Annotated in this window: 51 protein-coding genes and 1 pseudogene (1 of these 52 running past the window's edge); 31 read left to right on the forward strand and 21 right to left on the reverse strand. The window is 43.7% G+C overall.

The genetic code is table 11. From position 1 onward, the window contains the following. Positions 1–475 precede the first annotated feature (475 nt). Complete coding sequence (locus tag AC6RV6_RS15420) at positions 476–1252, forward strand: hypothetical protein (protein WP_500241759.1); 777 nt, start codon at positions 476–478, stop codon at positions 1250–1252. 91 nt (positions 1253–1343) lie between these two features. Here the strand turns inward: AC6RV6_RS15420 and AC6RV6_RS15425 are convergent, their stop codons facing one another. Both AC6RV6_RS15425 and AC6RV6_RS15430 read right to left on the reverse strand, forming a co-directional pair. Beyond that, positions 1344–1913, reverse strand: a complete 570-nt coding sequence (locus AC6RV6_RS15425; protein ID WP_500241760.1) for a Uma2 family endonuclease — start codon at positions 1911–1913, stop codon at positions 1344–1346. A gap of 283 nt (positions 1914–2196) precedes the next feature. Continuing rightward, positions 2197–3267 carry a GlxA family transcriptional regulator gene (locus AC6RV6_RS15430; RefSeq protein ID WP_500241761.1) on the reverse strand — a complete coding sequence of 357 codons (1071 nt, stop codon included), beginning with the start codon at positions 3265–3267 and terminating at the stop codon, positions 2197–2199. Between the two features lie 161 nt (positions 3268–3428). On the opposite strand from AC6RV6_RS15430, the gene AC6RV6_RS15435 reads away from it, so the two are divergent. Continuing rightward, positions 3429–3824, forward strand: coding sequence for a DUF6632 domain-containing protein (locus tag AC6RV6_RS15435; protein ID WP_500241762.1), 396 nt, complete (start codon positions 3429–3431; stop codon positions 3822–3824). Between the two features lie 229 nt (positions 3825–4053). Here the strand turns inward: AC6RV6_RS15435 and AC6RV6_RS15440 are convergent, their stop codons facing one another. Continuing rightward, positions 4054–4497 (reverse strand): MarR family winged helix-turn-helix transcriptional regulator, encoded by a 444-nt coding sequence (locus AC6RV6_RS15440; protein WP_500241763.1) that lies wholly within the window; start codon positions 4495–4497, stop codon positions 4054–4056. Between the two features lie 80 nt (positions 4498–4577). Between AC6RV6_RS15440 and AC6RV6_RS15445 the strand changes: the two genes are divergently transcribed. The 3 genes from AC6RV6_RS15445 to AC6RV6_RS15455 all read left to right on the forward strand — a co-directional run bounded on the left by AC6RV6_RS15445 (position 4578) and on the right by AC6RV6_RS15455 (position 6223). Next, entirely contained in the window at positions 4578–5036 is a 459-nt protein-coding gene (locus AC6RV6_RS15445) for a hypothetical protein (RefSeq protein ID WP_500241764.1), read from the forward strand. A 272-nt stretch (positions 5037–5308) separates the two neighbouring features. Then, on the forward strand, positions 5309–5632 hold the full coding sequence (locus AC6RV6_RS15450; RefSeq protein WP_500241765.1) for a hypothetical protein: 324 nt from the start codon (positions 5309–5311) through the stop codon (positions 5630–5632). Between the two features lie 21 nt (positions 5633–5653). After that, positions 5654–6223, forward strand: coding sequence for a class I SAM-dependent methyltransferase (locus AC6RV6_RS15455; RefSeq protein WP_500241766.1), 570 nt, complete (start codon positions 5654–5656; stop codon positions 6221–6223). Between the two features lie 190 nt (positions 6224–6413). Here the strand turns inward: AC6RV6_RS15455 and AC6RV6_RS15460 are convergent, their stop codons facing one another. Beyond that, positions 6414–6887 (reverse strand): SRPBCC family protein, encoded by a 474-nt coding sequence (locus tag AC6RV6_RS15460; protein WP_500241767.1) that lies wholly within the window; start codon positions 6885–6887, stop codon positions 6414–6416. A gap of 131 nt (positions 6888–7018) precedes the next feature. On the opposite strand from AC6RV6_RS15460, the gene AC6RV6_RS15465 reads away from it, so the two are divergent. From AC6RV6_RS15465 to AC6RV6_RS15500, 8 genes are all read left to right on the forward strand, one after another. Next, positions 7019–7219 (forward strand): hypothetical protein, encoded by a 201-nt coding sequence (locus AC6RV6_RS15465; RefSeq protein ID WP_500241768.1) that lies wholly within the window; start codon positions 7019–7021, stop codon positions 7217–7219. Positions 7220–7564: 345 nt separating this feature from the next. Next, complete coding sequence (locus AC6RV6_RS15470) at positions 7565–8494, forward strand: cobalamin-binding protein (protein ID WP_500241769.1); 930 nt, start codon at positions 7565–7567, stop codon at positions 8492–8494. 457 nt (positions 8495–8951) lie between these two features. Continuing rightward, complete coding sequence (locus AC6RV6_RS15475) at positions 8952–10697, forward strand: LodA/GoxA family CTQ-dependent oxidase (RefSeq protein WP_500241770.1); 1746 nt, start codon at positions 8952–8954, stop codon at positions 10695–10697. A gap of 160 nt (positions 10698–10857) precedes the next feature. After that, entirely contained in the window at positions 10858–12213 is a 1356-nt protein-coding gene (locus tag AC6RV6_RS15480) for an NAD(P)/FAD-dependent oxidoreductase (protein ID WP_500241771.1), read from the forward strand. 137 nt (positions 12214–12350) lie between these two features. Further along, positions 12351–13187 (forward strand): thiaminase II/PqqC family protein, encoded by an 837-nt coding sequence (locus AC6RV6_RS15485; protein WP_500241772.1) that lies wholly within the window; start codon positions 12351–12353, stop codon positions 13185–13187. 224 nt (positions 13188–13411) lie between these two features. Beyond that, positions 13412–13930 carry a phosphodiester glycosidase family protein gene (locus AC6RV6_RS15490; RefSeq protein ID WP_500241773.1) on the forward strand — a complete coding sequence of 173 codons (519 nt, stop codon included), beginning with the start codon at positions 13412–13414 and terminating at the stop codon, positions 13928–13930. Between the two features lie 219 nt (positions 13931–14149). Continuing rightward, positions 14150–15442, forward strand: coding sequence for a CCA tRNA nucleotidyltransferase (locus AC6RV6_RS15495; protein ID WP_500241774.1), 1293 nt, complete (start codon positions 14150–14152; stop codon positions 15440–15442). A gap of 28 nt (positions 15443–15470) precedes the next feature. Further along, positions 15471–15809, forward strand: coding sequence for a hypothetical protein (locus AC6RV6_RS15500; RefSeq protein ID WP_500241775.1), 339 nt, complete (start codon positions 15471–15473; stop codon positions 15807–15809). Positions 15810–15846: 37 nt separating this feature from the next. Here AC6RV6_RS15500 and AC6RV6_RS15505 read toward each other — a convergent pair whose 3' ends face one another. Beyond that, positions 15847–16068, reverse strand: coding sequence for a hypothetical protein (locus AC6RV6_RS15505; protein ID WP_500241776.1), 222 nt, complete (start codon positions 16066–16068; stop codon positions 15847–15849). On the opposite strand from AC6RV6_RS15505, the gene AC6RV6_RS15510 reads away from it, so the two are divergent. Continuing rightward, positions 16029–17006, forward strand: a complete 978-nt coding sequence (locus AC6RV6_RS15510) for a sirohydrochlorin chelatase (RefSeq protein ID WP_500241777.1) — start codon at positions 16029–16031, stop codon at positions 17004–17006. The genes AC6RV6_RS15505 and AC6RV6_RS15510 overlap by 40 nt on opposite strands. 15 nt (positions 17007–17021) lie before the next feature. Then, positions 17022–17264, forward strand: a complete 243-nt coding sequence (sipA, locus tag AC6RV6_RS15515) for a regulatory protein SipA (RefSeq protein ID WP_500241778.1) — start codon at positions 17022–17024, stop codon at positions 17262–17264. 17 nt (positions 17265–17281) lie between these two features. On the opposite strand, the gene AC6RV6_RS15520 is transcribed toward sipA, so the two are convergent. From AC6RV6_RS15520 to AC6RV6_RS15550, 7 genes are all read right to left on the reverse strand, one after another. After that, positions 17282–18502, reverse strand: a complete 1221-nt coding sequence (locus AC6RV6_RS15520) for an MFS transporter (protein WP_500241779.1) — start codon at positions 18500–18502, stop codon at positions 17282–17284. Positions 18503–18590: 88 nt separating this feature from the next. Next, positions 18591–19673, reverse strand: a complete 1083-nt coding sequence (locus AC6RV6_RS15525) for a potassium channel family protein (RefSeq protein ID WP_500241780.1) — start codon at positions 19671–19673, stop codon at positions 18591–18593. Positions 19674–19714: 41 nt separating this feature from the next. After that, positions 19715–20287 carry a hypothetical protein gene (locus tag AC6RV6_RS15530; protein WP_500241781.1) on the reverse strand — a complete coding sequence of 191 codons (573 nt, stop codon included), beginning with the start codon at positions 20285–20287 and terminating at the stop codon, positions 19715–19717. A gap of 24 nt (positions 20288–20311) precedes the next feature. Beyond that, complete coding sequence (locus tag AC6RV6_RS15535) at positions 20312–21313, reverse strand: glycoside hydrolase family 24 protein (RefSeq protein ID WP_500241782.1); 1002 nt, start codon at positions 21311–21313, stop codon at positions 20312–20314. Continuing rightward, positions 21303–22460: a hypothetical protein gene (locus tag AC6RV6_RS15540; RefSeq protein ID WP_500241783.1), complete on the reverse strand. Its 1158-nt coding sequence runs from the start codon at positions 22458–22460 to the stop codon at positions 21303–21305. The genes AC6RV6_RS15535 and AC6RV6_RS15540 overlap by 11 nt, the downstream gene beginning before the upstream one ends. A 514-nt stretch (positions 22461–22974) precedes the next feature. Then, the gene (locus AC6RV6_RS15545; RefSeq protein ID WP_500241784.1) at positions 22975–23127 is read right to left on the reverse strand and encodes a hypothetical protein; all 153 of its coding nucleotides are present in this window, start codon (positions 23125–23127) and stop codon (positions 22975–22977) included. A gap of 250 nt (positions 23128–23377) precedes the next feature. Beyond that, positions 23378–24208 (reverse strand): MOSC domain-containing protein, encoded by an 831-nt coding sequence (locus AC6RV6_RS15550; RefSeq protein WP_500241785.1) that lies wholly within the window; start codon positions 24206–24208, stop codon positions 23378–23380. Between the two features lie 67 nt (positions 24209–24275). On the opposite strand from AC6RV6_RS15550, the gene AC6RV6_RS15555 reads away from it, so the two are divergent. The 3 genes from AC6RV6_RS15555 to AC6RV6_RS15565 are packed head-to-tail and all read left to right on the forward strand — an operon-like array spanning position 24276 to position 27081. Then, a complete protein-coding gene (locus AC6RV6_RS15555) occupies positions 24276–25361 on the forward strand; it encodes an RNA ligase (protein ID WP_500241786.1) in 1086 nt (361 codons plus the stop codon). 2 nt (positions 25362–25363) lie between these two features. Beyond that, the gene (locus AC6RV6_RS15560) at positions 25364–26212 is read left to right on the forward strand and encodes a phosphatase domain-containing protein (RefSeq protein WP_500241787.1); all 849 of its coding nucleotides are present in this window, start codon (positions 25364–25366) and stop codon (positions 26210–26212) included. Between the two features lie 41 nt (positions 26213–26253). Beyond that, a complete protein-coding gene (locus AC6RV6_RS15565) occupies positions 26254–27081 on the forward strand; it encodes an SDR family oxidoreductase (protein WP_500241788.1) in 828 nt (275 codons plus the stop codon). A 24-nt stretch (positions 27082–27105) separates the two neighbouring features. Here the strand turns inward: AC6RV6_RS15565 and AC6RV6_RS15570 are convergent, their stop codons facing one another. After that, on the reverse strand, positions 27106–28698 hold the full coding sequence (locus tag AC6RV6_RS15570) for an ATP-binding protein (RefSeq protein WP_500241789.1): 1593 nt from the start codon (positions 28696–28698) through the stop codon (positions 27106–27108). A 357-nt stretch (positions 28699–29055) separates the two neighbouring features. Continuing rightward, positions 29056–32088, reverse strand: coding sequence for an exonuclease subunit SbcC (gene sbcC / locus AC6RV6_RS15575; protein ID WP_500241790.1), 3033 nt, complete (start codon positions 32086–32088; stop codon positions 29056–29058). Positions 32089–32213: 125 nt separating this feature from the next. Between sbcC and AC6RV6_RS15580 the strand changes: the two genes are divergently transcribed. From AC6RV6_RS15580 to AC6RV6_RS15595, 4 genes are all read left to right on the forward strand, one after another. After that, positions 32214–33224 (forward strand): glycosyltransferase family 4 protein, encoded by a 1011-nt coding sequence (locus tag AC6RV6_RS15580; protein ID WP_500241791.1) that lies wholly within the window; start codon positions 32214–32216, stop codon positions 33222–33224. Then, the gene (locus tag AC6RV6_RS15585) at positions 33221–34747 is read left to right on the forward strand and encodes a hypothetical protein (RefSeq protein ID WP_500241792.1); all 1527 of its coding nucleotides are present in this window, start codon (positions 33221–33223) and stop codon (positions 34745–34747) included. Before AC6RV6_RS15580 ends, AC6RV6_RS15585 begins: the two co-directional genes overlap by 4 nt. 4 nt (positions 34748–34751) lie before the next feature. After that, positions 34752–35990 (forward strand): glycosyltransferase family 4 protein, encoded by a 1239-nt coding sequence (locus AC6RV6_RS15590; protein WP_500241793.1) that lies wholly within the window; start codon positions 34752–34754, stop codon positions 35988–35990. A 202-nt stretch (positions 35991–36192) separates the two neighbouring features. After that, positions 36193–36363, forward strand: a complete 171-nt coding sequence (locus AC6RV6_RS15595) for a hypothetical protein (RefSeq protein WP_500241794.1) — start codon at positions 36193–36195, stop codon at positions 36361–36363. Between the two features lie 63 nt (positions 36364–36426). Here AC6RV6_RS15595 and AC6RV6_RS15600 read toward each other — a convergent pair whose 3' ends face one another. After that, positions 36427–38010, reverse strand: coding sequence for an NAD(P)H-quinone oxidoreductase subunit 4 (locus AC6RV6_RS15600; protein WP_500241795.1), 1584 nt, complete (start codon positions 38008–38010; stop codon positions 36427–36429). Positions 38011–38099: 89 nt separating this feature from the next. Continuing rightward, complete coding sequence (locus tag AC6RV6_RS15605; RefSeq protein WP_500241796.1) at positions 38100–40142, reverse strand: NAD(P)H-quinone oxidoreductase subunit 5; 2043 nt, start codon at positions 40140–40142, stop codon at positions 38100–38102. Between the two features lie 193 nt (positions 40143–40335). On the opposite strand from AC6RV6_RS15605, the pseudogene AC6RV6_RS15610 reads away from it, so the two are divergent. Then, a pseudogene (locus AC6RV6_RS15610) lies at positions 40336–40557 on the forward strand (DUF433 domain-containing protein). 12 nt (positions 40558–40569) lie between these two features. Next, positions 40570–41136, forward strand: a complete 567-nt coding sequence (locus AC6RV6_RS15615) for a Uma2 family endonuclease (RefSeq protein ID WP_500241797.1) — start codon at positions 40570–40572, stop codon at positions 41134–41136. A 16-nt stretch (positions 41137–41152) separates the two neighbouring features. On the opposite strand, the gene AC6RV6_RS15620 is transcribed toward AC6RV6_RS15615, so the two are convergent. Beyond that, positions 41153–41365 (reverse strand): type II toxin-antitoxin system HicB family antitoxin, encoded by a 213-nt coding sequence (locus AC6RV6_RS15620; RefSeq protein ID WP_500241798.1) that lies wholly within the window; start codon positions 41363–41365, stop codon positions 41153–41155. Between the two features lies 1 nt (position 41366). After that, positions 41367–41558 (reverse strand): type II toxin-antitoxin system HicA family toxin, encoded by a 192-nt coding sequence (locus AC6RV6_RS15625; RefSeq protein ID WP_500241799.1) that lies wholly within the window; start codon positions 41556–41558, stop codon positions 41367–41369. A 539-nt stretch (positions 41559–42097) separates the two neighbouring features. Here AC6RV6_RS15625 and AC6RV6_RS15630 point away from each other — a divergent pair. Further along, positions 42098–43291 (forward strand): MFS transporter, encoded by a 1194-nt coding sequence (locus AC6RV6_RS15630; RefSeq protein ID WP_500241836.1) that lies wholly within the window; start codon positions 42098–42100, stop codon positions 43289–43291. 59 nt (positions 43292–43350) lie between these two features. On the opposite strand, the gene AC6RV6_RS15635 is transcribed toward AC6RV6_RS15630, so the two are convergent. Then, complete coding sequence (locus AC6RV6_RS15635) at positions 43351–44253, reverse strand: CoB--CoM heterodisulfide reductase iron-sulfur subunit B family protein (RefSeq protein WP_500241800.1); 903 nt, start codon at positions 44251–44253, stop codon at positions 43351–43353. 38 nt (positions 44254–44291) lie between these two features. Beyond that, entirely contained in the window at positions 44292–44471 is a 180-nt protein-coding gene (locus AC6RV6_RS15640) for a hypothetical protein (protein ID WP_500241801.1), read from the reverse strand. Between the two features lie 25 nt (positions 44472–44496). Between AC6RV6_RS15640 and acpP the strand changes: the two genes are divergently transcribed. The 5 genes from acpP (at position 44497) to AC6RV6_RS15665 (ending at position 50942) form a co-directional block, all read left to right on the forward strand. Beyond that, positions 44497–44745, forward strand: a complete 249-nt coding sequence (acpP, locus tag AC6RV6_RS15645) for an acyl carrier protein (RefSeq protein ID WP_500241802.1) — start codon at positions 44497–44499, stop codon at positions 44743–44745. Positions 44746–44848: 103 nt separating this feature from the next. Further along, positions 44849–46099, forward strand: coding sequence for a beta-ketoacyl-ACP synthase II (fabF, locus tag AC6RV6_RS15650; RefSeq protein WP_500241803.1), 1251 nt, complete (start codon positions 44849–44851; stop codon positions 46097–46099). A gap of 128 nt (positions 46100–46227) precedes the next feature. Next, entirely contained in the window at positions 46228–47199 is a 972-nt protein-coding gene (locus tag AC6RV6_RS15655; RefSeq protein ID WP_500241804.1) for a 3'(2'),5'-bisphosphate nucleotidase, read from the forward strand. A 181-nt stretch (positions 47200–47380) separates the two neighbouring features. Beyond that, positions 47381–49417, forward strand: a complete 2037-nt coding sequence (locus AC6RV6_RS15660; RefSeq protein WP_500241805.1) for an FAD-dependent oxidoreductase — start codon at positions 47381–47383, stop codon at positions 49415–49417. Between the two features lie 49 nt (positions 49418–49466). Further along, a complete protein-coding gene (locus tag AC6RV6_RS15665; RefSeq protein WP_500241806.1) occupies positions 49467–50942 on the forward strand; it encodes a CHASE3 domain-containing protein in 1476 nt (491 codons plus the stop codon). Between the two features lie 107 nt (positions 50943–51049). Here the strand turns inward: AC6RV6_RS15665 and AC6RV6_RS15670 are convergent, their stop codons facing one another. Next, the gene (locus AC6RV6_RS15670; protein WP_500241807.1) at positions 51050–52945 is read right to left on the reverse strand and encodes a leucine-rich repeat domain-containing protein; all 1896 of its coding nucleotides are present in this window, start codon (positions 52943–52945) and stop codon (positions 51050–51052) included. A gap of 340 nt (positions 52946–53285) precedes the next feature. On the opposite strand from AC6RV6_RS15670, the gene AC6RV6_RS15675 reads away from it, so the two are divergent. After that, a protein-coding gene (locus AC6RV6_RS15675) for a CHAT domain-containing protein (RefSeq protein ID WP_500241808.1) crosses the window boundary here: on the forward strand, positions 53286–57671 show its 5' portion. The gene runs 978 nt beyond the window's last position; only the first 4386 of its 5364 coding nucleotides appear in the window; its start codon is at positions 53286–53288; the stop codon falls past the right edge of the window.

Raw genomic sequence — 57671 nt, forward strand, 5'->3', positions numbered from 1 at the left:
TCTTTTTATCTTATTTGTCAATAGTTCATGTGTTCAGCAGGTTTGACCTGCTCCCGATGAAAATTATTTCGTCAAACGGCAATCGAATTGATAGAAAATCTTTACAACGATCCCAATACTACAGTGGTGCAACAAAGTAGTAGTCAATTTCAGGAAGGATTATTGCTATATAAGCAAAGACCCGATAAGGGATGAGGAATTACCGATTGCGTATCTTTTAAAATTATGGAACAGTACGGCATTAAAGAAGCTCTGGCTTATGATAAACATTTTGAGCAAGCAGGTTTTATGGCTCTATTACGGGATTAAGGCGATCGCAGGTCTAACTACCGAGAATATTAATTGGGGAGATAAATTTAACGTCAAGAACGATCTTATTATACCACAGGTAAGCTATAATCATAAGGAGAACTTTATTTTCTCAATATTTTGTTAGAACGTTATTTTGATTCTCATTATTAAAAACTTTAATACTATGACTAAAATTAATTTCTTCATTGATGGTACTTGGCTCTTCAAAGTTTGTAGTCCTAAAGCTGCCCTTTCATATAAAACTGATTCACCAGATTATCCATTCGTAATTGACTGGGAAAAATTGGACTTGGCTATTAAGGAGTATGTTGAGCAAAAAACCGAACTGACTCTTGAGTTAGGCGAGAAGTTTTTTGTGACTTCAATATTTTCCTTTCCTGATGACTTTAACGATTGGCAAAATCGCTTTTCAGATATTACAGAGGATCGAGTTGATAAAACCAAAAAAGTGGTATTTGCAAAAGAGAAGTTTACAGGAAAAGCACTTGATGCGGGATATTCAGATATGGGGGTTTTGCGACCTGAAATCAAGAAATGGATGATTCCCAAATTAGAAGATGGTTCTTACCAAGAGAAACAAGTAGATACTACATTAGTGGCTTTGTTGGTAAAATCAGTAATAACTCATCCAGAAGATTATCACGTAATCATTGCTGGTGATGCTGATATGATTCCAGCAATTCAAGTAACATATCCAGAATATACAAAGAACGTCTTGATTGTATCTACCCATCCTGATGAACTAGATGTAAATTGTAGGCAATCTTCATTTTCTTACTTCAATTTTACATTTGATTTACCACCCTTTTTCTTACAGGATAATACAGCCAAAATCATTTTAGGTAATTATATTTATAATTTTTGTGAGTGTGGTAAAATCTTCACGACTAAATCTCCAGTTCCAGTGAGGAGACAGCCAAGATGTAAAAATCATCGATAGAATTGAGCTTTGTCAAGCGCTCGCTTTCTCTTTTAAAAGTGCAATCGGCGATCGCATAACGATCGCCAAATCATCTGCTTGCATTCCCTTTTTAAAAACATTCTTGCACCGCGATCGCGCGATCGGGAAAAGCAAGAAGACTTGCAGACTGCTGACCTCGCAAAATGAGTTGACGCTGATAACCATTAGGTTGAAGATCTCGGAAAATATGAAGTTGCTGCGAGGTAATGTTAAAAACCCAGTAATCAATAATACCTGCTGCTGCATAGAGATCGGCTTTTGTGCCTAGATCGCGATCGATCGTCGTATCAGCAATTTCAATAATTAAATACACCTCATTTGGAGTAGGATGCTGTTCGAAATAAAAGTTTAGATTAGGATGAACAACAGCAATATCGGGCTCGGGTTCTGAGTAAGAATTGAGTTGAATCGGGACTTGGAGTCGTACCAAAACGCGATCGCCCAAACGATGTTCTAGCAATTTTTCAACATGCTTGCATAATGCACTATGAACAGGACCTTTAGGCATTTTCTGGATAATCTGTCCGGCAATCAGTTCTACTCGTTCATCTGCTCCCAGAATCCCAATTTCTGCCATTCGATGATAGTCAGCAGTGGTAATCAGCCGCAGATTAACAGGGGAAAGGAGGGTCGCAATCATAATTGGGTAAACCAAGAGATGATGCTTTATTTTAGCCGATCTCGTCGGATGCGTTAGCGGCAGCATTACGATCGCAAAATTATTTACTATTTCATGCTTATGAAAAAATAAGAATTGGTTGTGCGTTACATTTCATTAACGCACTCCACAGCGATTGGCAATCGTACTAAAATCACCTATCAAAAATATAGGCGAACAAATTCGCCGTATCGATTTTCTCCCCCGATCTGAAGAGGCAGGGCTATCAATCTCCACTCTTTTCCCCTATACATAATCGTTAGCCTTATAAGTGTTGGTTAATTCTGCGTAACTCACGAACACTGCATCCTGTTTTTTTTCGCAGCAGTGTCCTTAACGTAACACCGTCAAGATAACCAACAGTCTGAGCGATTTCTTCAACACTTGCATCGGTGGTCTGAAGACGATAAATTGCCTGCTCAATCCTTAAATCTTGGACAAGTGTCATGGGAGTACGTCCCAGAACTTCTCGACACCGACGTTGTAGAGTCCGTTCGCTAACTCCCATTGCCTTTGCTGCATCCGCCATCGTAAAGCTATTGAAATTTTGACGTACCCAATGCTGAAAGCGTTCGATTAGCGAGTCGTTATGAGCTAAATGGTTGGCTATGGCAAAGACAGCCTGAGAGGGTCGCCCATCAATCAAGATATAGCGAGATACCCACTGAGCGACCTCTTGACTATACTGACGGACTATCCACAGTGCTAAATCAATATGTGCAAGTGCCGCACCTGCCGTTACTCGTTGTTCTTGTACCACAAGCATTTGTGAGTCATCAAGAATAACGTTAGGGAAACGTTTACGAAAATCAGAGGCAAGCCACCATGAAGTCGTCGCACGTACACCGTCAAGTAAACCAATCGCAGCCAGAATGTAGGTACCGGTGCATGCCGCAGTGACTAAAGCACCAGATTGATACCAATGCTGAACGACGCTTTGAGCTTCAACCACATCAGAACGCTGAAGAGCTGCACTTAGCATTTCAGGAGTTCTATCTGCTAATGCCGGAATAACCACAAGATCGGGACAAGGCAGTGATGTTGCTAACACGGCTGAAACGCTTAGATCGAGACGAGTCTGTATTGATGGACGCACACCCGTAATCGTCACTTCAAAATGAAGCCTGTCCCCTCGATCTGATATAAGTTCATTTGCAATATCCAAGGTGTCCAGGATGGTTGTAAGTCCAGTGTCGAAAATATTGTCAACAACAAGAACGAAAATCCTCATGTCGGGAATGCTATCTTTATTGGCGTTTATGGCAATATGATAGTTGCTTTTCTGACCGTATACTAAATGCTGTGAACTCACCCATAACACGTTACCTTCACCCACAAGGTCTACATCCTATGCTGAGCCATGCACTTGTCGTTAAAATCACAGCAAAGGCTAAAGTGCAGGGGACGGGTGAACGTTTATTCTGACTTCCTGAGAAATCTAGCCCTAGGTTGACCTGAGTCGCTAGCAGTATCTAAAACACTAAGAGGATAAATTTCATGCAACAAGAAACAAAGCTCAAGTATTTAAAAATTTGCCTTTATGTATTTGGTGCTGTTTTCATTGTCGGCACCCCAGCGCTGATGCTACTCGGGCATCCCGGTTTTACTTGGAATCCAGCACAATCGGAATACGAACAGATGATTATAGGTATTTATATAATATTGGGAATATTTTTGGTTCGCGCAGCAAAAGACCCTATGGCGAATACGGGCCTTATCTGGTTCGCCATTTGGAGTAATATTGTTCATGCAGGAATCATGCTTGCTCAAGCTATCGTAGATGAAACCGAGCATGCAAATATGTTGGGCGATATTCCGGGGTTATTTCTGGTCGGACTTGTTCTTTGGTACTTAATCCCTAAAGGTGACAGCCTGCAATATTCAGAGGAATAAAGTGACTTTTGTTGGTTGTCAATTGCTGTATAGGCGATTAAAGTGGGGATGGTTTTAAAAGCCATCCCTGTTTTTTAGCAATTAGTGCGATCGCATCCCTTGAAATTCGACAATCGACAACAGATACAAATATTCAACGAGAAGAAATTCAATGCGATCGCGCAGACCGTCCGATCTGGGAAATTGCAGGATAATTATATGCTATGCGCGAACAAGAGCTACGATAGTGTTAAGCACTGAATTGTCCTGAAATTTTCTTGAGCGTCGCGAGCGTTATTGCCAGCTCCTCAATTGAAATCGGACTCGCACACTGATTGGCCCAAGGAATCTGGATGGCCTCCAGTTGCTCGTATGTGTTTTTGCCATTTGGTGTCAAAACAGCAAGTTGGGCGCGCTTGTGATTGGGATTATTTTGAAACTCAACTAGTCCTGTTTCACTCATGATGTTAACCAATCTTTGTACTGCCTGACGAGATTGCCCCATATTACGCGCAATCTGCGACACAGTAAGTGGAGTCTCAGATCGTGCCAACGCGCCCAGAATTTTCCATTTTGCACTGCTGAGTCCGAGTGGTGCCGCCATACGGTCTCCTTCCGTAGCTAGCAGGCCGCTCAGTTTGAACGATTCGATGACAATTTCTGTGAAAGTATGACCTTGTGCGCTGTGTTTCATGATTTTCTCCCAAACCAAATTTGACAACATGTTGTCAAAATGGCAATATGTTGTCAATGTATTCTATCGGAGTAATCGTCATGAAACAAGTCGTTCACCGCATTGCGGCCATAATTGCCACTCTATGTATCGGAACTTTTTTTATTTCGACTATTGTTGTCGAATTGTTCGGAAATAGCACAACGATCGTTACTGTCAAGGATCTAATCGTAATGCCAGGCCTGTTTATTCTTGTGCCTGCGATCGCGATCGCAGGCACAACGGGTTTTGCGTTCGCGACACAACGCAAAGGTAAACTGATCGATAATAAGAAGAAGCGCATGCCATTTATCGGTGCAAATGGAATTCTGATCCTGGTGCCAGCTGCGATCTATCTCGACCATCTCGCCGCTAACGAAAATTTTGGCTTATCTTTCTATCTGGTTCAAGGACTCGAACTAATCGCCGGTGGCATTAACCTTACATTGATGTCGTTGAATATTTACGATGGGCTCAAGCTGTCAGGACGACTACACCGCTTGAATCAAACGACTGTCTAATACCAAATCTAGTAGAACGATTGCCGATCGCGTAGGATGCGTATAGCCTTCGGCATGGCTTCGCTAAGGCTACAGCATAACTCATCGCAAAGCCTTCCTTTCTCAAAGTATTCTTGCACCGCGATCGCACACACTCAGTATTGAGTGTTGGCGATCGCTTTCACTTCTTCAATGGATTTTCGCTGCGATCGCATGATAGGATGGTAGTCTTGGAGTTAAAAAGCAAGAAGCAAGCATGACTGGCACTGTTTTAAACATTCCTCAAGCTGAAATTGAACGACACTGAAAGGCTCTACTATTTTTGCGATCGCCAATCTGGAGAAGTTTGGCAATTTATTGAAAAGCACTCATTTCTGACTGATTTACTGTTGGAAGTTCCAGACAAAGTAATGCAGTTTTTCCCCGATGTGTTTCTGAGTTTAAAAGTGATTATCGATCCGGAAAGTTCGTCAGAAGAAGATGATATATTGGGAATTGCGATCGCCTCAGAAATTGATGCGAAAGAGTCTGTCGATTGCTTAGAACAATTTGATGATGATTGGTGGTTAGAGGCTTCTGGGCGATCGTGCGATAAATTATCAATGAATTTAGAGTAATATGGAGTTAAATAACAAAAAATGGACTATTATAAAAATGATAAAAACGTAGACAATTATATTCGCGAATCAAAAGGATACGATGGTAGCTATTTGATTAATCAGCTTCATCCATTTTTACCCAAAAATTCCACAGTATTAGAAATTGGAATGGGTGAAGGTAAAGATTTGAAATTATTAGGTCAAAACTATCGAGTTATCGGTTCGGATGATTCAAAGATATTTATAAAAAAATATTTGGAAAAACATCCTGATTCTAACGTGCAGCATTTAGATGCAACATCATTGAATACGAATGAAGTCTATGATTGTATTTATTCAAATAAAGTATTGATTCATCTTAATCGAGATGAATTCAAAAAATCTTTGGCAAGACAATTTGAGATTTTGCAAGACAATGGAATAATTGTTCATTCATTTTGGTATGGTGATTCCATCGAAACCTATGGCGAACTATTTTCTGTAAATTATAATGAATATCTTCTGACAGATTATTTAAAAAATAAGTGGAATATTTTGAAAATTGAAAGATACAAGGAAATAGATGAAGATGATTCAATTTATATTATTGCACGTAAGGTGAAAAAATAAATGCCGTTTAATTCTGCGCTATATTGACAAACACCTATGTTACGCCATTACGGCGATTTGCGACAGCATAACGCATCGCTAAATCATTTGCGCGCCTTGCTTTTTAAAAGCATTCTTACACCGCAGATCGTATTTGCGCGATCGCCCTATTCTTCCTCATCCTCGGAATTTTCTTCAACCAAAAGCATTTCTATTGTTCGGCATTGTTTGAGTGAGAATTTGCAGATTCCATTGTAAAAATCTTGTTTAATGTGTCGAACCCACTCTGAAATACCCCAGTGCCAATCAGAGCAGTTAAATTTTTTTCTTCTTCTGGAGAACAGTTAAATCGTGCAGTCCATTCAGCATAAGTTGTCTTACTATTAGTTATTGGCAAAAGACGTAAGGTAGCAATGTAGTCCGTCACTGGCATCGGAGAATCTAAAATTGAATAAGTGCAAAAGCGATCCACATCGCTAAGCGCTAACAATCGTTCGCGTATATTTCCACCATCTTTAAGTTTAAAGTTTCTCACACAACCAATGCGATCGCTAGAGTCTCCATTTTCGATATAACTTTCAGCGATCGCGGGATGCCACTCGGGTAAGGCATTAAAATCGCGTATTTTTAACCACACCTCGTTGATGGGGGCATTAATAACAGAACTCACGAAAACTTGAACCATAATTTTTTCTCCTTCAGAAGAACGTAACAAGCAACCGAAACCTGAGTTATTTCTTGAGATTATTTTACCTCCTTTTGAGAGCAAGAAAAGAAACTAACGGAGATTCAATCCCATACTAAAAAGACGAAAACTTGTTTTTTGCCGCGATCGCTCGGCCTTTTCTTCTATCGTCTTCCCTTCTCAAAGCATTCTTGCACCGCGATCGCACAAACTCGTTATTGGGTTTTGGCGATCGCGTTCTCGTTTCGCAAGCGATCGCAGGGTTAAAAAAATTAACCTTGGAAATGCGAAACCGGCCTCTATCGGGGCCGGTGCGAAACGCAGTGCTTTAAAGCTGCTATTTCCTCTAGGTTCATTCTTTAGCGCAAGCCACTCTTCCTAGACATGATATAGACATCAGGCATGCCTGTTTTACCAGCACTGTTTGTATTTATCAGCTCATACACCATATTACCTGCTTTGTATGTCCATCGAGTCCATCGCCGAACAATCTGTTCTGAATAGGGAGGATCGTTCTCTGACTCAAAAATTGCTTTATCCTCAATCCCATATTGAATTTGAGCGCCCAATTGGGTCTGCAGAGCGAGCAAATTTCATATTACGGATGGAAAGAGATAACTTGAGAACTTCGATACATGCAAAATTGTGTAAATATAGAGTATTTGGGATGAGGTTGAATGGATAAAGTTGCAATACCGAGAATTATTTCTTTGCTTCCTGCTGCAACAGAACTTGTTGCGGCTTTGGGACTGACTCAATATTTAGTGGGTCGATCGCACGAATGCGATTATCCGCCAGAAGTACAAAGTTTGCCGATTTGTACGACGGCACGACTCAATAGTTATAAATCCAGTGGCGCGATCGATCGCGACGTGAAAGAATTAGTTAAAAATGCCCTGAGTATTTATGAAGTAGATGCCAATGCGATCGCGCAACTCAAACCCACTCATATTGTTACTCAAGATCAATGCGATGTTTGTGCCGTTAGCATGAGGGAGGTGGAAAAGGCACTCAAAACATTAACCCAAATTGAACCGCAAGTTATTTCGCTTCAGCCTAACAAATTAAGCGAAGTTTGGGACGATATTGAACGAGTTGGCAAAATCTTTGATATTCCCGTTCAAACGACTTTAGCACAATTGCAATTACGAATTGAACTCTGTCAGAAAACAACTCAATCTTTAACATTAGACAATGTACCGACTGTTGTTGCTTTGGAGTGGACAGACCCGATGATGGGAGCGGGAAATTGGATTCCTGAATTAATCGAATTGGCAGGTGGAAGACCTTTATTTGGGGAAACGGGAAAGCATTCTCCTTATCTTCAATGGGAGGAATTACAACAAGCCGATCCAGATATTATTGTAATAATGCCTTGCGGTTTCGGTTTGGCACGAACGCAAGTAGAATCACAGATTTTAAAACAACATTCGGGATGGAATGAATTAAAGGCAGTGAAACGCGATCGCGTTTATATTACCGATGGCAATGCTTATTTTAATCGTCCGGGTCCGAGGTTGGTGGATTCTGTGGAAATCTTAGCGGAAATCTTGCATCCGAGTTTATTTGAGTTTGGTTACATCGGGGCAGGTTGGGATTATTTTTAGAGAAGCGCGATCTTCTCACATCCTGTTTTCTTGTATTCGATGAATAAGTGATACAGTCCAATTGCTAAAGAGAGTTATCGGCATGACTGACCGATGAAGGTTAAAAGGTTAGCTTCTGAGCTAGAAATACTTATCTATTTTAGTGTATTCTTATTTACAGGGTTAAGTTTTTTTAAGAAATAGTCAATACTTACCGAAGTAAAGTATTTGTAATTTTAAGTGATCTTTTTGATCTCGATCGCACTGAAAAGTATATTATGATACCTGAAACTCAATTGAATTTCAGGTATCCCTAAGTTACTCGATCGCTTTATTTTTCGACAAGGCGAAGAGGTTGTTTTTGCCAATAAATCCTAATGTAGTAGGGCTTCTGAAGATATTAGGGATAAAGTGATTATTATACTTGAATGCTATTGAGATTAATAGATCGTGCCAACTCATCTTTAAGGAGTAATCTGTGGCAGATACTTACAAGGTGTTTCCTTCTATCGGCGTTGCCCGGCTTGGCAACAGTGAGGAAACCGATAACTACTATTACATTGCCCCCGAAACCAGTGGCGGCTTGCCCATTTTGCCCGATGGAGGAACGTTCACCGACAATGACTTCCGCGATAGTGTGGGTAACATGAAGCGTCAAGGGGCAAGGTTTCGAGTCTATTGTTTTCCAGAAGACGGTAGCGATCCTTATGAAGTTCTTCCCGGATCGGGAGCAACCATTGAATGGACTGTTCACTTGGCAAACAAAAAGTCAGCTTGGTATGAGTTTGAGCCGATAAAGGGAGAGGGAGTCTACCCCCCAACCACTTCATTACGCAATCCGGATGTCCCCTCCACGGAACGAGCAAACCTCATCACCGATCCAGGCCCGAGAACTTTGACAGGTCCGAGCCAATCTGCCTCTTTCAGTCGGACTTCCGATTCAGCAGGTTACGCGATGACCTTTCCTCCGGAAGGGTTACAGCCCTTTGCGATCGACACTTTGGGAGAAATCCTCACCGATAGTGACGGACGTTTAATTGTGATTGGCGCATTGGGACATTCAGGTACCGATCAAACTTATCCCCCCGCCGTCGATTTGGACTATGCCAATAACAACCATTGGTGGGACGACACAGCAGACGGCCCGGTCTCTGCCACTGTGGTTTTGTCAGATGGCACATCCATTGAAGCCGCTCCTGCTTGGGTCGTCTCTGTTCCTCCTGCCTACGTACCGGAAATTGTGGCTCAAATCACCATGTATGATGTCATGTATGATGTCGCGGTGCGGTACTTGGACTACCGTCCAGATATTTATAGCGGTGGTGAATATCAAGGTGGGGCAGATGGATATCAAACTCAGCGAGAGACAGAGATTGAAGACCTCTTGAATCGAGCCTTGCCGTATACTTGGGTGAGCACGGATCACTCTAGTTGTCACACTTTTAACTACGATAATTCAGGTCCTCTGTATGGCAGGATGCGCGGACCCACTCAAGTTAATGAGAATAGTTATTTGATGCCGTCATTGGCAGGAGATGGCTCGGCCAGCAGCATCATCGGTACTCCGGGCGAGAGCAAATATGTTGCGTTTACCGAAACCCAGATGTTCTTGGCTACTCAGTGGGATTCGGGCTATTTCACCACGGGCAATCCTCCGGAAGAAGCGGAGTGGGATCGGCTAACTCGTGCTGCTTTAGATAATTGTTCGGGAGCAGCCTTTGCCCCGGGTATTGAAATGACCTGGTTTTCCCGCCGACCGGAAATCTATGCCGAGGCTTTCCAGTTGAACAAACGAGACTATGACTATCCCCTCAGTACAGATGCAACACCTTTGGATGAAGGACTCGAGCCCGGTGATTTCATCAAGTTCATGGCAATCCCTTGGCAGGCAGATTTCAACGAATGTGCAGTTCAAGGTATTGATAACAAAAATGTTCACTGGTGGCCTGCCCAGAGGATGCTCATGGTCGATCGCGCAGATGGCACGAAAAACAACCCTTGGGCTGGAACTGACGACTCAAGCAATCCCAGCACCTATCTGCGGTTTGAGTTTAATACCGATATGGTAGAGGACTGGTCTGAACTTGGATTTGTCTTCAATACAGGAACATCAGGCACTCCTAATTTCATTGAGGTTCAGCGAATCTTAGACAGTACTCCAGCAGAGGAGTCGAAGCGTAAGTCCCGACCAAAACCCAAGTCGCCATCGCGCAGACGACGCTAGATAGCTCGATATTGGCATTCTCCCTGCCCGTTTCACGGCGGGGATTCCTCACCATGCCAAAATTCTGAGTTGAGTTGCGATCGCCCAATGGGGGTCAGACCAAAATCAATGAAGGCGTGTGGGCTCATGCAATCTCTCTACAAGGAAACAAGATTCGATCGTGGAATTGGATATTGCAATTATAGGTGGCGGACCCGCCGGAAGTGCGACTGCGTTAGCGCTTCTTAATCAAGGAAACTATCGGGTCGGCATTCTGGAAAGCTCAAGCCAGCCTGTCTTTCGGGTTGGCGAGAGCGTCCCCCCCAGTATCCAAGGTTTATTGGCTCGGTTGAGGGTGTTTGCTGACTTTGAACAAGGGAGGCATTTACCGGCGTTGGGGAATTGCTCGGCTTGGGGAGACGATACGTTAGGTTTTAATGATTTCTGGACTTCTGTGGGGGGACGAGGTTGGCATCTCGATCGCGCAAAGTTTGATGCTTCTCTTCTACAAGCAGCCGCAGAACGCGGCGCAACGGTATTGCGGGGAGCCCGGATCGTAGGATGCGATCGCGCTTCTGAGGGTCAATGGACTCTGAATCTCAACGCTCAAACCGGCAGTCCAACCCAGATTTCTACCTCCTTTGTCGTCGATGCGAGCGGTTCGCGCAGTGTTTTTGCTCATTGGCAAGGGTCTCGTACCGTTCGCATGGATAATTTATTGGGACTGGCAGGGATATTTTCCCGAGCAGGAACTGAGGCGGTCAAAACAGGCTATACCTTGGTGGAAGCCGTGGAATTGGGCTGGTGGTATGCGGCTCATTTGCCAGAGGATCGGGTCATTGTAACTCTGATGAGCGATCGCGATCTCATCCAACAGAAGAGGTTATCCCGTCTGGACGCATGGATGGCGGCACTCCGGAAAACCCATCACGTTCAAAAGCTGGTTCAAGGCGCAATCAACCCTCTCGAACTCGATATCCAGCCTGCATTTTCCCAATATTTGGACAAAATGAGTGGTGATGGTTGGCTTGCTGTTGGCGATGCTGCTTTCAAGGTGGATTCGCTCTCTTCGGCTGGCATTTATAAGGCATTGCGATCGGGGATCGATGCAGCTAAGGTTATTCAGCAATTTAGGGAAGGGCAAGAACAGGCATTGCTTTCCTATCATTTACAAACCCGACATCAGTTTGAATTATATTTAGACGATCGCCGCAAATACTATAGCCAAGAAACTCGCTGGGCATCCTCTCCTTTTTGGAAGCGCCGTCAGGGAAAGATTACACTGTCTCCAAAAACGGATCTCTATTTCCCATCATCTCCTCAAGCAACGGCTCGATTAAAACACTTGGATTGGCATCTTCCTTTTTGTGACTTGTATCGACTTTGCAATTTGTGCAATGCTTCTGATGATTCTCCTCGGCGTGCGAGTGAAGTTGTGGCTGAATTTCTGGCGCAAACCACGCAAAAACTCTCTGCTTACCGACCGATCGAGGCTTTGCAGTATTTAATCGAGCAGCAGGTCATTCAGACTGTTTGAGCTAAGAATAAAGGATGCAGCGATCGCATTCTCTGAAAGTGACAAAGAAGGGTATGCTTTATTGTCTGGTAAATTCGGGATTAGAGGTAACGCGATCGCTCCCTGAGAAGTCTCGATCCGCATAACTGAGGAGAAATATGAAGTTCAACACCTTGTTCAAAGTCTTTTTGGCGAGTCTACTCTTGATAGGTATTAATCTGGCCAGTCCCTTTCTTTATGCCGCCAACTCTGTTCCCCAAAATACCGACCTCAATGTCTGTGTCGCCCTTCAAAACCTGCCAGTCGCCCGAGAGAAAGCAGGTCATCTCATCCAGCAAATCCGGGCGGATCTCACACCAGTCGAGGAGCAGATTCGTAATATCCCATTACTCGCCGAGGTCGAAGCCGGTACCGCTTCCCTCGAACAGATCGCGTCTGTGGCTGCCGAACAGTATAGTATCATCCGTAGCGATTGGAGCAGCTTCGCCCAAATGACGGCTCGCTTCGACGACCTGCAAAGTCGTCAGTTCTTTGGGGGAATTGCTGCGGGTGAAGCCATTGCTCTGCAACTGCTGCTCGATTTCGCTCACAGTATTGGACTCGACGAGCAAGCTCTGATAAACTACGAACCGCGATCCAAAGGCCAAACTTATCCTTCACGTGTTGCTTGGATTGCCGCGAATGCTGACCGTGCTGCGGCTGGAGCTTCGTTCCTCGTAAACTTCCCGGTCTTCGGTGAGAATATGGGACGCTTGCACGATGCCCTCGTCAACATCTACGGTTTTTCTTCTAAAGAAGTGGCGTTTTTTAACTTCTTTGCCGCACCGATCCCCGGTTTCGAGGAGAACGCGATTGAGGTTATTGCGGCAGGGTTGCGACGTGGAGCCTGTCCAATGGAGACGAGGCGATCGGTACGGCTCCTTCAGTCTTACGAGTTGGATTTCTGGCAGGCAGTGGGCGAACCACTTGAGTCGCCTCTGCCTGTGGTTCGATAAGTGATGCCCCGAGCCAGAATACACATTGTTACTGCTTTGGCGTGGACAGAACTGATGATAGAGGCAGGAAATTGGCTTCTTGAATTGATAGGATTGGCAGGATTTTCAGCTTATCTGAAATGTTATACTACAATTGCGATATAGTTACAAATTATTCTGTGAGAATGAAAAAGAGGCATTTCAATGATTTTGGCAAATAAAAAAGTAAGTTTTTTCTGTACGTTATGAACGGTTCTTTTTTTGAAGGCAATCGCTTAAATGCCAAGCACGCCGGCTGGCTTTCAATATTCGGAATGAATCATTCGTCCATTAAAGAAGAGCTTCAACTTTCTCATGTTGTAAGATACGATCCAAGCTCGGAAGCGATTGAGTTTTTACCTCTTGAAGAATTTAACCCTTTGCGATCGGATAATTATATTGAGTTTCAGACAGGTCCTCTGATTCTCAAAAACAACCAACTCGCGGAAAAATATATCAAGGAATCAATTAATGGGCTAGGCAAATATAAACGTACTTTATTGGCTTATACCAACGATAAACAAAAATATTTCATAATTACAAAAGAAGTCGTTTCCTTAGATAATTTAGGGAAATATCTGCTAACCTTACCTATTTTTTCAGGAAAAATATTAAATGTCATTAATCTTGATGGTGGTCCATCTGTTGCTTTATATTCCAAGAATTACCCAGAATTGAATTATAATGAAGAGGATAGATTACCAATTTTATTGACTATAGACTAAAAAAATAGCAGACGCATTCATGATATTTCCGAGTAGAGGCAAGGCATGCTTTGCCTCTACAAGATAACAGAAAAATATCTTCAGCCAACTCAAAAAGCCCTCAAACATTGAAATACTGCACTGGATGACCCAAAAAATCAGAACGTCAATTTTAGGTAAACTGGGAGGTTAAAGCGCGATCGCAACGCGAGTCCGCAGGATATCTTGCTAAAAATCCTCATGCCTTTAACCCCCAATCTCTCGGCGCTCTCTCCCGATAATCTTCCCTTCGATCTCGCGCTACTCCCTCAACCCGCCTATATTGTAGGGGGATGCGTGCGAGATGCCCTTTTGGGGCGCAAACATCCCTATTTTGATGTGGATCTCGTTTTGCCAGTCGATGCGGTGGAAACAGCACGACGAATCGCCGGACACTATAATGCCGGATTTGTGATTTTAGATGAAGTGCGACGCATTGCCCGCGTAGTCTTCGAGTCGGGAACCGTCGATTTTGCCCAACAGATGGGGAAGAACTTAAAAGAAGACCTAAAACGACGAGATTTTCGCATCAACGCGATCGCTTACAACCCTCGCACGGGAAAATTCATCGATCCTCTCAAAGGGAAAGACGATCTCGAAAATAAAGTCATTAAAGCGATCGCCAAAGCCAATCTCGAAGACGATCCCTTACGTCTCTTGCGTGCCTACCGTCAAGCCGCCCAACTCGACTTTACCATCGACCCGAAAACCCGCAGTTTCCTCGGGCAACTTGCACCCAAACTCGGTCAAATTTCTGCCGAACGGGTTCGCCAAGAGTTAAACTACTTGCTCGCGGAAGAGAAAGGCGATCGCTGGCTGCACGCGGCTTACGCAGACGGCGTACTCCCCATTTGGCTCGAGGATGCGACAGAAGATAGTATCAAGCAAATTGACGAAATCGATCGCATTGCTTGGTTATTGGGGAAAATTTGGGCAGATTTTGAGGAACGATTGCATCTTCGGGTGGGGAATAGTACCTCGGGTTTGAGTTTGGCTAAATTAGCGTCCTTAGTTTCTCCCGATCCAGAAATTGCGCGATCGCAGTTGGAAACCCTCACTTATTCCCGCACCGAAATTCGCGTCGTGTTGACCATTCTCGAACATCATCTCCCCATTCTTTCCCTCGCTAACGCCCCCATGAGCCGAGAAGACCAGTATTTTTTCTTTCAGGAGGTGGGAGACGTTTTCCCCGCTTTAGCCGTGTTTGGAGTTGCCTTGGCAGCTTGTCGGGATATTTTACGAGAAACCCGAGCCACCAGTGCGATCGCCCCCTTAGTCAATGCCTATCTCGATCCCGATAATCAAGTAGCGCATCCCACTCCTTTAGTCACGGGAAACGATCTGATACGCCATTTGGGGTTGCGTCCTTCCCCCGCGATCGGCAAACTCCTCATGCAACTGCAACTTGCCCGCATTACCGGCAAGATAGCCACTCCAGAAGAAGCCTTAAAATTAGCGGCAACTTTAATCGCCTCTCCATCGTCTTTTCAATGAACAATGAACAGTAAACAGCGAACAGTCCATGCTCGATATTCAATCTAGAATTTTACCGATGGTTGCATCTTCCAGCCGTTTTTTGGCGATCGCGGCGATCGCGGTCGTTTCTGTCTCTCCAGTCGTGCGATCGGCAGATTTCACAGAGGAAGGGGAACGAATTTTCATCAGAAGTTGTATCGCTTCCTTCAATAATTCTCAATTCACCCAAGAACAAAAACAGGGGATTTGTCAATGCGTTCTCGATGGCTTCAAACAAGATAGCGTCAGTAACGAAGACCATACTAATTTTATCGCCAACTCCAAAGACCCGTCTCAATGGTCTCCCAGCATTCGCCGCGTCATGAGCAGTTGCGCCCCAACTTAGAGAGAGGAAAAGAGAGGGGAGAGAAGAAAGAATTAACTCACCCCTCATTAAATTGTTCGAGGGATAACTGGTGACTGGTTCGATGCGCGTTCCCTTGCGTCTTACGCCGACGCGGGGTCGCATCGCTGGTGACTGGTGACTGAATTATCCCCCTAGCGTGGATTTCTTTTTGAGGGAGAAGCCGATAAGATAGCGAAGCACGTTGCTCGATAAACGCGAATGTCCGAAACGCCTCTAACTTCTTTAACTTTCCCTGCATTACCCCGACAACGCCCGCTACTGGCGATCGGTCATGGCACCCGCAATGAAGCAGGACGACAGACTTTTATTGATTTTGCGAAAGCATACGAGGCGATCGATCCTTCTCGTCCCGTGATTCCCTGTTTTTTGGAGCTTACCACCCCGAGCATTCAAGATGGAGTCGATTATTGCATCGAACGAGGTTACTCGGAATTATCGGCGGTTCCCATTCTCCTATTTGCGGCTCGTCACAACAAGTTTGATGTGACTAACGAGTTAGACCGCGCCCGATCGCGTCATCCACAATTAAAATTCCACTACGGGCGACATTTTGGCATCACTCCCAGTATTTTAGATTTGTGGAAAGAGCGTTTGGCAGAATGCGATCGCCCCGAGAAAAATCCGCACCAAATTCCGCGATCGCAAACAGTGCTGTTATTTGTGGGACGAGGCTCCAGCGATCCCGATGCCAATGGAGATGTTTTCAAAATGGCGAGAATGCTCTGGGAAGGAAGCGAATATAAAACCGTAGAAACCTGTTTTATTGGCATCACTCACCCGCGTTTGGAGGAAGGGTTTAACCGCGCTCGCCTCTACAATCCCCAACGCATTATCGTGTTACCCTATTTCTTGTTTACTGGGGTTTTGATGGAGAAAATCTTCCATATTGCTGCCCAACAACAGGAACAATATCCCGATATTGAGATTACTTGTTTACCCGAAATGGGCATTCAACCCCAGCTTTTACGATTATTACGAGAAAGAGAAATAGAAACGCAACTCGGTCAAGTGCAAATGAATTGCGAAATGTGCAAGTTTCGTTTGGCTGCGGTGGATGGATCGGAAAATGGACATCATCACCATCACCACGGTCACGACCATAACCACGACCATCCTCCGGTAGATCCCTATGCTGATGTAGAGCAGTATCATGGGAGAATTTGGCAAGTCCCGTAAGAAAAGGCTGAAGAAATGACGGAAGCACAAGGTTTGGAAATCGATGCAAAGGTGCGTTTAGTCGCACAACCCCCTTATTTTAAAACCGCCGAACCGATGCCGATGTTGCGCCCTCCTGATGTCGTCCGCGTGGGAGAAGAAGGGACGGTGTGCGATCGCCGTCCGGGAGGATATTGGGCAGTCAAGTTTGCACGAGGGACTTTTTTGGTTGATGCTGAATATATTGAGGCGATCGCACCTTCAACTGAGGAGGAATAATCTAATTTTCAGGGATTTTACGCTCTTTTTTGACAACCCGCGATCGCTTTAATACTCAGAGCAAAAACTGCGGTGAACAGGGTCAGAATTCCAGATACCCAAAAGGACAGAGTATAACTAAAACTCACCAAAACTCCCGCGATGGCGGGGCCGATCGCGTTGGAAATACTGAGATAAGACGAGTTAATACCGAGAATTTCGCCTTGTTCGCGATCGCTGCCTTGAACTGAGAGAATAACATTAATTAAGGGCATGGGAAACGCATTAAAGGCACTCAGCAAGATTCCGAGGAGGAGAAAGGCAGTTAAGGAAGGAAATGCAGGCATAAAGAGGAAAACAAGTCCTCGTCCTGCCAAAGCGACGAATAGAATTAAAGCGAGGTTGAAGCGTCGGGTAATGGGTTCTGTGGCGAAGATTTGTGTAATCACCCCGACGACTCCCACGAGGGTAAAGAGGATGGCGAGTTCTTTCGCACTGCGACCGAGGACATTGAGAAAGAAGGGCTGCAAGGCAAAGGTAAAAATAGTGAAGGTAAAACCGCTAAAAAAGGTGAGCAGGAAAATACGACCGATTATAGGACGACGAACTGAAGTGAGGATTTTGCCAAAGCCAAAAATTTTCCAACTGAGATGCACTTTTTGCCGTTGGGGGAGGGTTTCCGGAAGGAATATCCCTGTGAGTGCCGTGGCGATCGCGGCGATGACAGCCGCAACGAAAAAGCTCATTCCCAAGGGAGTTACCCCGGGAAAAGAGGGCAAACTTTGAGCAAAGTAGCTAATGGCGGGTCCGGTCATAAAGCCCAAACGAAAGGCTGCATCGAGAAGTCCGAAGGCTTTGGGGCGTTCTTTGGGGGTGGTGGTATCGCTGACGATCGCACTGGCAATGGAGGTATTCCCCCCCGTTAAACCGTCGAGGATGCGGGCGAGAAAGAGCAAACTCACAACAGGAGTAAAACTGGCGAGGAGGTTAGCGGCGACGGTTCCCAAAAGACTGACAATCAGGACGGGTTTGCGTCCCCAAAAGTCGGAGAAGCGCCCGAGGATGGGAGTCGCGAGGAATTGTGAGATCGCGAAACCCGTAATTAAGAGACTGGCGTGAAAATCGCTGAGGCCGAATTGCTTGGCGTAGGGGTAGAGGATGGGAATAAGAATGGTGAAGCTGACGGCATTGATGAAGGCGATCGCGGCGACAATCCAAAATCGGAGAGGTAAGTCAAAGAATCCTTTCAGGTTTCGCATGAGAGGGCTGTTTTTGGGGTCTTGGCTATTGTTTCATTTTGTGGCGCGATGTTGTTGGATTGGTGCGATCGCGGGTTCTCCTTGACGATTAAATCCGTCGGTGCGATCGCTTCTTTTCTTTCACCGGACTCGACCAATATCCCCGCACAGTCCCTAAAATTTGATTGAGCGTGTGGAGTTGATCGGCAGTTCCCATACAAATTAACAAATCTCCAGAACGTAAAAGGGTGTCTCCTGTCGGACCGCCAATGAGTTCGCCATCTTGACGGTGAATGGCCAGCACTAAAGCCCCGGAATGCGGTCGCAAATTTGTTTCTCGTAACGTTTTCCCTAAGTGAGGACAGTGTTCCTCATCTAAGAAAAATTCATCTAAATAGAGCGATCGGTTCATCCCAGTAATAATGCCATCGACAAAATCGATCGCACTGGGACGCAGTGCCGCCGCCGCTAAACGCCGCCCTCCCGTAATATAGGGAGATACCACCGCATCGGCTCCGGCGCGTTCTAGTTTGGTAATCGCTTCTTCACTATTGGCACGGGCGATCGCGCGAATGCGAGGATTTAATGTTTTTGCCGAGAGAATGGTATATAAATTCTCTGCATCGGACTGCAAGGCCGCGACCAAACAGTCCGCGCGATCGATCCCGGCAGTATAAAGACAATCATCGTGAGTCGCATCCCCCTGAATGACGGTATAGCCCTGTTGTCGCGCTTCGTCTAAGGCTTCTGGTTGAGAGTCGATAATGATAAACGGGACGTGTTCGGCGGCAAATTCTAAAGCAATTTGGCTTCCCGTCCGTCCGTAACCGCAAAGAATATAATGATGTTCGAGCATTTCAATCGATCGCTTTCGTTGTCTTCGTCGCAACCCTTCTCGAAAATACCCTTGAATCATCGCTTCCGTAAAGCGGTTGGCGATATAACCAATAACAAAAATACCCATTAAAATTAGGGCAACGGTAAAGATACGAGAGCGATCGCTTAAAGGTCTAATTTCGCCAAACCCTACGGTAGAGAGGGTAATGGTGGTCATATAAGCCGCTTCCGTCCAAGACCATTTCTCGATTAGGGCATACCACAAGGTTCCTGCGACGAAAACGCCTCCCAACCCCGCAAAACCCGCAATTAATTGTTGTTTGAGGCGCTGATATTTTCGTTCAAAATTGTACATACTGGGGGGTGAAGTTAGGATGCAGGCACGTCCTTTTTATTTTAATTTTTCTTTAGCCAATGTTGTATCCCTTTGCGGGTAGGTTGTCCGGTAGAGTTAAATGTCCAAATGGATCGCTTGTGTTGGGGTCCGTAGCTGATATGAAGGGGGCGTTTTTCATTGTAGTAATATAAGGAATCAAAGGGTAAATGCTGCTCTAAAATCCAATCAATAACAGTATCGCTGGTAACATCCTCAATGAAGAAATCACAAGCAGAGCCGAGGCGATCGCAGTAATATTTCCCATTACGATTTTTTTCGAGTGCCATATGTTGGTCGAGAGAAGGGGTAACGCGCCCATTTTTTTCACCTGTCAGGGGATCTTTTTGATTGAGATAGCGTTTTAAATCGGAAGAGCAAAAACCGTAAGTCAGGTGGAATTTTTCGAGACTGAAACGATCGATAATCGGGTCGATAATATAACGATTGAGATCTGCGATCGCGGTGATGCTTTCCGGGTTTTTGGGAAAAGGTACAATCTTGACGGCATAGTTTTGATAGGTCTTTGTACAAGTACAAAACTCGTATAATGTCAAGTATTTACCAAGGAAAATTTCTCGTTCGTTTGTTGTCATGGTTGCAGAATTTAGTGCGATCGCTCAAATTGATGCTGAAAGGTGTGTTTTCTTGAGTTCTTGGAAGATTTCATCAAATCCAATCGTATATTTAACGACTTGGCGATCGAAAATATATCGTAATTGCTGAAGTTTTTTTTGCGGCTGTCTATAATTATTACAAGGAAAAGAAGCCCAGTGACCGCCAACTTTACAAGCTGCTTTTTCAAAATCGCCAAAAGCAATATTTTTGATAACTCCTTTTTGCTGGAGATAATAAATCGCTGCTTTATCTTGAGAAGCGGGGGTAAAATCTCGAATAATGCCATTGTTAGTTAAACTACGATAATTAAAATCCATGATCTGGTAGCGTCCGCTTGCAGAACTACATACTCGTTTTCTCGCACGTCTAATAAAAGCACAATTTTGATTGGCGACCCATCCTCCTCCCACAAAAGGATGAGTCGAAAAATTCTTGATTCGATTACCGCCTTTAAAAACAATAACAGTATAAGAAGCCTCGCCGAGACTTCCTATTTCTGCCCAACTAATTGTGTCTAAAAAAGCTCGGATTCGAGCCATATAAATACACGTTTTCTTAATTTGATAATCGCTTAATCCATTCAGCAACCCATCTCCTACCAATTGTTGGCGAGAGAGGAGTTCGGAAAAACACGATCGCTTAAAGTTCTGCGGGTTCATCGGAGTTGCTTGTTGTGGTGCGATCGCTAACAAAGAAATGCGATCGAGAGACTGAAAAAACTCATCACTTTTCCAGACTTTCCAATCTAAAAAACTAAAAATATTGGGAACGGAAGCAATATTTTCCTGTACGGCTTCAATCAAAGGAGAAAGCGTGGGGGTTTTGAGAACGCAGAATAACATGGTCAGCGTTAAAATACTCATCGAAAGCGACCAGTCAGAAGCCGTTTTCGTCTTTTTATAGCGGCGATCGTGTCTCGTTCTTTTTTGCTTTCGAGTTAATCTTTTAACTAAAATATGATAGAAGCGATCGCAGCGATCGATAGTAGATTTTTTATGTTTCATGATTTGGCTTTTCTCCTCGCAAATTCCATTCGATAAAGCCTAAAGGAGGTGCAATCCAATCGCCATAATATTGCGTGCCAAAATGCAAATGTGGACCTGTTCCTGCTGTTCCCGTACTGCCAAAAATAGCACCAGCTTGATAAATTCCCGGACGGCAAGTTTTTAGATGATGAGAAATGAATGTCCAGTTAGGTAAAGAAGCACTGGTAATTTTACTATAAATACCCCAAGGAGGTTGTTTTAAACATTCAACTTTTGCTTTTATACCGGGAAGAGCAATCACAGATAATGGTGTTCCTATGGGCATCCCAATGTCCACACCGCGATGAATAATACAACCTTTAATATTTTCGCGATCGATATCTTTTGGGGTTTTATGCAAGCAATCTGGATGGCTTTTTTTACCGGTACTGGGATGAACCGATCGCGTGCGATAGGTATCGGTAACTACATAACTTTGTTTTCCTCTCCCGCGAATTCTATTTTTTCTTTTTGGGGTTACAGCTAACACCGAACTGTTAAAAAAAAATTGTAGATTGCTGGGTTTGCTTGCAGTATCTAAAGTATTTTTTGGAATTGCCTTAGAAGTATCTTCAGTAGGAGAGTTTTGAGAATTCTGCCTTTGGTTTACCAAAGGATAAACAATAGTGATATAGGCAACACCTGCCACTAAAATACTGAGCAAAATCAAAGTTGTTCGTCGCGATTCTTTAGCACGTTGCTCTGCTAATAAGCCATCAATTTTAATCTCTATTTTTTCTAATTTATCTTGAAATCTACGAAATTTTCTCCCAATACGCTTATCAGTTTCATAAAGTAGCTGAAAAACTTGCTTTCGGTTTTCAAAACTTGCTTTTTTAAATCGCTCTTGCAAGCGATCGTGCTTCCATTCAAGTCGCTCTATCTGTCGAACAACTTGCTGGAGATAAGGGCGAGATAATGGCGTTTGATGTTGGGTTTCCTGCTGCTGCTGTTGCGTGCGATCGCTAAAGGAATCAGAATTGATTGGATAATTATCTTGCTCTTCTTCAATAATATCAGCATCGATAATTTCATCATCAGAAAATTGAAAATCATCGAGATCGGATTGTATTTTCTGCTCATTTACATCATAAGTAGTAGAGTTAGAATGATTAGAGTAATTCATCGTTTTTCTCGCTTTTCTAGGAAATTAAATCTCAAAATAATGAAGATAGAAAATCCGATAACTTTTTTGAAAAAGTTATCTATCTTTTGGCAATATCTCAGAGAGAGAAAGCTATAACACTTCTAATATAGTACAAGAAAACTTATTGTGTCAAGTCTGAAATTTTCCGATCGCGATCTTGCTTCCTCAATAGCGATCGGGGTTGGAAGTAAAGGAAATATTATACCCTTTAAACCAGAAATATAAATCAGGAATATATTTTTTATGAGGCTATTTAGGCTCACAGTATTAAGCTAGAACAAAGTATCCTTCTCTGTGTACCTCTGGGACTCTGTGGTCAACTTTCTTCATGATTTGCGTAGTGCGATAATACGATCGCCTTGTCTGTTGTTTGAGTTGCTAGCGATCGCTAAAAATATCAACAAAAAAGATGGAGAAATACAGTATAACTCCACCTTTTTAATATTTAATTATCCGAGTAATTTTGTTTGATAAATTGCAAGATCGTCTCAACTTACCAATCAAAATGTTGGTGTTTATCATAAGGATCGCCGGAAAAAGGTTGTACGCCAATAGCGGGATACATATCATCCGTAGGACTGAAAATACGCGCAAATGCTTCAGAGATGAATCGACTGACTTCGGCAATCGTTTTTCCAATTTTCATAATTCTGACCTCCATGTCAAATCAGATGTTTAAGTAGAAATCGTTGCTTCTGGATTTCTATTTTCATTATCAAGGTTTACTCACATTAACTGCTTCAGATTCCTCAATCTTGCAATTTTTATTTGAATATGTTTGCAATACTTTGCGTGAAGCAATAATAGTTCAAGGTGTTCGAGATAATACTTTAAGTTTTGCTTAGATTTGTATCTAAATCGTCTAAAAACGATCGCGATCGCTGCCGAGATCCCCTTTAATTCGTTAAATTTTGGACTTTATCACCTATTTTAATCGATCCTGCCTTTCGCGGAATCGCATTTTCACCAAACATAATTCCTTCTTTGCCAAAACGTCGAAATGTACCCAAGGTTTTTAAAGGTTCGCGCAATTCATTGCGTTGTGCGGTCATTTGATCGGTAGTGGTGACAATACAGCGATCGCAAGGTTTTACCAAATCAAAAATAACCTCTCCAATTTGCAAAACTTGCCATTCATCTTCAATAAAAGCGCGATCGCTTTCAATCACAATATTCGGACGAAAACGATTCATGGGAACAGTTTGAGAGCGATCGGGATAGATTGCTGCTAATCTATGGTTTAATTCCTCTAAAGATGCAGTATTTGTAATTAAGAAAGGATAGCCGTCAGCAAAACTAACGGGAGCATTCTCTCGAGGGGTATAATTCGGATTAACGGGACGAATATACTGGGGAGATTGTCGGACTAAACGTAAGGAATGAGGTGTTTTTAAGACAGATTGCAGCCAGTTGGCAACCCGATCGCCTTGGTCGATCGCGATGAGGCGATCGCGCCAGACTTGCACCTCAATTTCATCTCCTGCGATCGTGGTAGCCAATGAGATTGCAGGATGAGAAGGTGCGGATAATGAGATATTTTCTCCCTCAATTTTCACCTCAATTAATGCCAGTTGAGGATATTGGCGCTGAGTGAGAAATTTGCCCGCAGCATCGGTTATCATAAATTCGCGATCCCAGAGAAATCCTTTGGGAGTAACTTCAGCCGCATCTAGAGAAATACCGCGACAAGATTTAATTGGATAGATAGCGAGTTCGCAAATGTGCATCAAGAGTTGAAAGTTAACAGTTGAGAATAGTTTATAATAGAAAATGCTGTCGTTTTGCAAAACGGGAATGAAATTGATAGAGTATCTGCGCGATCGCGGCTTGGAAAATTTATGTCATCAATATCATATTAAAGCAAATCGTCACTATCAATATCCTAATTTGGTCTGTTTGAAATACTCCCAGATCGATTCCCCGATGGAAGAGAAGATCGTCCAGCAGTCACGAGGTATTATTGTTGATGAGGGTAAAAATTGGCAAATTGTTTCTTATTCTTACAATAAATTTTTTAACTATGGCGAACCCAATGCCGTCGAAATTGATTGGCATAATGCGACAGTTTACGACAAATTAGACGGCTCTTTGATGGTTCTCTATTTTTACGATCGCGAGTGGCGAGTTCAATCTAGCGGCACGCCAGATGCAACAGGAAACGTTAATGGTTTTCCCTTTACCTTTACGGAGTTATTTTGGAAAGTATGGCAAGAACTCGGCTATTCTTTACCAGAAGAGACGGAGTATTGTTTCAGTTTTGAACTCATGACTCCGTATAATCGGATTGTTGTTAAACAAGAGTCTAATCGATTGGCTTTACACGGCGTTCGCAATATTAAAACCCTGAGAGAAGAAGAACCAAAAATTTGGACAGATCGATATAATTGGGAATTAGTAAAAACTTATCCGTTAAGCAATTGGTCAGAAATTTTAGAAGCGGCAAAATATTTAGATCCAATGGATTCTGAAGGATATGTTATTTGCGATCGCACCTTTCGTCGCGTTAAAGTTAAATCCCCTGAATATGTCGCACTCTCACATTTTCGACAAGGATTTTCGACGCGTAGAATGTTAGAAATTATCCTCAAGCATGAAGGCGATGAATTTCTTTCCTATTATCCCGAATGGACAGAAATATATCGCAATATTCAACAAAAATATGATGACTTTGCGGACAAAATCACAGCAGAATACGATCGCTATAAGGATATTGCCAGTCAGAAAGATTTTGCCTTAAGCATTAAGCATTTACCTTATTCAGGAATTTTATTTGCCTTGCGATCGGGAAAATCTGCTAGTATTCGAGAGTCTTTGCAAAAAACATCTCTGCCTAAAGTCGAACAATTATTAGAAATTGAGAACGTTTCTCTAGGAGTTTAAACATGAAAAAAGTTTTAGTTTTAATTGGTTTACCCGCATCGGGAAAATCTACTTACGCCAAAGAATTATTATTGGAAAATCCCGGACGTTGGGTGAGAACGAATAAAGATTCATTGCGAGAAATGGCCCATGCTTCCTATTGGTCGCAAAAAAATGAACGATTTATTGTTAAGTTACGAGACGAAATCATTTTGATGGCATTAGAAGCCGGAAAGCACGTCATTATAGACGATACAAATTTCGGACATCATGTCAACCATATTAAAGAATTAGTCAAAGGAAAAGCCAAAGTTGAGGTCAATGATTCTTTCTTAGATGTTCCTGTAGAAGAATGTATTCGTCGGGATTTAGAACGACCGCGATCGGTAGGAAAAGATGTGATTATGAAGATGTATAATCGTTATATTCGCCCTCGTCCTCAAATCCCCGATCGCGATCCCGATCTTCCCGATGCGATTATGGTAGATATGGATGGAACTTTAGCCATTATCAACGATCGCAGTCCTTACGATGTCTCAAAATGTGGCGGAGATTTGCCTAATTTTCCCGTAGTAGATACAGTTTTGAAATGGCAAAAAGACACCCAGATTATTATTCTTTCCGGTCGTACAGATGACGGCCAAGCTCAAACAGAAGAATGGTTAAATAAATATGGCGTGAACTATGCTAAAATTTATCTACGAAAACAAGGCGATCAGCGCAAAGACTCAATTATTAAAGAAGAAATTTATCGTCAAAATATTGCCGGAAAATATAATATTCGTTTCATTTTAGACGACCGAAATCAAGTCGTAGAAATGTGGCGCAGTTTGGGGTTAACAGTCTTTCAAGTTGCCGAAGGTGATTTTTAAATGCAAACTTCAAAGCTAAAATTAAAAAGGAATCCTTAAACATGAAAAATGTAGCAATTATTGGTTGTGGTTATGTTGGATGTGAGGTCGCACATCGTTGGCGAAAGCAAGATTTTACGGTGACGGTGACGACGACGCAACCCGATCGCATTCCTGAATTATCCGCGATCGCCGATCGAGTTTTAGTCGTAAAAGGAGACGATCTAGCAGGGTTAAAAACTGTTTTACGAGGTCAAGAAGTTATCCTGTTGAGTATTGGTGCAAAAACGCGACGGGAAGATATCTATCGCCAGACTTATCTAAAAACCGCACAAAATATTGTCGATCTCTTGCCAGAAGTTCCAGAAGTTCGGCAGATTATTTATACGGGAGTTTATTCGGTTTATGGCGATCGCGATGGAGATCTCGTTGATGAATCTTTTCCTGTTTCTCCGACTTCTATCCAAGGTCAGATTCTCTGGGAAACAGAAAATACTCTACTTTCGGCTGCAACAGAAACCCGTAAAATTTGCATTCTACGCTTGGGAGGTATTTATGGACGCGATCGCGAAATTGCCAAGATTTTTAAGCGCGTTGCAGGTCAAACTTTGGCAGGAAAAGGTGAAAATATTTCTAACTGGGTGTATTTAGACGATATTGTCAAGGCGATCGATTTTGTTTGCGAAAAACAATTAGGAGGAATTTATAATTTAGTTTGTGACGAACAAATCCCTCGACGACAACTCCTCGATCGCGTCTGTCAAGCCTACAATTTACCTGCGATCGCATGGGATAAACAAGAGATATCTTATCCTTATAATGTTCGCGTTTCTACTCAAAAAATCAAAGCAGCCGGCTTTCAATTCCTCTATCCTCAGTTAATAATTTGAAATTCATTTTACTCTATTTTACCTTTAACTTGCAGCGAGTTCAATATCTTTTAACGCCTTATCTTGAACGTTTAAGTCTTGCGAATCTGAATTCAAGCCATCTTGTGCGATCGCGATCGAATCAGCCATATTTTCAATCTTCTTTTTTTGAGATACTAAATTTGAATTTTGAGTCTTGGCTTCTGTCTGAGTTACGTGGTTCTCTTGTAAAGACGGAAAAGTAATCACAAATTCTGTTCCTTCACCTAATTTAGACCTGCATTGTAATGTCCCTTGATGGCGTTCGACAATAATTTGATGGCTGATAGAAAGACCCAAACCCGTCCCTTTGCCAACCGGTTTAGTGGTAAAAAATGGCTCAAACAATTTTTGGGCGATCGCTTCCGGAATTCCCGGGCCGTTATCTCGAATGCAAATTTCTACGCGATCGCCTTCTAATAAAGTTGTCTCAATAGTAATCTCAGGGGTACGTTTTTCTTGAATGAAAATGCTTCGGTGTTGTTCTAACGCATCAATACCATTACTAAGAATATTCATAAAAACTTGATTCAAAAGCCCTGCATGGCATTCGATAAGAGACTGACAATGATATTTTTTGTAAATCTCAATTTTAAACTGTTTATCTGTGGATTTAAGACGATGCTGTAAAATGAATAACGTACTATCAATTCCTTCGTGAATATCAACTTTTTTCATCGACGCTTCATCCAAACGAGAAAAATTTCGTAAGGACACCACAATATCACGAATACGACTCGTCCCGAGGAGCATGGATTGTAAGATTTTGGGCAAATCTGCTGCAATAAAATCAAATTCAACCTTTTCTAATAAGTCTTGAATTTCGAGACTGGGACTAGGATAAGTTTTTTGATACAGTTCGATAACTTCGAGAATATCTTGGATATAGCGTTCCGCATAATTAATATTACCATGAATAAAGGTAATAGGATTATTGATTTCGTGAGCAATACCAGCAATTAATTGACCCAAGCCTGACATTTTTTCGGCTTGAATGAGTTGTAGTTGCATTTGTTTGAGAGTTTCTAGCGCACCTTCTAATTCTTCAGCCCGATATCGCGCTCTAGCTTCAGCTTGACGGCTTTTTTGATACAGTTTGGCTTGATATTGACCGATGCTAATATCCTGTTCTTCTTGTTCTTTTTGATACTGGCTGACAACACGATCTAGTGCTGTGAGTAAATTACGATCGGCTTCTTCTAGAATATATTTCAAGTAGTCATTATTTATGTCCAATGTTTCCGATTGAGCTTGTATCAAACAGCGAACTGTATACACAAAAGATCGAATTCCTCGATCTAGTTGAAAAGGCATTGCAAAATAAATATCGGCAACTTCTGGCGATAGATTTCCGGGTAATTTTAGAGCGGGATTGCCGTAGAGTAAGCCATTATGGGAACTTTCCATTAAATCGACAAGCTCAACTAACTCTTGTTTTATAGCTTCTCGTTTATCTTGACAGGAGAAAGCAAGTAATCTAATTGACAAGAATGCTATTCTTTGAGAAAGCATTCGCTGTCTTCCGCTAATATTAATGACTGCGGCATTTACTTCTCGGATTGCCGTTACATGTTCTATATCTAAATATTTTGTTAACACGAATAAACCTGAAAGTTGACAACCAATTTGAATCTTAATAAACTTAATAGATGCACGCAGCAAAAAATCAACTAAACTATTTTTACAGTTCGAATCACTTTTCGATCTATTTTTTGTGGAGTCAGAGAGAAAAAAACTCAACGAATTCACCAACTCGTCAACACCCTAAATTTAGCAAGAATTTTGCTGCATTAATGTCACACTTTATACGAAAGTGAACTTTTTCGCAAAGAATTTATGCAAATTTTGCCAAGAATTCATTCCAGCCAAATCTAGCGATCGCTGATTTATCCAGATACCACAAAGAAATACTATAGCGATTGGTGTATTTCACAATTAGCAAAGGGTGTTTTTTTGCTAACTTAAAAGATGTAATTGAGAGCCGTTTTCCGTTTTGCGAACCTCAATACGATGCTGAAAAGCCTCTTTAAATTGAGGCATATGAGTGACGGTAAGAATGCAAGCAAAATCTGATGCGATCGCATTAATCGCTGCAATGAGGCGATCGCATCCTTCTGCGTCTTGGGTCCCAAAGCCTTCATCGATAATTAATAATTGCAGCGATGCCCCCGATCGCTGTGCTAACATCTTAGCCAAAGCCAGACGAATAGCAAAGTTAATGCGAAACGCTTCTCCTCCAGAATAAGTTTCATAAGTACGAGTCCCTCGGGCATCAGCAATAACAATTTCGAGAGTATCAATGGTATTATTGGCTTTTTTGCGGCTGCTAGCGCTTTTTTTCGCCTTTTGGGTGACAAATTGAACGTGCAGTTGATTGCCGGTTAGCCTCGCTAAAATTTGATTGGTTTGTGCTTCTAATTGAGGGAGAATATTTTCAATCATCAAGGCTTGAATGCCATTTTTACTAAAGGCTTTCGAGAGTTCTTGATAGATGCGATATTGCCGATTTACCTCCTTTAACCGTTCCTTCGTTTTCTGGTGTTGAATTTTTGTTTCTTGTAGTTGAGTTAATTGTTGCTGTAGTTTTCCTTGTTTTGCCAAAAGTTCGTCTAATTCCTGTCGTCGTTGTTGAATAATTCGATCGCATTGTTTGATTTCATTGCGATAGTCGGGGATCTGTTGCATTTTCGCGACCAATTCATCTAAATCTAGCTTGATTTTGTCACGATCGCCTTCTCGAATTTTTAGTCGCGTTTGAATTTCTTCTAAGTCATTTTGTAATTGAGGTAACTGTTTTGCTGCTTCTTGCAGTTTGTAATATTGGAGATCCCATTCTTGTGCTTTTAATTTTTGCAAAGTTTGGCGGGCGATTTCATGGCGATCGCGATCGTAACCAATGGCCGTAATTTTAGCTTCTATCTGGTGAATTTGTTGCTGAATCTCTGAATCTTGGTGCAGGCAATCGCGAGATTCTTGCCAGCGATCGCGCTGTTTTAACAATTCAGGTTTTCTGGTATTGAAGTCTTTTTGTTTGCGTCGTGCATCATTAATTTTCGACTGTTTGATCTCCCAATGTCGCAAGCGATCGGCTTCTCCGCGTGCGAGAGCAAGGGTTTGTTCATCATAATCGAGTTGGGCAATTTCGCGATCGAGATTTTGCAATTCTGCGTGCAGATCGAGGGCGTAATTTCCTATTTTTAAGGATTGTTCTCTCTCTTCGATCTCTACGACAATATCTTGCTGGCGATCGTAATCTTCATCTCCTGTTTCTAACTCCGCTTCTAATTGTCCTTTTTTATTCTGAAGATCGCCATAAGCATTAATTTTTCGTGTGAGTTGAGCGTATTCTTCTCGCAATCCTTTTAAATCGCCTTCACAAGTTGCTATTTGTTCGCGAATCCTCCAAATTTGCTGTTGATTTTTCTCTTGTTCGCTTTGAGTTTTGCTGATAACATGACTGCGATAATGTTCGTCAAGAGGACGATCGCAGAGTGGACAAGTCGCATCGGGAACTTGTAATAGTGCTAATTTTTGTTGTGATTTTTCGATCTGTTCTTCATAAGAACGCTGACTTTCTTGCAAGCGTTCTTTGATGATTTTTTGTTCTTGTCCTTTATCTTGAACTCGCTGTTGATAATTCTTTGTATTCTCACATTCTATGATTTTTGCTTCTATTTCTAAATACTCTTGACGGCGTTGGGGAATTCGTGCAATACGATCGGCAAGTTCTTGTTGAGATAACCGTAATTGTTCGAGTTTGGCGTTTAATTGTGCCTGTACTCTTTCAATCTCAATTTGTAAGTCATTACGCCGTTGTAATAAAGGTGTAACTTGTAGTTTAAGCTGTTCCAATTTCCGAACATGCTGGCGATGAGATTGTAATTTTTCTAAGCCGCGATCGACTTCTTCTGAGGTTGCCAAAGTTGTTTTATTTTCTTCCTCTTGTTGAGAAAGATTATCTAATTGAGTTTGTACTTGTTGAATTTTCATTTCGATTTCGTTACTCTGTTGAATTAATTCTGCTTCTCGTTGTCGTTTGGTTTCTTTTGTGCTTTGATACTCTCGAAGTTTGTCGGCAAGTTGTTCCTCTTCATTTTGCCATGTTTTTAAATCTTGATGGCCTCGTTTTATTTCTTCACTTCGCTGTAAGAAACTCTCAGTTTGTGTTAATTTTACTTTAATTTCTTCTCGGTCTCGCAGGAGGCGATCGCAGTCTCCTACTATATTGCGATATTGAGTTTGCTGCCAAATTAATTTCTGTTCTTCATTGTCGCGATCGTGTTCCGCCATTTGCAAGGTTTTTAATTTTTGATTATCTATATCTTGCAGATCTTGCAATCCCTCTAATTTTGTAGCAAGAGTCTTTCTTTCTTGCTCAATTTCTCCTTTTCGTGCTATTTTTTGTTCTAGAGGTTGCAAACTTTGCTCCATATAATCGGCATGACCTTTGAATTCTTTGGAAGTATCTTTTGCCTTGATAGATAACTCTTCATACCGATTTAATTTGAGTAAATCCGCCAACACTTTTTTGCGTTCCGAGGCAGTGCGAAGCATAAATTCATCCGCCCGTCCCTGACGCAAATAAGCAGAATTTACAAAGGTATCGTAGTCTAATTTAATATCTTTAACAATTTTTTCTTGCGTCGGTTTAACACCTTTCCCCGTCAAAGGGCGAAATCTTCCTGATTCGGTTTGAATTTGAAACTGAAGATCCGTGCTACGTCCTCGTTGGCGACTGCGAATGATACGATAGGTTTCTTGGTTGACAATAAAGGTAAAATCAACTCGAACGGTCTTCTCTCCTGCATTAATCACATCATCTGTACCGACTCGACTTTTCCCCCAAACCGCCCAAGTAATAGCTTCTAGAAGAGATGATTTACCCGCCCCATTTGAACCACAAATACAGGCGGTATGCAAACCTTGGAAATCTAATTTAGCTTCTCGATAGCTGAGGAAATTTTTGAGAATCAGTTGTAGAGGTATCATTAGATTGCAAAAATTTGGATAATACAGATAATGACCGCCAGACGAGATAATGAGAAGAGTGCGATCGCAATAAACCTAGAATAGCAAAACAACTGTACGCTTTACGATGAAAATCAAAAATTCAGATGAAAATTCTCATTTACTCCCCCTTATTTTATCCCAGTGTTGGTGGTGTAGAGAGCGTTACTGGGATGTTAGCAGAAGAATGGGTGCAATTGGGGGCGGAGGTAAAATTAATTTCTCAAACCCCCGATCGCAACTCAAAACCCTTTCCTTTTGAAGTCTTTCGTCAGCCTGGGGTCAAACAACAATTAAAATTGATGCAGTGGTGCGATATTTATCTGCAAAGCTGTATTAGTCTCAAAGGACTCTGGTTAGAGTTTCTGCAACCCAAACCCCTCGCTTGCATTCATCATACTTGGTATAACCGTCCGGATGGGAGTATTGTTTTAGCCGATCGCCTCAAACTTTGGCTGACTCGTTTTGCGACTAATATTTGCGTTAGTGAAGCGATCGCCTTGCATCTTCCCGTCTCATCAACAGTTATCCATAACCCTTATCAAGACAATATCTTCCGAGAAATCCCAGAAATTTCCCGCGAAAAAGAATTGGTTTTTGTGGGAAGATTGGTATCGGATAAAGGAGTCGATCTCTTACTCGATTCTCTCTTCGATCTCAAACAACAAGGACTCGTTCCCCAGTTAACTATTATTGGCGAAGGAGTCGATAAAACACGCTTGCAACAGCAAGTCAAAAGATTAAAAATTGATGCACAAGTTCGCTTTCTGGGGGTTTGTTCCCCCACAGAAGTTGCAAAAACTCTCAATGCTCATCAAATTCTCGTTATCCCTTCTCGCTGGCAAGAACCATTTGGTATCGTAGCCTTAGAAGGGATAGCCTGTGGTTGTGTTGCGGTGGGATCGCAAGGAGGAGGGTTAAAAAAGGCGATCTCCGACTGTGGTGAGACTTTTCCTAATGGCGATCGCGCCAACCTGACCAAAATTTTAGCTGAATTCTTGACAAATCCCGATAAAATTGCTAAGTACAGAAGAAATGCAAAACAACATTTACAACGCCATCAAAAAAACACGGTGGCGCAAAGATATTTACAGAGATTTAAGGCGGTTCTCGCGTGAAAATTACGATTGGGTTATTAATTGTCGTACTGCTCATTTATCTGTCCATACAACATAATGATATTTCTTTGGGAAGCTCAAACCCGATCGATGAATATGGAATTTATAGTGAAATCTTATCGGATGAGGGAGGATTATTCTTGCTCAAAGCTCTTGTCGGACTAATCATTTTATTTACAATTATCTACGTTTCTTTTCGTGATTGGCGCAGGTCTGTAAAAGCTATTTTTTTTATTCTGGTCATCGATGGAGCAATTCGTAAATGGGTTTTACCACAAGCCAGTGAGTTTATTTATTTTTTCAAAGATTTTGTTTTGCTGGGTGCGTATCTTCGCTATTATTTATTTCCCCAAGGCGAACAAAGATTTCCGATTAAAAATAACTTTGTCAATATTGCCATTATAGTTGCCTCGGGGTGGTGCATTTTTCAAGCCTTTAATCCTAACTTAGGCTCCCCTATTGTTGGGATTTTAGGTTTAAAATCCTATCTTTTCTATATTCCTTTGATCTGGATGATGCCCAGTTTATTTCGCTCGGAAGAAGAGCTTTTTATCTTTCTCCGCAATCATTTATTTTTACTAATTCCCGTAGGACTATTAGGAATTGTACAATTTTTTAGCCCCATTGATAGTCCGATTAATCAATATATTCCCGGACGCAATGAAGCGATCGCAACATTTGGGTTTGCGGGAACGCGCAATGTTCGGATTACGGGGACATTTTCTTATCTGAATAGTTATCAAGGTTATCTTTCTGCTTGCTTCGGTCTTTTAATTCCTTTATTGTCTGTCAAACAATCATCTCTTTGGCGTATTTTAATTTATATTCAAGTTTTTCTGATTAGCTTGAATTGTTTTATGACCGGATCGCGAACTCCTGTTATTGCTGCAATATTATTTATGACTGGATATTATGGAATTCGCATTTTAAGCACACCCGAAAAAATCTTTCTCTGGTTGGGTCGTTTGCTGCCTTTTTTGACTGTTGCTGCCAGCGTTGCTGTGATTTTATTCCGCCAAGTTCTCGAAGCATTTTGGACGCGAATGAGTTCCAATGCCGATCTATCCGAACGCATTCGCTTGGGTTTTATTGGACCTTTTGATTTTATTAAACTGACAGATTTAGATGGTTATGGTGCGGGAGCAACTCATGCTGGAGCCGGATCTCTAAGGGCTGTTTTTGATTTGCCGCCCGGAATTCCTCCTCCTATTGAAATTGAGCCGGAAATGGGACGAGTTGCGATCGAATTGGGTCCCATTGGTTTTCTCTTATGGTATGGCATGAGAATTGGTTTTATTATTGCTTTATTTTTGATTTTTACCCGACTAAAACGCCCCTTTTTACGAGATTTAGCTTTGGCTGCAGTTTTGATTCAATCCATTTTATTTATCAATCAGATGGTGTATCACAATAGCTTTGGACTCTATTATTGGTTATATACAAGTTTTATTTTCTTGTTACCTTGGCTCGAACGAGTGGAAAATTGGCGTGAAGAACAATTATCAATAGGAAATAACCAATAACTCAATGGCAATTACTCTTATTCATCCTACGGGTAATCCTTTTGCGCGCAATGCTGCGATCGCACTCTGGGAAATCGGCTTACTTCAGGAAATTATTACCGCGATCGCTTACAATCCTGATGGGAATTTAGCTCATTTTTTGCAGAAATTTTTCCAGGCTGGCGATCGCGAATTGGGGCGACGAACTTGGATTCCGCCAGAAAATAGGTTTTTAAAAACTTATCCCGTTGAAGAAATCCTACGAATTCTACTCCTTCGCATGGGTTTGAATCATCGTTTGGGACTCAATTCACAAAGTCTCGCAGACTGGGTTTATGTGTCTATAGATAGGCGAGTGGCGAGAAAACATCTGACAGGACTAACAGGGGTTTACGCCTATGAAGATGGGGCTGCTAGCACCTTTTCTGTTGCCAAACAACGAGAGATTAAATGCTTTTACGATCTGCCGATCGTATTTTATCGCCAAAGCCAAAAAATTCAACAAGAAGAAGCCGAATTATTCCCTGAACTTGCTCATTGTTTGCAATCCATTCAAGAACCTGCGTGGAAGTTGGAGCGAAAAGAACAAGAAATTGCTCTGGCTGACTGTATCATTGTTCCTTCGACTGCTGTAGCGCGATCGCTTTCAAATGCAGGCGTTCAAAAAGAGAAAATAAATATTATTCCTTTCGGTTCTCCCCACGACTATTTCCAGTCACAACCGAAGAAAGATAAACAATTTCGTGCTTTATTTGTAGGGCGAGTAGGAGCGAGAAAAGGCATTCATTATCTCTTGCAAGCATGGCAAAAGCTGAACTTAATCGATGCAGAATTGTTATTAGTAGGCATGAATGAAATCGGCGATCGCTATTTGGGACAATATCAAGATTCTTTTCGCTATATTCCCTCAGTTCCTCACGCAACGCTGAATCAATATTATAGTTCTGCTAGCGTCTTTGTTTTTCCTTCTTTAGTAGAGGGTTTAGCGTTAGTTTTATTAGAGGCGATGGCTTGCGGTATTCCTATTATTACCACGGAAAATGCTGGAGGAAGCGATATTATTACTGATGGTGTGGAAGGATTTATTATTCCCATTCGCGATACGGAAGCCATTCAAAAAAAACTTGCTTGGTGTTACGATCATCCCCAAGAATTGGTAGAAATGGGCAAGGCTGCACGGAAAAAAGCCGAGGAATTAACATGGAAATTGTATCGCGATCGTTTGTCGAGTTTGGTGTTAAAGGTAATGAATGAGAAAACATAATACGAACGAACTTAGTGAGATATAAAAAACAGGAACTGAATTGTGTCTTTTCCAATATTCAAAATGCGTTACAATTGGGAGAGAATTCCTAATATCGTTCCTTTTTTGATCTCATCGAACTGACGTTAATATAAACTCACATCAAGATCTAGCCAGTGCTGCCAAAGAAATCCAAGAGTTGCTCGAGCAGCTCTCGAAGTATTTGCCCCCTCAGCGAAAAGTCAGCCATTGCCGAAAAAGCGATCGCAACTGGCTCGGTAAAATCGTTCGGATCGTCAAAGCAGTGGGGAAAGAGACATTTTTCGAGGCGATCGATCATCCCGAAGTTAACGTCCTGAGAGCGATGAAGAACTTCTTTCGGACTGAATTCTAGGATATGTGGCAAAAAAAAGACAGCGCGACAAACGCTGTCCGAACAACCAACTTTAAATTTACCTTAACAGGATTCGATGGGAGGCGATCGCAAAATTGCTACGGGTTCTACCTCGGAGATGGGTGCAGGCTGTACCAAAGCCGGCACAAACCCCCGTAAATAACCCGTGAGTTGCGTGGTGGTCGCATCGTAAATCTGGGTGGCAATTTTAGGATATAATCCAATACCGATGATGGGAATCAACAGGGAGGCAATGATAAACACCTCTCGCGGTTCCGCATCGATGAGGGCTTCGTGTTTCACCAACTCCTTATTTTCTTTGCCGTAGAAAATTTCCCGCAACATGGAGAGGAGGTAGATGGGAGTCAGAATGACCCCAACGGCGGCCAGAATCACCACAATGACCCGAAAAGTGGGGCTATAGGCATCACTGGTCGCAAAGCCCACAAAGACCATTAATTCCGCCACAAAGCCGCTCATTCCGGGCAGAGCTAAAGAGGCAAAAGAACAAGTCGTCCACATGGCAAAGACTTTCCGCATTTTCTGACCGACTCCCCCCATCTCGTCCAGCATCAGGGTATGAGTGCGATCGTAGGTACAGCCCACCATAAAAAACAAACTCGCCCCGATCAACCCGTGGGAAATCATTTGCAGCACCGCACCGCTTAACCCCAAAGAGGTAAAGGAAGCCATACCAATCAAAACGAAACCCATGTGAGAAATAGAGGAATAAGCGATTTTCCGTTTTAGGTTGCGCTGGGCAAAGGAAGTGAGTGCCGCGTAAACAATATTGACAACCCCGAGAATCACTAAAATTGGAGCGAACTTAACGTGAGCCTCAGGCAGCATTCCCAAGTTCATGCGGATGAGAGCATAGCCGCCCATTTTTAAGAGAATGCCTGCCAGTAACATATGGGCTGGTGCCGTGGCTTCTCCGTGAGCATCTGGTAGCCATGTATGCAAGGGAAAAATAGGCAGTTTGACTCCATAAGCGATGAGGAAACCGCCATAGAGTAAGAGTTGTAGCGTTACAGGGAAATTCTTGCCCGCGATCGCAGCCATATCAAAGGTGACGGTATCCCCATAAAAGGCCATGGTCATGGCCGCCACCAAGATAAACAAGGAGCCGCCTGCGGTGTAGAGAATGAACTTCGTCGCCGCATAAAGGCGCTTTTTTCCACCCCATATCGACAGAATCAGGTAAACGGGGACTAATTCCAACTCCCAAACGAGGAAGAAAAAGAGCATATCTTGAACGGCAAAAACGGCAATTTGTCCGCCGTACATCGCCAACATCAAGAAATAGAAAAACTTGGGTTTTAACGTCACCGGCCAAGCTGCCAGAATGGCCAATGTGGTAATAAAACCCGTAAGAATCACGAGGGGCATGGATAAACCATCTACTCCTACGGACCACTTTAGATCGAGTTGCGCGACCCATGTATATTGCTCGACCAATTGCAACTCGGGACTAGAGAGATCGTAGCTGGTATAAAAGGCAGCAATGATGAGGGCAAAATCAATTAATCCGATGATTAGGGCATACCATCGCACCGTTTTGCCATCCTTATCCGGAATTAAAGGAATGAACAATCCGGCGATAATGGGAAACAAAATAATGGTCGTTAGCCAAGGAAAATGTTCCATTTGTGTTGGGTAATGGGTAATAGGGAATAAGGAATGGGGAATGGGGAATGGGTTATTTGTCCGCCAGACGAACAAATAACCGATAATCATTACGCAATACTGGAGATAACCACAAATCCTAAGACGGCGGCGAAAATAATTAGGGCGTAGAATTGGACGCGACCGTTTTCTAGATATTTCAATCCTTGTCCGGTGACAACAGTAACTAACCCCGTGAAATTGACGGCACCATCGACAACGCGGAAATCGATTTCCAACATTTGCCGGGCTAACCGACGGGAGTTGATGACAAATACTTTGTCGTAAATGTCATCGAAATACCATTTATTGAGGGAGAGATTGTAAAGGGGTTGGATGGAATTGGCGATCGCACTGGGGTCGATTTTCTTTTGCAAGTACATCAAAGACGCGATCGTAATCCCGATCAGGCCAATTCCCACAGAAGAACCCGCCATGATCGAGAATTCTGTCCAATTAAATTCCACGACCTCATGCAAGACTTCTCCCGGGGCGTGGACTAACCATTCAAAATCATTGTGCCAAGGACGACCGAGAAGCCCGATCGCACAGGAAGGAATGGCCAGCATGACCAAAGGGAAGGTCATCGTCCACGGGGACTCGTGGGGTTCGCTGGCGTGGTGATGGTCGCCATGTCCTAATTCGTGAGGATCCATCGCACCGGGTCCAAAGGCGGGTTGTAGTTCCCCCACTTCGGCGGCTTTCAACTGTTGGCGAATGCTTTCATCATTACCTCGGAATTTCCCTTCAAAGGTCATAAAATACATCCGGAACATATAGAAAGCGGTAATTCCTGCCGTCAGCCAGCCGACGACCCAGAGGGCGGGGTTGGCTTGAAACGCCAGACCGAGAATTTCATCTTTCGACCAGAATCCCGCAAAGGGAGGAATTCCGCAAATGGCCAGATTTCCCACCAAAAAGGTCGCGGAGGTGATGGGCATATATTTCCGCAACCCCCCCATCAAGCGCATATCCTGCGCCAAAACTGGATCGTGACCCACTACCGCTTCCATACCGTGAATGACGGAACCGGAGCAGAGAAACAACATGGCTTTAAAGTAGGCGTGGGTCATCAGATGGAAGAGTCCGGCACTATAGGCACCGCTTCCCATCGCCATCACCATATAGCCCAATTGAGAGATTGTAGAGTAGGCCAGCCCTTTTTTGATGTCATTTTGGGTAATGGCGATGGATGCCCCTAGAAACGCCGTTGCTGCCCCCGTCCAAGCGATCGTTGTCATGGCGATGGGAATTTGCTCGAAAACAGGATACATCCGGGCGATCAGGAATACTCCTGCCGCGACCATTGTTGCCGCGTGAATCAGGGCAGAAATGGGGGTAGGACCTTCCATCGCGTCCGGTAGCCAGACGTGGAGGGGAAATTGAGCGGATTTGGCCACGGGTCCGAGAAAGACCAAAATGGCGAAGAGGGCGGCCATTCCTCCGGCTAATGCCCCAGAGGAGACGAGTTCGTGCAAGCGATCGCCAATGACTTCAAACTCAAAACTTCCGGTCGCCCAGTATAAGCCGAGCATTCCTAAGAGGAGTCCGAAGTCCCCGACGCGGTTGGTAACGAAGGCTTTTTGACAGGCATCGGCAGCCGCCTTGCGATCGTACCAGAAGCCGATGAGGAGGTAGGAACACATCCCCACCAATTCCCAGAAAATGTAAACTTGAACCAAGTTAGGGCTGATGACCAAACCCAACATGGAAGCGCTAAAGATACTCAGATAGGCGTAAAAGCGTACATAGCCGTCGTCGTGTGCCATGTAACCGTCGGTGTAGACCATGACGAGAAAGGCGACGGTAGTGACGATAACGAGCATTACAGCAGTCAGGGGATCGATGATATAGCCCATCGAGAGGTGAAAGTCCCCGGCTGCTGCCCATTCAAAGGTTCGTGTATAAGTTTCGTGTCCTTGGGTTTGACTCCAAAGCAGGGCAAATGAATAAGCCATCGCCACCCCGAGGAGGGTGATGATAAAAGCGGCGTTAATTTGTCTGAGTTGATTGGTCGTTTGATTGAAGGAGATCAGCCCGAGACCCACCAGTGCTGCACCGAGCAAGGGCAGGAGGGCGATCGTCCAAGCGTAATCGTAAAGGAAGGGTTCCATCGCAAAGTGCTTGTTTTCGTTTTGTCGTCTTGCTTATGAAGAATACCGTTAACAATTCTTACACAAGCTGTTCTTCAAAAAGTATTTATGCTTATCTCTTGAGATTTGGGGTTTTGGGTTTTGCGACGAGGCGATATACGGGAAGGCTAACGCGATCGCGATAAAATTGGATAAAAAGCCAAGATGCGGCTTGATGGATTACAAAAGTCTCATTAGGATGGAATCGGGAAAGCGAGGGGGCAAACCCTGTATTCGGTGAATGCGGATTACGGTTGACGAAATTCTCGAGTATTTGGCATCGGGTATGACTCAAGAAGAAATTCTCGCAGATTTTCCTTATCTCACACCAACCGATATCCTTGCTTGTTTCTGGTTTGCGGCTCGAGGCGATCGCTTTAATACCATTCAAGAGTAAAATTTCTCTGCTATGTTAACAACTACACAAAATTTACTGACTCTCGAACAGTTTTTAAAACTTCCAGAAACAAAACCTGCTAGTGAATATATTGACGGCGAAATCATTCAAAAACCTATGCCAAAAGGAAAACACAGTCGCTTGCAGTTTAGATTGTGCGATCGCATCAATGAGGTTGCAGAAAGCGATCGCGTTGCTTCTGCTTTTCCAGAGTTGCGCTGTAGTTTTGGCGATCGCTCTCTCGTCCCTGATGTTGCAGTTTTTCAATGGTCGAGAATTCCTTTTGATGTCGATGGAGAAGTCCCGGATGATTTTCTCTTATCTCCAGATTGGACGATTGAAATTCTTTCTCCCCAACAAAGTTCAAATCGCTTCATTACCAACATTCTCTACTGTTTACAGCATGGATGCGATCTGGGTTGGTTAATCGATCCTAGCGATCGCTCTGTTTTGGTGTTTCTGCGCGATCGCCAGCCTGAAGTTTTACGAGGAAAGGATATTTTACCCGTATGGGATGCGATCGCGTTAGAAATTACGGTTGATGAGATGTTTGGTTGGTTAAAAATGAATGTTAATTGAGGAAATTGGCTCAATTTCAAGCAAAAATCAAGCGTCCTTTTGGTTCTGGAATGGGTTTTCCAATTTCTTTTGCTGTTTCAATCCATTCGCGAATAATAACCTCGGCATTTTGTACGGCTTCTTGATAAGTTTCCCCATCTGCCATACATCCGGGGAATTCTGGCACTTCCACAAGAAATGCCTCATCTTCTTCACTCCAATAAATAATCATTTCATAGCGAATCTGCATCTTATCCTCCTAGTTTATATTTGAGAATTACATTGCGAATTTGTTTGACTTGGTAGGCTTTAGCTTTTCCCTTTTTAGCTTGAATATTTAGAATTTCTTCGATTCCTTCTTGACTAAAAATATGATGGCTTCCTCGAATTCTTTCATTAAAGCCTAAGTTTTTTAAAAGTTGACATAAATGAATTGATTTCATTATTGGCTCTGTATTATTTTCATCTTGGCTTTTAATCTGCTCTACAATGATTCGACAAGAGTACAAAATCAACTCTAAACTATCTATTGTAGGGCGTATTATACTATCTATATTGTCTAGTATTTTTTGTATCTAAAGAACTATTCATAACTGTTTTCTCAAAAATCACTTTTCATTAAAAAAACTCAATCGACTTCGGCAAACTTTTCCGAGAGTTCGTCAGGAATTTCTAAGGTAATTTGTGCCACGGGAGGATTGAGTAAGAGCTTGGCTAGTTTAGTTGTATTCTATCAAAATATTTTGCGATCGCATTAGTTTTCTCGTAGAAAATATCGCACCGACTAATCTCCTCAACAGCATCTAACAAGAAAGCGATCGCAACCGCTTTCTTCGCCGACTTCTCCGATCTGTTATCTCATTGGGATTTGTTCCACAAGTTTAAATAATTTTATACGATTATTACCCGCTACACTTTATCATGAACGTTTATTGAGCTTAAAATGATAAGAGCGCGATCGCCCATGAAAAATAATCAGTTGATGTTTGTCTTATTTTTAACGGTTTTTATTGATGTTATTGGTTTAGGTATTATTATTCCTTTGCTCCCGTTTTATGCAGAACATTTTGGCGCATCACCGGCTATTATTACCCTCCTGTTTAGTTGTTTCTCGTTAATGCAGTTTATTTTTTCACCGTTTTGGGGATCTTTAAGCGATCGCATTGGTAGAAGGCCGATTATTTTGGTCTCGATGGCGGGGAGTTGTCTTTCTTATTTATGGTGCGGTTTAGCAACTTCTTTATGGATGTTATTTGCCTCGCGCTTATTGGCAGGATTTATGGGAGGAACTGTAGTTACGGCTCAAGCTTATATTTCCGATATTACGACGGCTGAGAATCGCGCGCAAGGAATGGGATTAATTGGCGCTTCTTTTGGGCTTGGGTTTACTTTGGGACCTGCGATCGGTGGCGTATTAGCCGGGGTCAATACCGAAAGTGTTAATTATCAATTACCTTTATTAGCCGCTTCTGGGCTATCTCTGGCGGGTTTTACTTTGGCTTGTTTTATCTTGCCCAAATCTAACCCAAAAATTGCCGATAAACCCCCTCAAGTTGTTTCGGTATCAAAACGGTTATCCGGTCTTATGGAAACCTTACAACGTCCCTTAATTAATATCTTAATTGGGGTCTTTTTCTTGATAGGAATCGGGTTGTTAGGCGCTCAAACGACTTTAGCATTATGGCTGGAACGGCAATTTAGTTGGGGACCGCAACAAACAGGCTACCTTTTGATGTTTTGCGGCATTGTTGCCACAATTTTTCAAGGGGGTTTGATTGGTATCCTTAACAAAAGATTTGGCGAGCTTAAGTTACTCATCGGCGGCTTAATTATTTTGGGAACGGGATTATTTTTAACTCCTTTTTCCAATAATTTAGGTTTACTTTTAGGGGCAATGACTTGTTTGACAATTGGAGAAGGTCTCTCGAAAACAGCAACTCGGAGTGTTATTTCTCAATTAGCAGAACCTCACGAAACAGGCAAAATGTTAGGCATGACGCAATCGGCACTTTCCTTGGGAACAATTATCGGACCGAGTTTAGCTGGGTTTACTTTTGTGGCGATTAGTAAAGATGCGCCTTTTTTTAGTGGGGCTTTGTTAATCTTAATTGCGACGATCGCTTGCTTATCCGCGATCGAAAAAATACGATTGAGGCTGAGTTCTTGCGGTGAATAGCGAAATCGCCAATTTCTCGTGCTGTTGCGATCGCCTGCATTCTCCTAGAGAGTAAGCGTTCATTGCTCATTGATAATTGCAAGCAGCGATCGCACGGGAACAATATGTTTATCCAAACCCAATACTTCCGGCTCGAGTCCCAAAGCCAAACCCACCAATTGCGGTAAATGCAGCACGGGAATGCCTAATTTTCGCCCGATAACCTTCTCCACTTCCGGCTGACGAGAATCTAAATTCAGATGACACAAAGGACAAGGCGTAACCAAACAATCCGCCCCTGCTTCGATCGCCTCAATTAAATGTTTCCCCGCCAGAGAAAATGATTCTTCCGTGGCATAACTGGAAATCGGCCAGCCACAGCATTGCGTGCGTCCGCGATAATAAATGGGATTTGCGCCCACCGTGCGGAAAATATTCTCCATTGACTCCGGTTGAATGCGATCGTCAGGAAGTATCTTTTGACCTCGCAATAAATAGCAGCCATAAAACGCCGCACAATTTAAACCCGTTAAACGTCGCGTGACCCTTTCCGCCAAAGCCTCTAGCCCATAATCTCCCACCAATACCCAAAGCAGATGCTTAACATCCGTCGTACCGCGATAAGGGGAGCATCCCTCCTGTTTGAGAAAACCATTCACCTGCTGAAAATAAGCCGGATCGTTTTCCCGAGCTTCCTTGAGGCGTTCGTCTACATGGCCGATAACCCCCTGACAAGTGCTGCAATGGGTTAATAAAGGTAAATTCAAAGATTCCGCCAACGCAATATTGCGAGCATTCACCGTATCTTCGAGCAATTGAGAATCTTCCTTATAGGTTCCCGAACCGCAACAAGCCGCTTTTTTCAATTCGATGAGTTGAATATCGAGAGTGCGAGCGATCGCCGCCGTAGACAAATAAAGCTCGCGGCATGCACCTTGGGCGACACAACCGGGAAAATAAGCGTATTGTAGGGTTGAAGACATCGGGTTTAAGGGTTGGGAATAGGGTTTTTGTGACTGTTCTATCTTCTCTTAAACTTGGCGGAAAAAGATAAATCCGCGAGAAATTCTTTAACGCGGCGCGATCGCGCGATCGCCATCTGAGGAGAGAAAGACAATTTACAAGCCGTCCCGAATCCATTGGCGAAATCGCCCCTCTTTCCGATATGATAAAAAATACTGAAAATTTTATAAAATTTCATTGCCAACAACTTGAGGAAAGTATTAATGAGCGACTCTACTTTTGAGACAGTCAAGAAAATTATCGTCGAGCAGTTAGAAGCCGACGAAGCAGCCGTAAAACCCGAAGCCACCTTTGCAGAAGACCTCGGGGCTGACTCTCTCGATATTGTGGAATTGGTGATGGCTCTGGAAGAAGAATTCGATATCGAAATTCCCGATGATGCAGCCGAGAAAATTTCCACGGTTCAATTAGCCGTAGATTACATCAACGAGAAAGTTTCGACTCCAGCCTAGATTAACTCGGGAGATTCTTGCTCTTTGAGGCACTCCCTCGCGTTCTGCACTGCGATCGCCCCTCTACATTTAGGGTCTATCCTTCCATCACTCATCTAGAATCATGACGAATTTGCAACGGAAAAGAGTTGTTATCACGGGTCTTGGCGCAATTACCCCCATTGGCAACACCTTGACGGAATACTGGCAGGGCTTAATGGAAGGTCGCAATGGCATCGATACGGTGACCCATTTCGATCCATCTCACCACGCTTGTCGCATTGGCGGGGAAGTCAAAGGCTTCGATCCCTATGAATATCTGCCGCGCAAGGAAGCAAAACGAATGGATCGCTTCTCTCAGTTTGCCGTATCCGCCAGCAAACAAGCTCTAACCGATGCAAAATTAGAAATTGATGACTTGAATGCCGATCGCATTGGCGTGTTGATCGGGACGGGAGTGGGAGGAATTAAAGTTCTAGAAGACCAGCAAGAGGTTTATTTGAACAAAGGACCTTCTCGCTGTAGCCCGTTCATGATTCCCATGATGATCGCGAATATGGCGGCTGGACTGACGGCAATTCATACGGGGGCCAAAGGTCCGAATACTTGCGCGGTCACGGCTTGCGCGGCGGGATCTAATGCGATCGGCGATGCGTTTCGCTTGGTTCAAGGCGGCTATGCCGATGCCATGATTTGCGGCGGTACGGAAGCGGCAATTACCCCCCTTTCTTATGCGGGTTTTGCTTCAGCCCGAGCGCTCTCTACCCGCAATGACGACCCCAAACACGCCTGCCGTCCTTTCGATAAAGACCGCGATGGTTTTGTTATGGGCGAAGGATCGGGAATTCTCATTCTGGAGGAGCTGGAATATGCTCTGGCTCGCGGGGCGAGAATTTATGGGGAAATCGTCGGGTATGGCATGACCTGCGATGCCTATCATATGACTTCTCCGGTACCCGGAGGACTCGGAGCAACCCGCGCGATCGAACTGGCCCTCAAGGATGGTGGTTTAACCCCCGATCGCGTCAGCTATATTAACGCCCACGGCACCAGTACCGCCGCCAACGATCCCACGGAAACTAATGCGATTAAAAAAGCTTTAGGCGATGCAGCCTATCAAATTCCTGTCAGTTCTACTAAGTCCATGACGGGGCATTTATTGGGAGGATCTGGGGGCATTGAAGCGGTGGCAACGGTGATGGCGATCGCTAACGATCGCGTCCCTCCTACCATTAATTTAGAAGAACCCGATAAGGATTGCGACCTCGACTATATCCCCAATGAAAGCCGCGAAACTGAAGTCAAAGTAGCCCTTTCTAATTCCTTTGGCTTTGGCGGTCACAACGTTACCCTAGCCTTTCAGAAATATCAATAATTGCTATTCGCAATTGGAAAGCCTGAATATTACAACTGGAAAGCGATCGCGAGCCTTAGAGTTCGCGATCGTTATTCATGTTTAACGCCAAGGGAGCAAACTAATAACCAATCACTAATAACTACAAAATGCAAAAAGAACGACAAATTGCGATCGCTGCCGTGACTGCTGCGGCCAAACTGTGTGAAACCGTTCGCGCTCAAAAGTCTCAACCCCTGACCAAACCAGATGCCAGTCCCGTCACCGTTGCCGACTTTGGTGCCCAAGCAATTATCTGTCAAGCCTTAGCCGCTAACTTTCCCAACGATCCCATTATTGGCGAAGAAGATTCGGCCCTGTTAAAGCAAGGCGATCGCTCTGAAGATTTGACTCGCGTTGTCAGTTTGGTACGGGAGAGTCTGCCCCACGCGACTCCCGATGAGATATTGCAATGGATCGATCGCGGCAATGGCGAAATTGCGCCCCGTTATTGGACCCTCGACCCCATCGACGGCACAAAAGGGTTTATTCGCGGCGATCAATACGCGATCGCCCTTGCCTTCATCGAAAATGGCAAACTGAAATTAGGAGCGATGGGTTGTCCTGCTTTACCCATCGATCCCGCCGATCCCGATAGTCCTAAAGGCGTTCTTTTTATTGCAGTGCGAGGGGAAGGTACGCAAATGCTGAGTTTAGGAAACAATACTTCTCTACCTGCAAAAACGAACTCTACCGACGATCCTCAAATCCTGAAACTGATTACGAGCGTTGAAGCCCGTCACAGCGATCGCGACAAACAAAAAGCGCTCATGGTAGCCTTGGGCATGACGCAGCCAGTGTTACGGATGGACTCCCAAGCCAAATACGCCGCCGTCGCCCGAGGAGAAGCCGATATTTATACCCGCATTCCTCCCCCAGATCGCCCCGATAAACGGGAAAATATTTGGGATCACGCCGCCGGTGCGATCGTTCTAGAAGAAGCCGGAGGATGTGTCACCGACCTCGACGGCAAACCTTTAGATTTCTCCTTGGGTGCGAAATTAACGGCAAATCGCGGTATTGTCGCCAGTAATGGCACGATTCACGACCGAGTTTTGCAATTTACTCACCAGAAAAATTGAGTATAAATGCTGAAACTATTAAGAAAAATTATAACTGGCTATCAAGGTGTTGACATCCCCAAATTTTGTTGTAATCTAATAGTCAGGTGTGAGGAAAAAGTGAGAGAAGACGCTTGGGGTCGAAACAAGGCAAGACTCCCAGGTGTCTTTTCTCTTTAATTTTGGTAATCGGTAATCGGTAATGGGTAAATTCAAGATTTGGCAGAAATTACTATTTTCTCTTCCCTTCAGCCTGTTGTTCCTCGAAACAGCACTCGATCCAGTTTTGGCGCAACCCATCCGATCGCCAGATAAAACCATTGAGTGCGAAATACTCGTCATTGGTGGCGGTTTAGCGGGAGCCGCAACGGCCTATGAAGCCCTTCTCGACGGACGTACCGTTTGCCTGACCGAGATTACCGACTGGGTGGGAGGACAAATTTCCGCCCAAGGAACTTCCGCCCTCGACGAGAAAAGCAAACAGCGATCGCTTCTATTTTATCCCCAAGGGTATAACGAGTTTCGCATTCACATCGAAAAAAAATACGGTCGTCTCGATCCCGGAGACTGTTGGGTCAGCGAGTCTTGTTTTCTCCCCAATGATGCCCACGACCTGCTAAGCGAGCAATTGCAACGAGCCGCCAAACGCGGCCGGGGAACCTTGCATTGGTTTCCCAACACGGTAATTAAAGAACTAGAAATCAGTCCCGAAGGCAATATTATTCAAAGTGCGATCGCCATTCAGCATCAACCCGCTCCAGATGCACCGCCCCTCAACAGCGAACCTCTTTCTCAAACCCTCGAAGATGCTTATACTTATACCGATTCCTCTCGCTTCACCAAAACAATTATTCAATTTCTACCCCAATCTAAAAACGATCCCAGTTTGGTGAATTGGTATGTTGTCGATGCAACAGAAACAGGAGAAATTATCGCCCTAGCTGACGTTCCCTATCGTCTCGGCATCGATCCCCTCTCCTCGGTAGAACCTTCTTCCTCGGGGAGCATTACCCAAGGGGATCCCTACTGCACTCAAGGGTTTACCTATACTTTTGCCATGGAAAAAATGGCAGAAACGCAGACATACAATGTTCCCGCCTTCTATAGCCAATACAAACCCTACTACAGTTACGAACTCTCTCGCTTTGCCAGTATCGATCTTTTGTTTAGCTATCGCCGCATTTGGAGTCCCAAAACTGGAGAACCGGATAGTTTTGGCGGCATTCGCTGGAGTAAAGTGACTCCGGGGGATATATCGATGCAAAATTGGACATGGGGCAATGATTATCGCCCTGGTACCGCAACTGATAATTTAATTTACACTCGTTCCCAATTGCAGGACATGGGGCAGTTAGAACCGGGACAATGGCTGGGAGGATTGCGAACTGATACCTTGAGAAAAGGAGAAGAACATGCGATCGGATTTTTCTATTGGTTGGTGCAGGGAACGACCGACTCGCGGTTGGGAAATGGAGTCAAAGAAAGCGATCGCACCCATCGCTATCTAACAGGATTGGATTCCCCCATGGGCACAATACACGGATTATCGAAATATCCCTATATTCGCGAAGGTCGTCGCATCATCGGCCGCCCCTCTTTTGCCTATCCCGAGGGGTTTAGCGTCACGGAATTGGATATCTCTGCGAAGAACTATCGCGATGAATACTATCAAAACACTTTACCCCATAAAATGTATGCAGATATGTGGCGGAGATTGTCTGGATTGGGGGTTATTGATGTCATTCTTGAGAATACTCCCACAGAACGCATTACCCGCCGCACCCGGTCTACTCTTTATCCCGACTCGGTGGGAATTGCTCAATACAATATCGATTTTCATCCTTGCATGACCCTCTCTCCCCCGGAAATTCCGGGAAATACAGAACGAGAAGGCACAAGGCAAGGGGCGGGTTTGACCTATCCGGCACAAATTCCCCTGCGGGCCATGATTCCCCAAAAAGTGGATAATCTTTTAGTCGCAGGCAAAAGTATTGCTACCAGTCATATTGCTGCTGCGGCCTATCGCGTGCATTCTTTTGAATGGTCTGTAGGGGCGGCGGCGGGAATGACAGCCTCTTATGCCTTGGAAGAGGATATTATGCCCCATCAACTCGTTGAAACCATGCCGCGACCCAATCCTCAATTACAGGAACTCAAATTGCGTTTGGTGGAAAGGGGCAATCATAATGCCTTCCCGGATACTTCCCTGTTTAATTTAGACTGGGATAGCTGGAAATAATTTCTAATTTCAGCAATATTATTGCTCTAAAGAGAGGAAAATAGAAGCAATGCCAACGAGTAAAGAGTTTCGGCAAGGTCAATGGAGACTGGGACAAGTTATGTCTATCGGTTTAGGAACTATTGCGCTTGTTAATTTGGTACTGAGTGGTATTTCTTATTCCAGCACTCGTGCTGCATCGAGAACCATGTCTTGGGTGAATCATACGAATGAAGTCAAGGCCGATATAAGATTATTAGAAAAAATTCTAGTGGATGCAGAGACTGGACAGCGAGGATTTATTTTTACGGGTCAGGAAGAATTTTTGGAATCCTATCGTCAAGGACAGCAAATAAAAAAAAACACGGTAGAAAAGTTGAAAAATCTGATTTCAGACAACTCGGAACAAGTCCAAAGGCTCACTCAGATAGATTTTTTGATTCAAGATAAATTTTCTGAATTGGCGAGAACCGTTGATTTAAAACGAAATGGTAAAGAGCAAGAATTAATGTCTCTAGTTCTCTCTGAAGAAGGAAAGCGGATTATGGATGAAATTAGAAGCAGACTTGCTGAAATGGAGCAAGTAGAGAATACACTGTTAGAAAAACGGCAAAAGGAAGCGGTACAAGCAGAACGAGTTTCTCAAATCGTCATAATTGCTGGGGCTAGTGCTATCTTGGGACTGACTCTGGCCATATTTTGGTTAATTCGGCAAGGGATAATACAACCTATCGAGAAAATTGCCTCTGATATTACCGTCTCTTCTTCTGAGATTGCCAGCACCATTAACGAACAAGAACGGGTTGCCAGTCAACAAGCAGCCTCAGTCAATCAAACAACCGCGACCATCGATGAATTGGCAGCATCATCGAAGCAAATGGCAAATCAAGCGGAAGCAACTTCTAAAGGCAGTCATGAGGTGGTCTTCTTAACTCAAGAAGGCCAACAAGCGGTGGAACTTTCTGTCCAAGAAATCGCAGTGCTGAAAACCAATGCAGAAAGAATTAGTCAGCAAACTCGGGGTTTGGAAAAACAAGCGGCTGAGATTGGTACGATCTCCAATCTCGTCAGCGAGATCGCAATGCAGACAAATCTTCTGGCGTTAAACGCGGCGATCGAAGCGGTACGGGCAGGAGAACAAGGTCTGGGGTTTGGTGTTGTGGCTTCAGAAATTCGTAAACTCGCAGACCAGAGTAAACAATCTGCTCACCAAATTGACTCTCTTGTAGAAGAGATTACAAATGCTATTAATTCAACGATTCACGTTACATCTGAAGGAACTCAAATCGTAGATAATGCGATGCAAGTCGCTCAAACAACGGCCTCAACTTTTGGTAAAGTCGCTTCTTCTATTAATGAAGTCGTGTTAAATTCACAACAAATTTCCATCAATATTAGGCAACAAGATGTAGCAATTCAGCAGATTGTTGAGGCGATGAATGCGATTAATCAAGGGTCTGGCGAAACAGCGATTGGACTTAACCAAACTAAGGTTAGTATGGAAAGGCTGAATAGAGGATCTAAAGTTCTTGTTGAGTTAATGTGATTCTTGCAATAGTAATAATTGAAAGATATTAATTTGAGAATTAATCTTAATATCGTAGGTTAGGTTTTGCTTCGCGTAACCTAACCCAAACCAAACCACTGCATTGACTAGAAACCACTAAAAGGAGAGATCGGCTCAAATCGACAGATATAGGGATCGTTGGTGCGTTGTACGGGGCAAGCAATATTATTAAGAGGATTGTCACCGAGGTCAAGTCTCCCTAAGTTTGTTAAATTAGCGAGAGGTTTGGTGTCTTCGATTTGATTGCCGCCGAGCATCAGAAGCGTTAAATTCGTCAAATTGGCAAGGGGTGTCACGTCTTTGATTTGATTGTTGTTGAGGCGAAGCCCTGTCAAACTTGTCAGATTTACAAGAGGTGTTACATCTTTGATTTGATTAAAACTGAGGTGCAAATCCTGTATTTTCTTCAGATTGGCAAGGGGGGCTATATCTGTGATTTGATTGCGATCGAGGTTAAGCGAGTTTAGATTCAGGTTAGCGAGGGGTGTTACATCTTTAATTTGATTGCGATCGAGATTCAGTTCTGGTAATTTTGTCAGGTTGACAAAGGATGCTGGTGTTTCAATTTGATTATCGGCAAGACCCAGAAAGGTCAACTCCGTGAGATTTGTTAATGGTGCTGTATTCTCGATTTGATTCCCTCTGAGGTTAAGCCATGTCAACTTTGTCAGATTGGCTAGGGGGGCTGTATTTTTAATAAAATTGCCGCCAAGAGCTAGACTGGTTAGATTGGTCAGGTGGGCTAATGGCGCTATATTTTTAATGAAATTGTCGTATAGGGAAAGTTCTGTTAGATTCGTAAGGTTAGCGAGGGGTGCTATATTTTCAATCACGCTATAATCGATTGTCAGTGACTCTAACTGAGTCAGATTGTCAAGGAATGTTATATTTTCGATGAGATTATTATCCAGAGAAAGTTTTTTCAGATTAGTCAAATTAGCAAGCGGTTCTGCGTTCTCGATATGATTTTCATTGAGGTAAAGTTTTTGCAAGTTCGTCAAATTCGCGAGGGGTCTTAGATCTCTAATATTCTTGGCAACGAGGTTGAGCCAAGTTAATTTAGAGATCGCTTCTCCCGCCCGATCGCATTCTTCTATCTCAATTTGTTTTAACAACACTTCAACCGTATGCCGCGCCTCTGGGGTTAAATCCTCTTTGTTCTCGCACCAATCGGCAAAGGATTCAAAGCGATCGCTTTGGTCTAAGACGAAGGGATTATTATTCAGATAAAGCTGCCTCAAATTTGTTAAGTTATCGAGGGATGCAGCGTTCTCAATTTGATTGTCATCAAGAAAAAGCTCTTGCAAATTTGTCAAATTGGCGAGTGATGTTACGTCTTTAATTTGATTCTGACCCAGTTCGAGATTAGTTAAATTTGTTAGGGTTGCCAACGGTGCTATATTTTCGATTTGATTGTTACCCAGATCGAGAAATGTTAGCTTCGTCAGATTCGCTAAAGGAGCTACATTCTCAAGTTGATTGTGTCGAAGGTCAAATGCAGCTAAATTTGTCAGATTTGCTAAGGGGATTATGTTTTTAATTTGATTGTAACTAAGAGAAAGGCTAGTCAGATTCGTCAGGTTTGCTAAGGGAGTGACATCTTTGATTTGATTACCTGCAAGTCCGAGTTGGCTGAGGTTTGTCAAGTTTGCCAGTGGCGTTACATCTTCAATTTGGTTCAGTCTCAGGAAAAGTTTGTTCAAATGCGTGAAACTCGCGAGGGGCGATACATCCACGATTTGTTTTTTATCAAGAGTAAACAATGTTAAGCGAGCGATCGCTTCCTCAGCCCGATCGCATTCCTCTGTACCCATTTCCTTCAACACGACCTTGACGGTATGTCGTGCTTCTAGGGTCAAATTTTCTTGATTTTCGCACCAATCGGCAAAGGTTTGAAAGCGATCGCTTTGTGCCGAAGTGCTGCGATTGCAAGAACTCGCGATGAAAATTGAGAGTAAAGCGATCGCTGCGATTTTTTTCATAGTCCCCTCATTTTCTTTCCAGTGTATCTTGTGAGTGCAAAAGGATGCGGAAGGAATTGGGAGAGCGATCGTAATTTCTTCTCGATCTCTATTTTGCCTAAAGTTTAAAGGAAATTGCTCTCAACTTATCTAGCGATCGCTTCGTATTATCTGTAATGATTTTTATCGATCCATTCAAGCATCCAAAATCATAAACTTGTCAATCTTTAGGTTTGTAGCTGAGAAAAAGAAATATGAACTTTTGCAGAGATTAATATGAACTTTGGCCGATTACATCTAAGATAGTCAGCAAATATAATGATAATAACTTTAAAAAACTCCATTTTTAATATTTTTACCGATGGGCATTTCGCGATCGCCAAAGAGAGCGAGGCAACTCCCATATTTTTCCCCCGTTGTTGCCCTTATTCTCGGTTTGACTCACCAGTTTCCATCTCCCGCTCAATCTATTATTCCCGAAGCGAATAGTACGGGAACGCTCGTGGCGATCGACGGTCAGCAATTTAATATCCAAGGCGGGATTCTCTCTGGCGATGGACAGAATCTTTTTCATAGTTTTGAGAGATTTGGACTGGAAACAGGACAGATTGCTAATTTTTTTACCCAAGCTGAAATTCGCAATATTTTAGGACGAGTAACGGGGGGAACACCTTCCTTTATCGACGGCACGATTCAAGTTTTAGGGGGAAATTCCCACCTTTATTTAATGAATCCGGCTGGGATGATTTTTGGAGCTAATGCGCGTCTCAATGTACCGGGGGATTTTTTCGCAACAACGGCAACGGGGATTGGTTTTGGGAATAATAATTGGTTTAATGCCGTGGGAACGCCCAACTATCAAGCATTAGTGGGAACGCCTTCTCAATTTGCCTTCGATCTCGAACAACCCGCCGCGATTATTAATGCCGGGGATTTGGCGGTCACATTGGGTCAGAATTTAACCTTACTGGCTGGCAATGTTATTAATACGGGAAAATTGCAAGCAACAGCAGGTAATATTATTATCTCGGCCGTACCGGGAACGAGTTTGGTAAAAATTTCTCAACCGGGACATTTACTGAGCTTGGAAATTGAAGTCAATGCAGAACCAGAGGGTGAAATTGTTGCCTTTAATGCCCTCGATCTACCTGAATTGTTAACCGGTGCAGATATAGAAACGGGATTGAGTTTGGGGGCAGAAAACTCGGTTTTGTTACATCATAGTGGCGTGGAGCTACCAACAGAAACCGGTAGCGCGATCGCCTCGGGTCTGCTCAATGTCTCTGGAGAAACTGGCGGCAGCATTCATATTTTAGGGGAGCAAGTGGGGGTCATTGCAGGCAATATCGATGCGTCGGGCAAAGAGGGCGGCGGCACGGTTTTAATCGGGGGGGGCAAGCAGGGTCAGGGTAACATTCCCAATGCTCGTCACACCTATGTTAGTAAAGATTCGCTCATTACTGCCGATGCCACGGCAGCAGGAGACGGGGGAAAAATTATTGTTTTCGCGGAAAACTATTCTGGAATTTACGGCACCCTAACCGCACGAGGAGGCGACTTGGGTGGAGAAGGTGGCTTTATTGAAACGAGTGGAATGCAAGGATTGGATGTCACCAAAGTTCCTGATGTGGGCGCATTGTTGGGAAACGGGGGAGAATGGCTCATCGATCCCCACAATATCAGTATCGTTGCAGCCGGAGCGGGGGCGAGTAATATCAACACGAGTTCCCCTTTTACTGCTATGGGAGATAATGCCACGTTAGCGATCGATCTGATTCTCACGGCATTGGCGGCGGGAGATGTGACGATCGCAACGGGAACGAGTGGTTCGCAAGCAGGAAATATTAGTTTGGATACCTCTCTCACTTTTAATTTAACTGCGGCAAGAACTCTCACTCTAGATGCAGCCGGAGCGGTTCAAATCAATCAACCGATTGACGGTGTAACAGGCAGTTCCCCTTTAAATCTTGTTTTTAAGGGGAATAATGCCAATCTGAGTAGCGGTGAAGGTCGAGTTCGGATTGCCAGCAATATCAATACTTTAGGTGGCGATATTACGGCATGGGGACGCAGTGAGATTGCTGGCGCTCGCGGTGTTGAATTGAGTTCGGGGTTTTCTCTTGACTCGGGAGGGGGAGAGATTGAGCTAACTGGCGTGAGTGCGGGTGCTGCTTGGCAAGGAGTGAGGAATTTAGGGGGGATTTTTTCGAGAGGCGGCGATGTTAATATTGTGGGGGAAGGCAATAATTCCCAAGGGATTCAGATTAATGGGACGCTTGATTCGGGAGGAGGGGCGATCGCTTTAACCGGGACGGGAAACAATCATGCGGGGGTTTTCATTAGCAATCCGGTTTTATCGGGAAGCGGAGATATTACGTTTACGGGAACGAGTAATAATCATACAGGGATTCGGATTGGTAACACCATTGATTCGGATGGGGGCAAGATTGAATTTATTGGCTCGAGTCATAGCGCGAGTTCGAGCCATGCCGGCATTCTCATGCAAAATGCACCGACGATCGCTGCCAATGGGGGCGATATTGCTTTTTTGGGGGAAAATAATGCAGCAGTTGCGCCGAATAGTGTCAATGCAATTCTGATTTCGGGGGCTTCTCCAGCCAATATTACCGCTTCTGTGACAACTGGGACGGCGGGGAATATGACGATGAAAAGCGATCGCGGATTAATCGATCTGAGCCAAGGAATTTTGCATTCTGTTGGCTCTAATGGTGGGAATATTTCTGTTGAAGCCCCCCAAGATATTGTTACCAGCGAGATTATGATTTTGGCTAGTGGTGTTGGCGGTAATAGTGGCAATTTATTCCTGAAAAGTACGGCGGGAAATATTGATACGACGAATGATAGTTTAATTACGGCAGCAACGGGAATGGGAGGAAATATTACTCTAGAAGCAGCAACGGGAGATATTCGCGTTGGCGTTATCAATGCTCAATCTCTGGGGGGAAGTAATGGAGGTACAATTCTTGTCGATGCCAATGGCACGATCTCTGTTGAAGGGAATCAAATCGCTACCAATAATCGCGATATTACCCTCGACGGTACGGTTATTCTCAATAGCAACCTTGATGGGATGACGGATGGAGGCGGCAAAATCGATATTAATGGCACAGTTGATGGTAATTTTGCGTTAAATTTAACGTCTGGAAGTGAGGGGATTGAAATTAACGAAGCGATGGGCAGCACAACTCGTCTCGATCGCTTTGTTGCCAATGGCGCGATCGATGCAATCTCTACGAATGGGTTAGAAATTCAGACCCAAAACGATCTGATTGCGGGTAATATTATTGCTCCCGAGGGGATTGTTTTGCAGAGTAACAGTGGTGCGATCGCGACGGGAAATCTCGATACAAGGGGCAATAATGGCGATGTGACCTTGCAAGGGACGGGGAATATTAGTACGGGACGCATCGATGCGAGTAATGGGGGACTTGGAGGAATCGTTGCGATCGCGGGGAGTCAATTTAATGTCAATGGAGATATTCTCACCGACGCTCGCGACATTACGATTAATGCACCCATGCAGATCGACCGAGATGCTCGCATTGCCACATCGGGGAGCGGTGAAATTACCTTTCACGGCACAGTAGACGGTCAATACGATTTGGTTCTCGATGCCAATAATATTGAATTTAAGGGGACGGTGGGAGGAAGCGATCGCCTCGATCGTTTAACGGCGAATGCAGATATCTCCACCAGCGAATTGAGTGGGATTAATATCTTAACAATTGGAGATATTGCCACCGATCGGATTACTGCTTCCGGGGGCATCCTCCTCAACAGCAGCCACGGGGCGATCGCTACGGGGAAACTCAACACTGCCAATACAGGGAATGCTGGGGATGTTGACCTCACTGCCTTAGAGATTACCCTCGAGGCGATCGATGCTCAAAGTTCTGGGGCGATGGGAGGGGATGTTAACATTCTCGCCAATTCATTTCGCGCTACTGGAACATTGAGCGATCTCAATGGAACAAATGCAAGTATTGCCACCACGGGAGGAACTGATGGCGGGACGGTGATGATTCAACATAGGGGCAATGGGGTGACTCCTTTTATTGTCGGGAATGCCAGTATCAACGGAACAACTGGGGCGATAACTCGAGGCAATGGCAGTAATGAAACCATCGCTCCCGCGCAAAGTTATCTCCTCACTCACAAACAAGATAGCGATCGCTTGCAAATTATCTCGGTTTCCACTCTCCCCACTCTGCCAATGCCCCCCACTCTGCCAATGCCCCCCACTCCTCCAATTCCTCCCACTCCGCCCACTTCCTCAAATTCTGCCTTCGATTTAGCCTTTCTCATTGGCAATCTCCTCGGAGCCGATACCACGATTAATACCGTCGGTGGGGGAGAATATGAGTTTATCTGGTCGATTTCTGGAACGCCCTTGCTTTCCCTCGATCTCGAACTGCCTTGGCTGGCTAATTTTTCTGCCTCACAAATCGAAAATCATGCTCGTATTGCTCCTAATGCCAATGTATTTGAAACTTTTCAGCCTTCTGATACCGATAATCTCATCGCTGCGATCGATCGCCAATTTACGCAGCAATACGAAGAATATGCAGGGGAGGAAACCGAAGCAGAAAGCGTTTCCGCCCGAGATATCCAAGAGATGCTGAAAACCGCAGAACAACAAACTGGGAAAAAGGCGGTGATTCTCTATGGGTTGAACCGAGGAGACACTCTGCAACTCGCTTTAGTCCTTCCTCACGGTCCTCCGATT

The sequence above is a fragment of the Spirulina sp. LEGE 11439 genome (assembly GCF_059821285.1).

Excerpts from the sequence above, each read along its gene's own strand:
- AC6RV6_RS15655 (WP_500241804.1), top strand. The coding sequence starts at position 46,228 with ATGCAAAAAGAACGACAAATTGCGATCGCTGCCGTGACTGCTGCGGCC.
- AC6RV6_RS15660 (WP_500241805.1), top strand. The coding sequence starts at position 47,381 with ATGGGTAAATTCAAGATTTGGCAGAAATTACTATTTTCTCTTCCCTTC.
- AC6RV6_RS15520 (WP_500241779.1), bottom strand. The coding sequence starts at position 18,502 with ATGCGAAACCTGAAAGGATTCTTTGACTTACCTCTCCGATTTTGGATT.
- AC6RV6_RS15565 (WP_500241788.1), top strand. The coding sequence starts at position 26,254 with ATGAAAAATGTAGCAATTATTGGTTGTGGTTATGTTGGATGTGAGGTC.
- AC6RV6_RS15625 (WP_500241799.1), bottom strand. The coding sequence starts at position 41,558 with ATGAAATCAATTCATTTATGTCAACTTTTAAAAAACTTAGGCTTTAAT.
- AC6RV6_RS15460 (WP_500241767.1), bottom strand. The coding sequence starts at position 6,887 with ATGGTTCAAGTTTTCGTGAGTTCTGTTATTAATGCCCCCATCAACGAG.
- AC6RV6_RS15445 (WP_500241764.1), top strand. The coding sequence starts at position 4,578 with ATGAAACAAGTCGTTCACCGCATTGCGGCCATAATTGCCACTCTATGT.
- AC6RV6_RS15425 (WP_500241760.1), bottom strand. The coding sequence starts at position 1,913 with ATGATTGCGACCCTCCTTTCCCCTGTTAATCTGCGGCTGATTACCACT.
- AC6RV6_RS15635 (WP_500241800.1), bottom strand. The coding sequence starts at position 44,253 with ATGTCTTCAACCCTACAATACGCTTATTTTCCCGGTTGTGTCGCCCAA.
- AC6RV6_RS15470 (WP_500241769.1), top strand. The coding sequence starts at position 7,565 with ATGGATAAAGTTGCAATACCGAGAATTATTTCTTTGCTTCCTGCTGCA.
- AC6RV6_RS15620 (WP_500241798.1), bottom strand. The coding sequence starts at position 41,365 with ATGCAGATTCGCTATGAAATGATTATTTATTGGAGTGAAGAAGATGAG.
- AC6RV6_RS15560 (WP_500241787.1), top strand. The coding sequence starts at position 25,364 with ATGAAAAAAGTTTTAGTTTTAATTGGTTTACCCGCATCGGGAAAATCT.
- AC6RV6_RS15555 (WP_500241786.1), top strand. The coding sequence starts at position 24,276 with ATGAAATTGATAGAGTATCTGCGCGATCGCGGCTTGGAAAATTTATGT.
- AC6RV6_RS15640 (WP_500241801.1), bottom strand. The coding sequence starts at position 44,471 with ATGAAATTTTATAAAATTTTCAGTATTTTTTATCATATCGGAAAGAGG.
- AC6RV6_RS15540 (WP_500241783.1), bottom strand. The coding sequence starts at position 22,460 with ATGAATTACTCTAATCATTCTAACTCTACTACTTATGATGTAAATGAG.
- AC6RV6_RS15505 (WP_500241776.1), bottom strand. The coding sequence starts at position 16,068 with ATGCAGGGAAAGTTAAAGAAGTTAGAGGCGTTTCGGACATTCGCGTTT.
- AC6RV6_RS15600 (WP_500241795.1), bottom strand. The coding sequence starts at position 38,010 with ATGGAACATTTTCCTTGGCTAACGACCATTATTTTGTTTCCCATTATC.
- AC6RV6_RS15615 (WP_500241797.1), top strand. The coding sequence starts at position 40,570 with ATGTTAACAACTACACAAAATTTACTGACTCTCGAACAGTTTTTAAAA.
- AC6RV6_RS15550 (WP_500241785.1), bottom strand. The coding sequence starts at position 24,208 with ATGCACATTTGCGAACTCGCTATCTATCCAATTAAATCTTGTCGCGGT.
- AC6RV6_RS15490 (WP_500241773.1), top strand. The coding sequence starts at position 13,412 with ATGAACGGTTCTTTTTTTGAAGGCAATCGCTTAAATGCCAAGCACGCC.
- AC6RV6_RS15665 (WP_500241806.1), top strand. The coding sequence starts at position 49,467 with ATGCCAACGAGTAAAGAGTTTCGGCAAGGTCAATGGAGACTGGGACAA.
- acpP (WP_500241802.1), top strand. The coding sequence starts at position 44,497 with ATGAGCGACTCTACTTTTGAGACAGTCAAGAAAATTATCGTCGAGCAG.
- AC6RV6_RS15545 (WP_500241784.1), bottom strand. The coding sequence starts at position 23,127 with ATGAAAATTGGAAAAACGATTGCCGAAGTCAGTCGATTCATCTCTGAA.
- AC6RV6_RS15495 (WP_500241774.1), top strand. The coding sequence starts at position 14,150 with ATGCCTTTAACCCCCAATCTCTCGGCGCTCTCTCCCGATAATCTTCCC.
- AC6RV6_RS15630 (WP_500241836.1), top strand. The coding sequence starts at position 42,098 with ATGTTTGTCTTATTTTTAACGGTTTTTATTGATGTTATTGGTTTAGGT.
- AC6RV6_RS15500 (WP_500241775.1), top strand. The coding sequence starts at position 15,471 with ATGCTCGATATTCAATCTAGAATTTTACCGATGGTTGCATCTTCCAGC.
- AC6RV6_RS15440 (WP_500241763.1), bottom strand. The coding sequence starts at position 4,497 with ATGAAACACAGCGCACAAGGTCATACTTTCACAGAAATTGTCATCGAA.
- AC6RV6_RS15590 (WP_500241793.1), top strand. The coding sequence starts at position 34,752 with ATGGCAATTACTCTTATTCATCCTACGGGTAATCCTTTTGCGCGCAAT.
- fabF (WP_500241803.1), top strand. The coding sequence starts at position 44,849 with ATGACGAATTTGCAACGGAAAAGAGTTGTTATCACGGGTCTTGGCGCA.
- sipA (WP_500241778.1), top strand. The coding sequence starts at position 17,022 with ATGACGGAAGCACAAGGTTTGGAAATCGATGCAAAGGTGCGTTTAGTC.
- AC6RV6_RS15525 (WP_500241780.1), bottom strand. The coding sequence starts at position 19,673 with ATGTACAATTTTGAACGAAAATATCAGCGCCTCAAACAACAATTAATT.
- AC6RV6_RS15530 (WP_500241781.1), bottom strand. The coding sequence starts at position 20,287 with ATGACAACAAACGAACGAGAAATTTTCCTTGGTAAATACTTGACATTA.
- AC6RV6_RS15435 (WP_500241762.1), top strand. The coding sequence starts at position 3,429 with ATGCAACAAGAAACAAAGCTCAAGTATTTAAAAATTTGCCTTTATGTA.
- AC6RV6_RS15510 (WP_500241777.1), top strand. The coding sequence starts at position 16,029 with ATGTCCGAAACGCCTCTAACTTCTTTAACTTTCCCTGCATTACCCCGA.
- AC6RV6_RS15670 (WP_500241807.1), bottom strand. The coding sequence starts at position 52,945 with ATGAAAAAAATCGCAGCGATCGCTTTACTCTCAATTTTCATCGCGAGT.
- sbcC (WP_500241790.1), bottom strand. The coding sequence starts at position 32,088 with ATGATACCTCTACAACTGATTCTCAAAAATTTCCTCAGCTATCGAGAA.
- AC6RV6_RS15580 (WP_500241791.1), top strand. The coding sequence starts at position 32,214 with ATGAAAATTCTCATTTACTCCCCCTTATTTTATCCCAGTGTTGGTGGT.
- AC6RV6_RS15535 (WP_500241782.1), bottom strand. The coding sequence starts at position 21,313 with ATGAAACATAAAAAATCTACTATCGATCGCTGCGATCGCTTCTATCAT.
- AC6RV6_RS15455 (WP_500241766.1), top strand. The coding sequence starts at position 5,654 with ATGGACTATTATAAAAATGATAAAAACGTAGACAATTATATTCGCGAA.
- AC6RV6_RS15485 (WP_500241772.1), top strand. The coding sequence starts at position 12,351 with ATGAAGTTCAACACCTTGTTCAAAGTCTTTTTGGCGAGTCTACTCTTG.
- AC6RV6_RS15420 (WP_500241759.1), top strand. The coding sequence starts at position 476 with ATGACTAAAATTAATTTCTTCATTGATGGTACTTGGCTCTTCAAAGTT.
- AC6RV6_RS15605 (WP_500241796.1), bottom strand. The coding sequence starts at position 40,142 with ATGGAACCCTTCCTTTACGATTACGCTTGGACGATCGCCCTCCTGCCC.